Origin of the sequence: Bartonella sp. CR84HXZ, assembly GCF_042194535.1 — a bacterium.
GTDB lineage: Bacteria > Pseudomonadota > Alphaproteobacteria > Rhizobiales > Rhizobiaceae > Bartonella > Bartonella grahamii.
Window position 1 is genome coordinate 1 of the sequence record NZ_JBHIMY010000003.1, and the last position, 57,671, is coordinate 57,671.

Sequence of the window (57,671 nt, forward strand, 5' to 3'; positions counted from 1 at the left end):
TGCTCCCCGCACCAAGATTAATGGTAGCTTGGCGTGAGAAAAGCCGATTGATTTGATCAAGCCCTTGCTCTATCTGGTGCAGATTGGTCGGCTTCCCAATAAGGTTTGGAAAAGCCGTGGTGATTTCTCCTTGAAGTCTCCTCTCAACTTTATGCCCATCCAGAGTGATATCTTCCATCACACCTTCAACTACAACAATCTTGAGATGACCGTGCAGGCAGAGTAAAATAGGCTTAAAATTTGCCAACAGTTAGAGGAATTAGTGTCTAAAAAATTCTGCTAATGAGGTTTATTTTGCTTTTCCTTGACTTTTAAGCCACGCTAGCATGTCTGAATCCACACGCACAGTTAGCAACAGTTTTCGTTGGTTTATAGAATGGATTGAGAACGGCGTTTTTCCAGAACGCATCATTGAGTGACGAAATATCTCTATGATCAATTGTACTGTCCGGCATTACAGCCAGTTTATCAACTTCAACTCTCTGTTTATCTGTCAAAGGTGATAAGTTACCTACCTCAATTTCATAACGAACTTTCTTCTTTATAACGTTTCCTTTCTTTCAAGTTGGCTCGCCGTGCTGAAATAATACGGATTCCCTCTATGCCATCTTTATCGTCATAGACAGTATGCGCTACGAAGAAGAATAAAAAACCATCCATGAGCCCTAAAGCTTGCTAACCATACTCTCCGTTTTCAATACGATCTTGTTTAGCTATGGAGAATGGGTCCGAAAAAACACATGCAGCTTTCTAAGATTATTTTTTGTTTTAGCTTCATCCCATGCAAATCTTATTTTTATACCTTATATTAACACATTTATAAGGGTATTATGTACATCAAGAGTTTTAAATGAACACTGAATTATCAATGTTTTTGTACAATTAATATAATTTAATACTTTAAAAATTAGTGATTAATTAACTGAAAATATAAAAAATAATAAATAATCCTAAGGCGTTATGCATATAATATGCAAATCGAATAAAACTTACAAGCATGTTGAATAAAATGATATTAATTGACTATTTAGGGGTCTGCTCCTGAAAGCAAAAAATAAATTTTGGTGCCGAAATATTCAACTTTCGTATGGCTACCTTTGAGAGCTATACAGATAAAAATACCAATAAAAAGTAAATAAAACAGAATGGTATTCCGTGGTGCTTTTTAATCCACATACATTTGGCAAAAATTGTTCTTCAGTACAGAACTACCCCTTTTTAAGAATGAATGAGAGGAGCGATTTTTTTAATGGTCAACGCTACAAAGGATGCAATCAGCACTTTCAAGAAACCACCAGCCAAAAAACCTAATGAACTTATTAAAACCGTCAGCAAAGGAACCTGAGTCATATAAGCTACCCATGGTATTCCAAAAGAATAAACTATCCCAATGCCACCCACAGTATTTATCACAAATAATGTTATAAAATTTAACCGCTTCCAAAACAATTCTACCATTAAACCAATAAAAAATGCAGCAAATGGAAAACTAATCAGATAACCACTCGTAACTCCTGAAAAAACACTAATTCCACCACGACCACCAGGCAATAGAGGTAACCCAATCGCAATAAGAACAAGGAAAAGAAGTGATGCTAAAGCTCCCCTTTTCGCTCCAAGTATAGAGCCTGCTAACATCGGAGCCATAGACTGAGCTGTAATAGGGACACCCAGCGAAAAAGGAAGATAAATAGGAGGAAAAAGACTCAAAACAGCGTAAATAGCGGCAAATAAAGCAATATAAACTAAATCTTTTGTATTCACTGAATTATTCCTTCACTATGAAAAAACTTTTGTTATTGTTGTATAATTAATAAAAAGTATCAGATTTATAAAAGTACACTTTAAATGCCTTAGATATAGAGAAAAATACTATAATAATTTATTTTAATAATATCACTTATATAAATCACATTGAGATTCTACAATGTTTAATTACATCATAGCTTACTATGGTTAAATTCAGTAAACTTATTGTGATACATGAATATCATATAATAACAGCATAACAAAATAATACATTTATTTTAGCTTGTTCTTATTATGCTTTGAATGAATGAGAGGAACAGATCTTTTAATCGCGAGTGCAACAAAGGATGCAATCAACACTTTTAAACAATCGCCTATCAAAAAACCTGATGAAGCCATTAAAACCTTCAGTAAAGAGACTTTGGTCATATACGCTGTCCATGGTATTCCAAAAGAATAAACTATCCCAATGCCACCAACAGTATTTATCACAAATAATGTTATAAAATTTAATCGCTTCCAAAACAATTCTACCATTAAACCAATAAAAAATGCAGCAAATGGAAAACCTATTAAGTAACCACTTGCAATCCCTGAAAAGACACTGATCCCACCGCGACCACCAGGCAACAGAGGTAATCCAATCGCAACAAGAACAAGAAAAAGGAGTGACGCTAAAGCACCCCTTTTTGCCCCAAGGATAGACCCTGCTAGCATCGGCCCCATCGATTGAGCTGTAATAGGTACCCCTAGAAGAAAAGGAAGATAAATAGAAGGGAAAAGTCCCAAAATAGCATAAATAGCGGCAAATAAAGCAATATAAACTAAATCTTTTGTATTCATTTGATTCTTCTTTCACTATAAAAAGCTTTGATTCTTATGAGATGCTGTATCAATGGTATCAGCATCATAAGAACGCGCTTCCAATGCTTCAGCCACTTCTGAAGCCATTCTTATGGTTCGTATAATTAAAGGTATCGCAAGAGCAACAATGTTAGTATTAAGTCCCCGTGCTTGCTGTGCTTCATGTACCTCATTAAACTTTTCACTCAAAAGAGGAATAAACCTGATCGCCATAGAGATAACCATACTCACTTTTGATGGATTTATACCAAAACAGCAAAAAGGCTGAAGCCCGACTTCAATTGCATCCACCATATCTGAAACTTTTGTTGTGAATGAAATAAGTGATGATAAAGAAAAGAGGATAACAAGACGTAATATGACCTCAACCCCCGTAAGCCAACCGCTAAAAATAGTTTGAAATACAAATAAAAGAACTAAAAGCAATCCCATCGATTTAAATTGCTTTATCGCAGTTTTGAAAGGGACCTTGGCGGCTCTATAGAATAAGATGACCAACAACAAAAATAACCCAAGAAGCGCTATGGAAGAAACCATTATTATAAAAGTTCCACACGCCGCAAGAAATAATAACTTAACTCCAGGACTTAACCTATGAATAAACGTATCCCTTGGAATATATAAACCGATCATGACATTCTTCTTATATACTCCTTGATAGCAACAAAAGGTACATCATCAATTGCTATCTCCCCCTTATCAAAAACTAACACTCTATCAAACTTTTTCAAAAACTCCAAATCATGCGATACAACTATTGCCGTTTGTGGTAATTCTTCTATCACTTGCGTAACGCGATGCTTATTTCGCAAATCAAGTAATGTCGTCGGCTCATCAAAAATAATGTAGTCTGGTTTCATTGCAACTACACCGGAAATAGCAACGAGTTGTTTTTGCCCACCACTTAATAAATGGACAGCGTAATTTCTGAAATCTTGAAGTTCATAGCGCTGTAAAATTTCATCTACACGCTCCTTAATTTCATCTTTACTAAGCTTTAAATTTTTGAGACCAAATGATAAGTCCTCTTCAACTAATGGTAAAACAATCTGATTATCGGGATTCTGAAATACAAATCCAACTTTACGCTTTACTGCTTTTGCATCGCGCTTGGTATCAAGCCCATCAACGCTTACAAAACCGTGAGATGGTAATTGGAGTCCATTAATAAGACGAACAAATGTACTTTTTCCAGAACCATTCGCACCTATAACAGCAATTCGTTTTTCGGTAAGCTGTACAGTAATATTTTTTAAAACACACAAATCACCAAAAACTTGTGTTACCTCATCAAATTTTATAGTCCCCAAGATTTATTCCAATCAATCCCTTTTATTAGCTCTTCTTTCTCTATCGTTTCAGTTTATAACCTAAAAGTAATAATAAGCACCATAGAGGAATAATAATGACTGCCAAACTCATATCAGGCATCTGTACAGGAATATATGTTTCAAGAAAAGGCACGCTTATTCCTATCATATCAAAAAGTCGAGTCATCAATCCATTTTGCCCAAAACCACTGATAAACATAATGCAAAATAATAAAGCAAGAAAGCAGAGACAAAGATAGTTAGCGTAAGGATATAAACCAAACGCATAAGTAAAGTTGCCTTTTCTGTTCTTATGTGCATTGCGAAATTTTAAATGAACAATAACAATAATAGCCCAAGTAATCACTGCTGCTGCAGTTGCAAGTGCCATGATCCGCATGAAACTATTATCAGGAACAAGAGCATTAACAACGACAATCAACACCGTACAGAATGATGAAAAAAGGATAGCAATATAAGGAACACGAGCAGCACTCAGTTTACTAAAAATATGTGGTGCATTTTTTTGTACAGCTAAACTATAAAGCATACGTCCATTAGAATAAATGCCACTATTGTAAACAGAAATAGCAGCCATAATCACCACAAAATTCAAAATATGACCAGCAGCAGGAATTCCTATAGTCTCGAAAATTGTAACAAAAGGACTACCATTTTTTCCAATCATATTCCAAGGGCTGATTATCATAATAACGCTGATAGAACCAATATAAAAAATTATAATCCTCCACATAACTTGACGGATAGCCGCCGGAATTGTTTTTTGTGGATCAGATGCCTCTCCAGCAGCAATACCAATAAGCTCTGTTCCTCCAAAAGAAAACATTACTACAGAAGTCGCTAAAACAACCCCTACTGCTCCATAAGGGAAGAAACCGCCATGGTCCCAAAGATAATGAATATTCGCTTGATTTTCCCCTAGTCCAGTGACAATGAGAAAAATTCCCAAAATAATCATACCAATAACAGCAGCCACTTTGATCAAAGCGCAAGCAAATTCAAATTCTCCATAAAAACGAACATTAAACAAGTTAATGAATGTAACAAATAAAAGAACAACGAAAGATGCCTTCCAGTGATCAATCAAAATCCAATGATCAAGGTAAAACCCTATCACTGTAAGTTCAGCCATGCTCACAAGAATATAAAGAAACCAATAATTCCAACCTGTTATGAAACCAGCTAATCTCCCCCAATATTTATAAGCAAAAAAACTAAATGCTCCTGAAGACGGTTCTTCTACTGACATTTCACCAAGCATTCGCATAATGAAATACATAATAAGCCCGCCGACAAGATAAGATAAAATGACTGAGGGACCAGCTAATTGAATTGCCTCGGTTGACCCATAAAAAAGTCCCGTCCCAATAACACCACCCAAAGCAATCATTTGAATATGGCGATTTTGAAGGCTACGCTTCAATTCATTGTGCTTTTTTTCAAACATCATGCCTCATTACTTTTGTTGAGCCTAACCTCAACTTTTATCGAAAAATTAGGCACCTTTTTCAAAAAACACAAAACAAACGTAAACTTATTTTCTTATCATAATGCAACTCCTTATTTTTTTGTGCATTATACATATGCCCCGTTGAAGTTTTAAGAAAAAATATGCTCCACTATTTATTTAAATTAATGTCCTTCATTTTCGTTACACTAACCATTATAGCATTGGTCATTGATAACGCACACTCTGTAATCACATCACATTGGACAACAACCCCCTTTAATAAAATTTTAATAAACCTTCTGCAAACAGATGTCTATCACCTTAATCAATCTCTATGCAAGGTAATGCCTGATTTTCTGTCCTCAATTTGCATTACTCTCACTTATTTACCAGCATGGTTTATCTTTGGTGCTTTAGCAATAGTATTTTGTATCTTAAATCACGAAAAACAAAAACCTTTTCACAAAATATCATATACATATAACGAAGAATATATTTAATCTTGAAAAGACTTCTAGAGCTCTTTGTACTATACACAACCGATATCGCTTAGAGCACCTCACCCTATTAAAACAACTGAAAATAACTTGATCATCAGAATGGATTAAAACGCTCTATTATAAATATACGCGCTCACTTATGATTTCTATAGATAACGATAACATCGCTTCATTTGTATCAATTTAAAAAAAATAGCGAATAAATCTAACTCCCATCTATAGAAAACTCTGTACAGAAAAAAACTTAACATATTGAAGTTCATATGTTTTTATGGATGCTTTTTTATACTCTACAAAAACTTTTCTTAATTTTAGTACTAGAAATCACATATAAAAAACGTCTTCTAATATCAGCACTCCTTATAAAATTGGAACTTCTTGAAATTAATGAAGAAGCTTATAAAAATTATTCTACAAATCTAACAAAATGCGTTAAATAAAAACTAATCTGTAAATAATTGCAATTGTAATAAAGAACATTTCGCACCTTCCTCCCATTGTAATATCCACCCTATTACATCTAAAAAAATCCAAGAGAATATCAACAGAAGAATTTTTAAGCACCTTCTCCCTATTGAGAAAATGGTAAAATAACAGCTTCAGTAACACTCTGTTCTTTTAAATCTGAAAATCGTCTCGCTAAGACATCAACTTTTTTAGATATCTCATCCAAACTTTTCCATTGATTAGTTACCACTCGAGAAAGTTCCTCAATGAATTTTTCTTGGTAAGCTAGCTTTATTTCTAGTTCTATCAGCCGATCTTCATCCGACATGATTCTTACTCCATCTTAAATAAAAAAACGTGATTAATTTTATTAATCCTCCCCCTTTTTCTTCCCCTAAAAATGAGAAGTAACTTTTCAACTAATTCTACTCATCTTATTTGCACATTATAAAGGGTTTATAATGATCTTTATTTTCCTAATCACTTATTCAACAAATTTCTTTCTTAAGAATCAGAAATGTTTTTATCTTTACTAAGTTATCTTGACACCATTTTCCATCCTAAGGATCTACATTCCCAGCTTCTTAATTTGAGTGCTATCGTAAATTGGAAAGCATTTATAGTATTAAGATCAAAGAATACTGTCCTCTGACTTTTACATACTTCTCCTGCAAATTATTATCATATTTTATAAATTATTGAAAAAATGCATTCTTGCTTTTATACGTACTTTTAGCTATTACCCTCAAATTAGTTTTGTCTCATTGATTTACAAACCTATGCCGCATTAGCTCAGTTGGTAGAGCACATCATTCGTAATGATGGGGTCGCTGGTTCGAATCCGGCATGCGGCACCGCATTTTCTCTTTTTCATATTAGAACATATGGATTTTTATTTAATTATCTGTTTGAAGACCACCTTCTACAGTTTATATAATTTTACCTAATTTGTTCTTATTTCTTTGGAGTAAAGGCTAAGATCTCTTTCTTTCTCCACCTCACCGCTCTCCCTAGCTTATATGGCTCCGGAAACAACCCCTGAAGCACCCAATTGCGAATCGTTGTTGTGGATACACTAAAAAGCTGTACACATTCACGGGTTGTTACATATCTATCGCCATCATCAGATATCATCTCATTACCTTTCTCTTTTTTATGTTATGTAAATGGGCGGAGATGCTAGGAGGAGAGAACCTCCCATATCTTCAAGCGGCTTTTTGTTAAAATCTTTTGTATCTCTTGTACTATTGCCTCTAAAAAGATTTCAATAGCTTGATTGATTTGTTTAAGACGCTTCTGGAAACGTAGCCAATACAACACTAGACAAAGATGATACCATTGTCCCCGAATGCCCCATAAAACACTTCATATGAAAAAGACGAAAGCATTATTCATATGGAAAAATATATGAAACCGAAATCATCATTCAAGTTTATTACAATACAATATTCTTTACAACACTATCCAATATCATTGGTCCATATATTGAATATGCTCCACTACTATATTGTTTTAGTTGGAAACAGACTACTAGAGAGGGAGAAAATATCGATTATGTTTTTATATAACATTTTATTTAAAATCCTTCATAAAGATATTTTTTAAGAAAATTAAGCAATTAGAGGAAAAAATAAATAACAGTTAAATTCACTATAGATTTTTTGATTAAATATGTATAATACGTTATGTGTATATCGTGTTGATTCTAAGATAATTTGTAGATCTATAATATTCAACTGTAATGTTTTTTTGTTTTTATGAAAATAATTCTATGGTGTAAGTTATGGGTTATGCAATTACTTGAAAATCAATACCTATTATTTCATTACTTATTATATCTCTTATTTTTTTGTTAAAAAATGCTTTTTTTCATCAGGATTATTGAAGTTTTTTTAAGTAAAGTTCTTCTAAATCATTCTGGATCAACTGTAAGAATTTATGAGTAAAATCTATCTGATTATAAATGGATTTATTATAAAGTTATTATATTGAGATGGAGATCAATTGCTGCAAAATGAATGGTGTTTAGCATAATATTTGTTCAAAAAACGATATGGGTTTTAACATAACTCACTATGGAGATTTTGAATTTATTATGCCCTTTCACTGTTCTGTTCTTAAAAATGAGTAGATGTAAGTTTTCGATTCATATCCTGCTTTGTGTAGTTTTTTTATAGGTAAGAATAATGCGAAAAATATCAAAAGAAGGGCTTGCATTGATTAAGCAATTGGAAGGCTTACGTTTATCGGCTTATGAATATTCTGGTGGTGTATGGACAATTGGTTATGGACATACAAATGCTGCTGGTGCTCCAAGCGTCCACAAAGACATGCAAATTACGGAAAAAGAAGCTGAAAAAATCCTTTGTCAGGATTTGAGAGAGTGTGAACTCGTTGTTGAAAAAGCCGTTACCGTTCCTTTAAACAATGAACAATTCGCGGCATTAGTATCATTTTGCTATAACGTAGGAATAACAGCCTTTTGCAATTCTACACTTTTAAAAAAGCTCAATAAAGGTGCATATGAAGTGGTACCAACTGAATTGCAAAAATGGACAAGAGTAGGAGGAAAACGTATCCAAGGTCTTGTCAATCGCCGAGCAGCCGAAGCAGGATTATGGGCGAAAGGATCTCATGTTGCCCCAAATTATCATGTAGTAGAATCAGAAGGTGTAACAGGTATTTGCAAAGTAGAAGCTCTTGCACCAATCATAGGTTCTTTTTCAGGGCTTGGAGGGCTTTTTTCAGGAAATGGTCCTGTTCAATGGGTTTTAGCAGGCATTATGGTTTTAGCTGCTTGTACAGCTATGGTATACATTGCTAAACGCTTTCAAGAACACCGCCTATGATCTTATGGATAAAAAAATATCTAACAATGACGTCAGTGACCATAGCAACTTTTCTTATAGCTTTAGTGAAAGCCTTTTTTCTTGGGGAACAAGTTGAGAAGAAAAAACAAACAAAGGAAGCTTTCAAGATAGGACAACACGGCTTAAGGTAGAAAATGAAGATTAATAAGAAAAGTGATGCTGCTATGCGTACTAAGCTTTCTAACTGGCTGCGCGACGAATGAACGAACTTCTTGTATTGGATGGCTGCCAATTTATTTGAATCGACAAGATATCAATGTGATTAATCCAAATTTGGCGAGAGATATTTAAAACATAATGAACAAGGTGCAGGTCTATGTGGTTGGAGACATAAACGGAAAATAAAGTGCTAAAGATACAATTCCTCTGAAACATTAATCAATGAAAAGATTTGAAAGAGGTCGATATATTCAGATTAAAAGTAAAAGAACTTAAAGGATAAAAACACTCTGGTGGTCGATTGGATTTAATTAGAGTGACGGAGATGTCTGAGTTGAAGCGAAAGAATTCAACAAGGTTATATTTGTATAAAGTGATTGAGTCTATTGATGTATTCTAAGAGCATCTTTGTTATCCTACCAAAAGAAGATGAGAAAAGATTTTACGGATTGCACTGCTATCGTCGTTCAAAGAACTAATGATACACAACGTTCTGTCTTCAACAAAATAGGGTTTGGCATGCTTAAGAAAAACAATCTACGGGATTGTATAATGAATAATGGACTGCTTTTATGTGATTTGTGAATGACGTTGTTTCAGTTTTCTAATTGTAATAATGATGTTGAAGATAAGACAAATAGTTTCGCACGGTATCTGCTTTTTCATGCTAAAGTGGCGCAAAAACATTGTGAGTGATATTGGCTGTTAATTTTTCTGTAGTAAATTCCCTATGTGGGAAATAACATGAAACTCTAGTGGAGAAAACCAGCAACCGTTTTTACCTTCATTTTTCAACTCTGCTTTTTTGCTTTCAAAAGCCGTTTTTGCAATTTCTTGAAAAATATTGCTTTGCTGTTTTAAGATAACTTGTTCCTGAAATAAAATGGGACCATTACCTTCTTTTAAAATATCACTGTAATATCTTGCAAACTCATATGCTGCTTTTAGAGAAAGTTTGTAACGTGCCTTTCACGGCGTTTATTGTGATGTGTATAACGGAAAAATTAAGAGTGCGTATTATCTTTTCGAACATTCAACCACAATCTTACTTCATCACAATATTTACCTTAGGGAGATACTTTTACAAAAGATGCTGATAATCTATAAATCGCCCTCACCTAATTCACCTTCTCGTTCATCCTTCTATGCATTGCCCGTCCACCTTTTAAACCACCTTAAATTTTTGATATAGAATTTTTTCTTTAGTTTTTATTTTTTATTGAATCATAAAAATGATCTGTACCAATCTTGCCTCTATGCATCTTTATACATTTTGATTCTTGTTTCTAAAGCCCAGTCTACAAGCATGTCACTCTGTTTTTTATATTTAATATATATTTTTAGATTTATTCGTAACTTGCTAGAAAAGTTTCTATATTTTGATAGCAAATCTTCTATCAGTTCACTTTTTTCAAAAGATTCTGAAAGGATTCTCAAAAAGTCTACAAATTTAAAGACTCTTTAATGCGTATTGTTTCTTTTTTAGAAATCAAAATTGGTGATGCCTCATTCCTTACCAGAAATTGTATTATTTGAAGAGCAATCTGTATAAGATGATGTAATCTCTTTTATGAAGTTAACTAAAGTTTTTTGAATTTCTAGCACATTGTTTAATGACAAAAGAAACCTCCCTTTTATTTATGCAAGCAGCTTAGACATCGGCTGATAATTCTCCCGCTTATAAAAGCTTTTCTGGAATAACCTTCAGAACCACAATAAAGTGGTGAAAGATAAAACAAGTTTTTAGATGATCATAACGCACAATAAAATCGGACCAGTTTAAATGTTCAATGCTAACACCTGCTAAACAGAGGCAAATAAGTTTTAGCACGCCTTCAAATTGGAAAGACTTAAACCCACGCGCTACGACGGATTTCAACTCTCATCGTACGATTTACCTTCCCTCTAAAACTTAATCGCTGTAAATATAAAAACCTTGAAGCCTGTTCTAAATCCGTGAGAGTTGCTGGCTCTTGCTGTATTAAACGTTGAAACTCCTCACAGCTACTCATCTGAAATGCTAGCATTTTTCATAAAAGGACGATAGTAGCGTTGTAACATCCCCAAAAAGTTTACGACATCACCTGAGAGATTATTGCTGATTTCAGGGGATAGAATCAATTTCTGCTCAAAGAAAATCCCAGCCATACCAACAAAAGATTTAGTCTACATGCTATGAGAAATATCCTCAATAATTTTGATAATTTTTTTAGTCAAATTTCTTTTGTTACCAATATCAGCAGCAACTGTTGTGGAATTAACAGAATTATAATTTTTTATCTTAAAATGTATCCATTATTTTTTACATTCTTTCATCTATCTTAGCCTTCTTTTCACAGCTTCAAATGATAAAAAGTAGCTGCAATGTTAAGTTGTCTTGCATCGAACAAATTTCTCGCAAACTATCCCTATTGGCTAGATGACAACACATCCTCTATTTAAAGAAAGAAAACTTTTCTTTTTTATTCAGCGATAAAGTAAATATTATCCAATTACTTATGAGAGTAATTCGATCAAATGGAAACTGTAATTTTTTCCACTCTGAGTAATCCTGTACCCGTTTATATAGATTTGAAAAACACGCTGTTATGAATATTCATAAAAATGCTTTAAAAATTGATATCAGAAAAACTTCTGTTTAAAAAGGGAAAGGTGTTCTCTTACTTGCTACTGAAGAACCTGTTCAGATTTGTCTTGATATTGCTGTAGAGCTTCAAAAAACATAAAGTTATCCCAACGTTTACAAGTGTGCCAACAATTCAACTTTGAGATAATATATCTGTGCTAGAGTTATGCCAATCTCACCAATCTGTTATTGTCTGTGAAGAGCATAGTATCAATGGAGAAGCCTAGAGATGCAATTGTTAAATCGCTTATAGAACAAAACATTCTATGCCAATTTGTATCATTAGGAATACCTAACGACCCCATCTGCAATAAAAACAAACTGGATTTTTAATAAATTATGCAATCAATAGAGAAAGCATAAACAGTGTTAGCAATGACATACTATACAAAAAATATTCAACTGCTTCCTAATATGTTCGCCAGTTCAAAAACATCATAACTCATTGAGGATGCAAGAAAATAAGAAAGAAAAGCACATTAATTCACGCAGTCTTGCTCTCAGTAAACGAGCTTTTTTAAAGATTGTATGGGTATTTTTTTCATTGCTTAAAAATGTACTCCATAAAAACAATATCATACCCATATAATATATTATCCAATAAAATTAATATAAATAATATATAGATTATAGAAATATTATTTATTAGATCCATTTTTTATTATAATTATAGCTTTCAATAAATACATATTGACATTTTTAATAATTTTATTTATATACCATAATTAATATTATTCTATATTAAAATAAAACTAAATGAAGCTTATAAATTTACGTTTTATGCTAATGTGGGAAAGAAGTAATTAACATGTTATATTTTTATATATAGGAGGGAAAAATGCTCACAGCATTATTTATATCTATTTTTTCTATATCAACAGTTGTTTTACCTTTAATATCAGCGCTTGTTCCTTTTTATCCATAGAATGAGCTTTTAATAAAGTAAGTAAAAGATGTATGCAATGTTATTAGTATTTTTTTTGTGTTTATTATTATTAAGATTTTTGCGTTAATATTATTGTAATTACTGAGTATTTTCTGTGATTTTATAGAGGAGCTTTTTGATCTTTTCTATTTAACTTTAACTGTCAACATATTTGTAAAATATATAATTATGCTCCTCTATAAAAAGACTTTCTTTTTCTGAAAGCAGTATAACATATTGCTTTCATTGCTTAAAAACATCTATATTTACTAAACTCTTGCGTGTAATATCTTTGATTGTCTGAGTACCGGTCAGTGTCATAGCTACCCGCATTTCATTGGCAAAAAGATCAAGGAGATGCATAACACCTTTCTTACCTGCTGCTGCAAGCGCATAAACAAAAGCACGGCCAATCATAACAGCATCCGCACCTTGTGCTATCATGCGTACAACATCAAGACCAGAACGAACACCTGAGTCCGCTAAAATAGTCAAATGATCCTTTACAGCATCCGCAATTGCAGGCAACGCTCGTGTTGTTGATAATACACCATCAAGCTGACGTCCGCCGTGATTAGAAACAACAATACCATCCGCACCAAATTTTACTGCTTCTCGTGCATCTTCTGGATCAAGAATACCTTTCAAAATCATTTTTCCTTTCCAAAAATCGCGAATCCATTGTAAATCATGCCAACCAATTGATGGATCAAAATTTGCACCAAGCCAACCAACGTAATCATCCAATGCAATTTTCTTTTTGAGATAAGTGGAGACATTTCCAAGATCATGGGGGCGCCCCATAACACCAACATTCCAAGCCCAATATGGATGAGTAAACGCTTGTAAAAAACGACGTAATCCAGCATAAGGACCAGACATCCCCGAATGCGAATCACGATAACGTGCACCAGGAACTGGCATATCAACTGTAAAAACCAACGTGCGTACACCAGCTAACCAAGCCCGTTCTAGTGCATCACGCATGAAACCGCGATCTTTGAGAACATAAAGTTGAAACCAAAATGCACCTCCAACCGCTTCTTGCACTTCCGCAATGGGACAAACTGAAACAGAGGATAGAGTAAAAGGAATCCCTTTTGCCGCTGCGGCACGCGCCGCTTCTACCTCTCCACGACGTGTATACATGCCCGTTAGCCCAACAGGTGCAAGTACAATCGGTAAATCAAGTGTCTGTTCAAAAAGCTTGATTGAAAGATCAACTTCACCAACTTGCCTTAGAATCCTTTGACGCAGTGCAAGAGCTTGAAGATCTGTACAGTTACGTCGCATCGTTTCTTCAGCATAAGCCCCACCATCAATATAGTGAAAAAGAAAGGGAGGAAGACGACGCTTTGCCGCCTTACGATAATCAAGTGTTGAAGAAATAATCATTGATGGCACCATTGTTCCTAAATAAAAAGAGAAGACATACTAAAACGCATAAAAGCGAACCCGTGTACCTTCCTACTCGATATTCTCCAAAACGCTCTATTGAATAGATAGAAGCAACAGAGATTGCAACTTTCTAAAAAAACTAATTGATAAAAACAATGTCTTTATTTCTCCTATCCAAATTTAAAATCTCACAGTATGGGGTATCATTAATAACGTATCCTCTCATATATTGTTCATGTACAATTGAAGTGTTATACTTTCTTTAAACGAATACCTCTTCGAAAGCGATTGCTCCGCAGCTTAATTAGTTATAATTTAAAGTCGTTTCTCCCTCCAAAGGTCCTTAAATTATCGGTTATAAGAAGATAGAGCCTGTAGTCATTAAGTATAAACCATAATCTCCCCCAAAAGATAAAAAAATCCTTTATTAATACTGGAAATAAAGCTGTCGCATACATCCAGAAATCTTCTTATATCAATACTCAAAACTGAGACCTGTTACTTATTCATGAAAGTTTATAAAAATATACAGTGCCTAATTCACATAAAGCATAAAAAATTTTTTTAATGTTCATACTAGTAGAAGCTTTCCATATTGAATTGAATAATTTTCTAGCAATATTTTATATCTTGAAGCTATAAATGAGTTACTAAAAGTAGAACAATGTTTATTAAAAAAATTGTTACTAAACTGTAGTGAAAAACTTCTTTATTGGCTCTTAAGGATAATTTTTATACGAAATAAAATATACTGGTCATTCAAGCTCTAGAAAAATGGAGCAATAGAAGCATCCAATCTCGCATGTTTACTTTGAAAAACAAATACGTTACTGTTATATTGAATTTTAGTAACTTATTGATTTATTATAATCAATAAATACGAATAACATATTGAATATAGTAAAATTCTTTCATTTTAGATTTTTTCATGATGAAATAATCAAAACTATTCTTTTGCACATCATAAACGAAGTTCGTATAGATAAAACCTCTTGAAAAAAAGAAGTAAAAATGCCTCTCAAATGCAAGGGATGCAATAACTTTGGACACTAAAAATAGAATGAATGGCGCCAATTTTGCGAAGAACAAAATTTTCTTTTATCCAAAATACACTTTCTGCATACATGTTATCAAAATTCGTAGTTTCCAACTCATTTAAAATGCTTGGACAACTTTAAACCCTGTGCTTGATAATGTGATCCAACATCATGTCCATAAAGGGTTGATGGTCGATTAAGCATATGCTCATAGACCAAACGGCCAATCATTTGACCATGCTCTAAGATAAAAGGAACTTCATGGCTCCGCACTTCTAAAACCGCTCTTGCTCCTTTTCCACCCGCTTCCATATGCCCAAATCCTGGATCAAAAAAGCCTGCATAATGCACCCTAAACTCACCAACTAAAGGATCAAAAGGAGTCATTTCGGCGGCATAAAGCGGAGGCACATGAACAGACTCTCGTGAAACTAAAATATAAAATTCATCAGGATCAAGAACCAACTCCCTTTGACCACGATCAAAAAGAGGTTCCCAAAAATCTAAAACGTGGGCAACAGCACGTTTATCAATATCAATAACACTTGTATGATGTTTACCACGATAACCCATAAGCCCTTTTTCGTCTCCCTTTAAATTAATGGAAAGACCAATACCACCAGCGCTAATATTAGGAAGATCCTCCGATATCAGTGTTTCTTGCTTTTGCAAAGTGTGTAACTCAACTTCATTCAAATAACTTTGCCCTTTTCTAAACCGAAGCTGTGATAAATGTGAGCCTTTATGCACCAAAATTGGAAATGTGCGTGGACTAATTTCCAAATAAAGTGGACCATGATAACCAGCACAAATTTTATCAAACTCCTGAGCATTATCCGTAATGACACGCGTAAAAATATCTAATCGGCCTGTAGAACTTTTGGGATTGGCAACAGCAGATAAAAATTCTGGTAAAGCTAAACTTTCCAAAAGAGGAACAATATAAACACACCCTGTTTCCAAAACGGCTCCATCTTGTAAATCAAACTCATGCAACTTTAACCGTTCAAGCTTATCCAAAACTTTTGTATCAGGGCCTGGCATAAAAGAAGCACGTATACGATAAGCTTTCTCCCCTAAACGAAGATCAAGGCTTGCTGGTTGTATTTGAAATCTATCAAATGGATACTGAGCCTTGAGAAAGTTATTCTCAATCAAAGCTTGTATATCACTATCTGCTAAAATACCGCTTATACGCGCCATATATATTGCCTTTCCTTTTTACATTGTTTCTTTTTTGACCTAGATGATAAATTGGTGCAAGCTATTTTAAGGTGATAAAAACTATTTTTTGTGTTTTTTCCAACCGATTTGTTAACATAAAATAAAATAGGAGGTATTGTAAAAAATAATACCTTCCATACTCTCTTATTCTTGAATGTCGCGCAAATGATGTTATCATAATTTTCTATAGAAGCCTTAAGATTCCTGTTAGAATTTATTATGATTATACGCCATCTTAGCGAAAATATTATTAATCAAATCGCCGCTGGTGAAGTTATTGAACGACCAGCAAATGTTGTCAAAGAACTTGTTGAAAACGCTATTGATGCTAGTGCAACACGCATCGAAATTATTACAGCAAATGGTGGAAAAAATTTTATAAAGGTGAGTGATAATGGTTACGGAATTCCTGCAGATCAGTTAACTTTAGCAGTTTCTCGCCATTGTACCTCAAAGATTACCGATGACGTACACAATATCTGCTTCCTTGGGTTTAGAGGAGAAGCCCTCCCCTCTATTGGTTCTGTTGCTAAACTTAAACTCATTTCACGAACAAAAGATGCTGAGAGCGCTGCTGAAATTTCCGTTACTGCAGGAAAAATTGTAGGACCCAAACCAGCTGCTGCAAACCTTGGAACAATTGTTGAAGTTCGTGATCTTTTCTTTGTCACGCCGGCACGATTAAAATTTATGAAAACCGATCGAGCTGAAACAAATGCTATTAGCGATATGATTAAGCGAATTGCTATCGCATTTCCACATATCCGCTTTTCTCTTTCAGGACTAGACAGAACATCTATGGAACTGTCCGCTACAGAAAATAATATTCAAGGACAATTACAACGTATTACGCAAATTATGGGAAAAGAATTCGCCCCTAATAGCATCGCACTGAATGCTGAACGCGAAGCAGTGCGCTTAACGGGTTTTGCCTGTTTGCCATCTTTCAACCGAAATAATAGTCTTCATCAATTTGCTTATGTTAATGGGCGTCCCGTGCGTGATAAATTTCTATGGGGCGCTATCCGGGGCGCTTATGCTGATGTCATGACACGAGATCGTTATCCTGTCGCTATTCTTTTTATTGATCTCCCACCTGCTGAGGTAGATGTTAATGTACATCCAGCCAAAGCTGATGTACGATTCCGTGATCCAGGATTAATTCGTGGTTTGATCGTTGGAGCTATTCGTGAAGCATTACAGCAATCTGGTATTCGTCCTACTTCAACCCGTTCTGAAGCAACGCTAGCTGCATTTCAAATACAAAAACCATTGGCACAACAACCGTTAGGCAATTTTAAGAACACGCACCAGTCCTCTTCTTATAGCCCACAACCTCATCATTTTGCCGCTGCTTCAATGGTTCACAAACCATTGGATATTACTAGTTCTTTTGGTTTAAAAGAAGATGCTACTCCTATTATGGAGGGCTTAAATATACCAAGTGGGGATACATACATTCCAAACACTACATCTTCATCAGAAGAGTTATCTTATCCATTAGGAGCGGCCAGAGCACAAATCCATAAAAACTATATTATCGCCCAAACACAAGATAGTTTGATCATTGTCGATCAGCATGCAGCTCACGAACGATTGGTTTATGAAGCACTCAAAAATGCACTTTATTCCAAACCGCTTCCTTCACAGTTATTACTTATTCCTGAAATTGTAGAACTCTCTGAAGAGGATGCAACATGCCTTTTAACGCATAAAGATGCTTTGCAAAAATTTGGATTAGGAATAGAACCATTTGGACCAGGAGCAATTGTTGTGCGTGAAACACCTTCCATGTTAGGAGAAATCAACCTCCAAGCCCTTATTAAAGATCTTGCAGATGAAGCCGCTGAGTATGATACAACAAACAATTTAAAAGCAATGCTTGATTATGTTGCAGCAACGATGGCTTGTCACGGTTCAATACGGTCAGGGCGCCTTTTACGCCCCGAAGAAATGAACACACTGTTACGACAAATGGAGGCAATACCCAATACAAGTACATGTAATCATGGACGCCCTACTTATATTGAACTCAAATTGGCAGATATAGAACGGCTATTTGGCAGAAAATAAACTCTTAACTATTTTGACAAGAAAAATATTTTTAAATTAACTCTCGACTTTATAATATATCTTATGGCACTTTTCTTGAATCTCTTGTATCAGTAAAAGGAATTATAATGTTTTCCGATAGTGAACGCGAAGCAAAAATTCATTATTCTAATAATGGATATGACATTATAGAATATGGTTCCTATACCATTTGTGCTGTTAGCGGACAAAAAATCCCTATAGATGATTTAAAATATTGGAATCATCACCGTCAAGAAGCATATGCTAGTTGTGAAATCTCTTATCAGCGCGAACTTGAGTGCAACCCATATCTCAAGCAATTGTTAAAAACAAAAGAAAAATAAACCCTCGAAAGCTATAAATTTAGCCTTTACCTTTTAGACAAAAAAATTCAAGGGAACGTTTTCTAAAGCGGCTCATGACCTCCTCAAGGACCATACGACAGAAATCTTTTTGAACAAAATCAACATTCACATCAAAGACAATAAGATTTTTCAAATCTTTTTGCGTGTGAATTGTCTGTATACGGATATAATCTTTAGCTGTTGTTGCTAGCCATAAATTGTGCATTTTAGCCTTTTGTATAAGGCTTTTTAAATTTTTATCTGTGAAAAAATAGTGGTCTGGATACATGTAAGTTTGCACCACATGACCAGATAATTCTTTAATAGATTTAAAAAATTTATCTGGATTGCCAATACCGGCAAATGCCAAAAATGATTTTCCTGAAACCTCATCAGAGGCAATGGCTTTAAGATGAGCACGATATAAAGGCTTTCCAGTACGAGAAACAAGAAAAGAAACATTATCAGGCGCATCGGAATGACCAATCAATAAAACACTATCCATAAAAGAAAACTGCGTTTTTAATGGTACGCGCAAAGGTCCTGCTGGAAAGACAGCTCCATTACCAAAACCGCGCATCGCATCAACAACGAGTAACGTATAATCCATATAAAGACGGCGACTTTGAAATCCGTCATCCATTAAAATAAGATTACATCCCTCTTGCTTAAGCCGTTGTGCCGCTGCATAACGATTAGGTGATACAGCTACAAAAGCATGCTGTGCAAGTAAAAGTGCCTCATCTCCAACATTGTGTGGAGTATCATATTTCTCATTTACAAGATGTACCCCTTTAACTGATCCACCATAACCACGTGATACAATACCAGGTACGAAACCAAGTTCTTTAGCCACTTTGCTAAAAGCAATAACAACCGGCGTTTTACCCGCACCGCCACATGTAAAATTTCCAATACACAAAACTGGCAAATCAATCACGGAAGGCTGTCTTGTCATAAAACGACTTGAAAAATAACCATACCCCCATGAAACTGGAGCTAATACAAAACGCAAAAAGCTTTTATTTTTCCACCAAAAATGGGGGGCGCTAATATGCATATCTACCCTGACGCTGACGTAAACCCGTTTGTATTACAAGGGGTTGTAAAAATGGATCTAAAGTCTTTAATGTGCGCTCAAGTGCACCTGCCATATCTGTCGCCACTTCATGAGCCTTATCAACCATTTCTTGTCGCAATGTTTCATTTGTTAAAAGCTTATACACCTGAATAGCAAGCTGTTTTGTATCTTGAACTATATATGCTGCATCATGCGTTAAAAATTGTTCGAACATCTCTTGAAAATTTGAAACATGGGGCCCTGTCAAAATAGCAGAACCAAGCAAAGCCAATTCCAATGGATTGTGTCCACCATTTCCACATAACGACTTACCAACGAAAGAAACTTTCGATAAGCGAAGAAAAAGCCCCATTTCTCCAATTGTATCTCCCCATAAAATATCGGTATTCATGTTTGGAACAGCATCTCTACTCCTCCGAATAAAACGCAACCCCTTATTATCGCATTTTCTGATAAGATCTTCTGAACGTTCAGGATGACGAGGCACAATAATTGTTAATAAATCTGGCAAATAATTTTTAACAATCTTATGGACCTCAAAAGCAATCTCCTCTTCCCCTTCATGCGTTGAAACAGCTGCCCAAACTGGGCGATTGCCGATTGCATTACGATAACGTGCAAGCAATGCTTGATTTTCAACCAGAACAACATCAGCCTTGAGATTCCCAGAAAACGTAACAGATTTTACGCCAAGTGTATGGTAATAAGCTACATCTCTTTCGTTTTGACCAATCGCCAAATCAATATCCTTAAAAATATGTTTGGCAAGAACGCGTCGTTTTTGCCAAGCTTTAAAAGAACGTTCAGACATATGGGCATTAACCAAAATCTGCGGAATACGCATTTTTGCAAGTTCTTTAATACGAAGAGGCCAAATTTCTGATTCACAAATCAAGGCGAGATCAGGCTTCCAATGACTAATAAAACGGCGCACTGCAAAATCTAAATCCAAAGGAGCATATTGATGAATCAACCTATTACCAAAATGTTTTTTCACAAGAGTAGAAGATGTCACAGTCCCTGTCGTCATTAACACATTGATTTTCAATGATAAAATATAATTTATAAGTGGGACAAGTGCAAGTGTTTCTCCAACACTTGCTGCATGCAACCAAACTAACGAACCTTGGGGGCGTACATGAGAACTTTTACCTAAACGCTCTTTTTTGCGACACCACTCTTCTTTTCCACGAATAGCACGGAAGAACAAATAAAAAGGAATAACAGGACATAAGCAAAAACCAATCATCCGATAGCTTAAAAGAGCCGTATGTGCCTTTAATTCTACCATTTAAAATCACCTCTTCCAGCTATTTTAAGATATCTATATGCTTATTTTGTTAAAAAATTCACACTATTAGTTACATCCATATTTTTTTAATATCATCCATATCTTGAATAAAAAACGCTTCACCCATGAGAAAATTCAATACATAAAGGACAAAAAACGTAATTTTATCGCCATATTTTTTTTAAAATTTTCCTATAAAGATAACCTATACACGTTATTTAAATCTCTTTTAATGAAACTTTGTCACTTATATGGATTTTATCACTTCATTCTGCACCCTATAAAAAATCTTACTCAAAAAATAACAAAGCTACATTTCAGTCGATTATAATTTTGAAAATATAAATGATAAATATCATACAACCTATAACATAGATTGTATCAATTTTTTTCAGCTCACTGAATAAATACTTCTTATGATTTTAGTAAAACTTTGAATTTTGCACGTTGGTATTTTAGAGAAAAAACTTATTTTTACATATATTATGTATTATCAATTTTTCAAAAAATAATCCATATAAATATTATAACCTATATAAATCCAACAAATAAAATATGTTAAAAAAAAGCCTAATCGCTATGATTTCATTTCAATAAAATGAATATGTAAAACTAATCTTTAAAAAAACTTTTGAACGGTATAAAGTTCTCATTTTAAATTGTAATATAATCTCTTAAAGGTAATCCAGAAAAATCTAATCTTGTTTAATAGAAAATTTCTTAAAAGTCTTAAAGCAATTTAAATAAGAGTTTTCAAAATTTTAAATCCTCTCTTTTCAGGAGATCGCATGGTGTATTATTCCTTTTAAGATTGTGTATAATCAACACAAAATGATTAATTTATAGATTGTAGTTTTAAACGAGTACTCAAAAAAACTTATGAGGTAAGTTAACTTCATCAATCTATTCAGTTTTTCTAAGTTTCTAATTTTGGTAAGTTTCTAACGACTTTCATGGTTTCTAAGCGTATAGTGATAACTTGTTGGAAAAATTCCAATGGATAAGTAGGGAGTGCTAATAATCTCAACGGAGTAGTAATTGGTATCATTAATAATGCTACTCTTTTTATTAATCTGAACGCATTAATGTTTCATACTCCATTCAAAAGCAGAGTGACTATTCACAATATAATCATAAACTTCGAGTGATAGCTCGTCATGATAATATTGCTGTTGTAAATAGGTTAATAGAACTGTCTTGCATTTTTATTAAGCGTAAAGATGGTGGTGCAACAATGGATTTTATAACTTGCACGGACACCATTATGGAATGTGCTTGGGTGCCTTGAAAGATGTTTCATTAAGAAAACATATGAATTTAAACAACAAGCATATTCTTTTTTTACGGCATTCTATTTTACCCGAAGAACGTACCTATGGAAAGGACGATTAAACAAAAGCGTGAAGCAATCTACAGGCTATAATGACCAAATATTCAAGCTTTACTCTGCATCGCCTAACTCAGCATCAAGAAACTGATGCAAATCTACAATGCAATAACGTTGTAATGCATTATCTACACTGCTTTGTGCTTTTGCCTGCCATGCTTCTTGAGCGGATTGATAATCCGAGAAAATACCAACCACATCTAAATCATCAGGATTCTTAAATTGATTACTGTTAAGATTTTTTAATTCCCCACCAAATACAAGATATAAATATTGTTTTTTTTCGTTGGTTTCAGTCATATGTGCCTCCATATCATTTAGATTATTTTAGCGCGCTTTTACGTGATTAAACTAACTTTGTTTGACGAACAACATCTATCATATCTTGACAGCAATTATTTTTACCAGCAATTAAAAGTCCATATTGGTAAGGTTCAATTCCATAAGATAGTAAAGGGGCATCAAGCGATAAAAAACACCCTCCACACTCCTGCAAAATAAGATCAGCAGCGGCAATATCCCATTCATGACAATTCGGACGAACTAATACGATATCAATTTCATCTTGAGCAACAAGAACAATACGATAAGCAAGAGAAGGAAGATAATGGTAAAGACTGACTCGATTGAGAAAATCATCTGGTAATTTTTTTGCGAGCGATTTATCAAGCGAAATTTTATATTTTCGATGCCCCCCCGAGGCTAAACGAGGAAGTTTTATCCCATTTAATGTTGCCCCTCCACCCGTTACAGCTGCATAAATATCTCCTTGAGCCGGACATTGTAGAACGCCCACAATAGGACGCCCATTCTCAATAATGGCAACCGAAATACACCAATAAGGACTGCCAGAAAGAAAACCTCGTGTTCCATCAATAGGATCAACCACAAAGAAGCGTTCATAATCTTGTTGTTCTCGATTATCTTTTGTTTCTTCTGAAATCCATCCATAATTTGGACGCGCTCCAAGAAGCTTCTCTTTCAAAAAATGATCAACAGCAAAATCTGCCTCACTGACCGGTGAATTACCCTCTTTAATCCAAACATCCAACGTGCATCCAAAATACCGCATTGCTAAATCTCCTGCCTCTCGACAAACATCCCGCAAAAGATTTAAATCATAAGAATGATGCGTGTTATTTTCCTGCAAGTGTCATCCCTTCAATTAACAATGTTGGAGCCGCCGTACCATAACGCCGATCAATATCATTGGCAGGTGTTAAATGTGCTAACATATGAAGCAAATCAGAACCTAGCGTTACTTCACTCACCGGATAAGCAATTTCACCATTTTCAATCCAAAAACCGGAAGCCCCACGACTATACTGACCAGTAATAAAATCAATACCGTGACCGAATAATTCGGTCACATAAAATCCATTTCGCAAATCTTTTATCATATCGCAAGGCGATACTAAACCCGGTTCAATTGCAAAATTTGTACTTGTCGGCTGCACTAATGATGCCGAACGCACACCGTGTCCATTTGTTTTAAGTCCCAATTCACGTGCTGTAGATGATGAAAGAAGCCAATTTTTTAAAATACCATTTTCAATAATATTGAGTGTTTGCCCCTCTACCCCTTCTCCATCAAAAGGATGAGAAGCATTTCCACGTAATCGCAAAGGTTGATCGGTTACATTAACATTAGGCTTCATCACTTCCTTGCCTAGGAAATTCTGTAAAAGACTTGTTTTACGAGCTACAGAGGCTCCATTGACCATAGATGCGATATGCCCTGCAATTCCGCGAGCCGTACGCGGATTAAAAATAACATCAACGCCCCCAGTCGCCGCACGAACTGCACCCAAACGTCGGACAGCACCAAACCCTGCATTCTTTCCAACAGTTTCTGCTGCCTCTAAATCAGAAAAATGTAAGGCTGTTGTATAATCATAATCCCGCTCCATTTGTGTGCCTTCACCTGCAAGAGCACTACAAGAACGTGAAAAGCAACTGGAGCGATAGGCTCCACAAAAACCATCGCTGGTCACAAGAATAAACCCACTCCGACCATAAGCTGTTGCAGCGCCACCAGAATTACTTACACCTTTAACATCAAGAGCTGCTGCCTCTGTTTTTAAAGCATCTTCTGTTAAAAAATGACTGCTTGGCACAAAATCATCAAAAAGATCAAGATCTTTAGGAGACTTAACCAAACTCTCTTTATCTGCCAAACCTTCAAATAAACTATCGGGAGAAGCTTTAGCCATCGCAACAGCACGTTCCGCAAGTTCTTGCGGATAAGACGCTAAATTAGCAGAAACACTTGCTACTTTTTTTCCAACAAAAACCCTTAGAGTAAAATCATTGCTCTCTGCTGCTTCTGTTGATTCGACTTTCCCAAAACGAACTGATACACTGGTAGAATGAGCATGAACAATAACGGCATCAGCAGCATCTGCCCCAGAACGCCTTGCTGCTTCAACCAGTGAAACAGCTTTCTCAATCTGGTTTTTGTCAGTCATTATAGACTCCCTGAAATATTTTATTATTTACATTGATAAGCACTCTGACAATTTTATATAAATCAGAATATAACTCTTGTATGTTTATTCATAAAATTACGCACATTTCATGCATTTTTTCTTTTAATGCATCGAATAATTTCCTTTTTAGCTTCTTTATGAAAAGACGCAATATGTCGTAAAATTTCTTTAGTTTCAAGATTTCTCATTGCCCCTTATCATTTTAGATAACCCAATCTGTACTGATAATCAAATCAACCGAAAACTTGGCAATCAACAAACGACCTAGCAATAACACTTGAATTTAAGTCAAAATCCTCAAAAATTCGAAAAGCATAAAACGACTTAAGTCACAAACCTTATGTCCTCTGGATAGTCAAACAACTTCCTTTATTCCTATAGCATTCTTTAATTTCCAAGCAAGAATCAAGAAAATGCCTTATATTTGTGTATACTTCTTTGCTTCTATAAACTCTCTCATAATAAGATGGCAATCTTGTAAACAAAAAACATAAACGGAATAAAAAATTTTTCCTTTCATTATGGTTTCAACAAAATGAGCAGTCATAAACTTCTTTACCCTCATGGACGTGGTATCACAAAGAACTCATTTTTTATATTTATCAGAAATAAGTTATAATCATAACATTCTCTCTCGTTTCTAATGCGTCTAATCGAGAGCATCTCATTTTTTCATGCGTCATCCTTAATCGGTTATTTTGTTATTAAACAGGCATAATTTGACAGACTTCTTTTTCCTGAAACAAAAATTCTAAGATACTGGATAGATTTTGATTTAAGAACTATACTCTTTCCTCTTTCCCCTCCATTAAAAAATAAAGAAGTGTAATATTGTCATAAAACGATAATCAATAAAACTTTTATATGAAACTCAACGTTGTATCTATCTTTCAATTCAATCTGCAATAAGCGTATTCTTCCAATTAATTTTGACAAGTTTATCGCTCATAATTGTTTTAACAGATACAAAAGTATTTGCAGAAACTAGGATATCTGTATGCATTTTAAAAAATCGCTTTTTTAAACATTTAAACCAAATATATACAATGATACGAAATTAATTTTACGGAAATTAAGAGTGAGCTTATTTATCCTTTAGAGCCTTTTAAAGCTGTACTCTTTAGAAAGTCATCATCTTTTAATCAAAAAAAACACTTTGATTTATAATTATAATTGATCGTTTTGTAATTTGCATAAAAGAATCAAATATCATTAAATTTTCTCCATTTTAAACTTATTTATGTTGAGGAAATCACAACTATTCGCTCTCACATCATGAATAGAGGTAATGTTGATAAAAACTATTTAAGAAGAAGTCAAAATGCCTTTTATCAAGGCTCTCAAATCAAAAACTATCGCAATACTAGAAACTGGCAAATATCATGACAATATTGACCTACAGATTCACAAGAGCAGAAGCTTCTACAACTTTCTTTATTTTCAGTAAAAATGCGCACCTCATAAGCTTTTATATATTGAATAAAATTCAATGACTCTTATAAGATCTTTGGTGCAAAATTAATTTTCTCAGATGATTTGACTCGATTTCAACGACTAATGAAAAAACAAATCATACCTCATCGATTTGCTATATACTCATAACTGATTTCATTCTAACAAGGCTAAGATTTCTGCGCCTTTGTAAAGGTATTAACTTCTTTATAAATGCACCCCCTTACGAGATGATTTTGTTTTCAATAAGAGCACGTCTGCTCATTTCAATCATTGCATCACGAAGGTGTAACTTAATTTTTGACCCAATAACCATTCCAAAGAAAGGAGAAAGTAAACCAGACATGGTTACAGTATGGCGAATTTTGTTATTTGAAGAATCAGATTTTTTTGAACAAATATATTCATGATCAAAACTCATGTGAGTAAGAGGCAGTTTAGCATAATCAGAAAAGAAAACATTTTTTATAACTTTATCAAGTGTAAAAGTTACTGTAGGTCCCTTTTTAGGTTTCATGCGTCCTGTAGCCCCTTCTTTGAAAGGACCAGAAAGTTCTACCCACTCAAGTTCACTATCCCAGCAAGGCCATGATGACACATCTTCCCATATAGCCCAAATTTGCTCAGCACTCGCTTCTGTGTTAATTTCTTCGCTATATATCCATTTAAACATGATAATCTTCCCTGTTTTAGAAATCATTTAGCTTTATTGCTAAAGAATAATATAAAAATTATTCTTAAAAATGTAATAACGATAACACACTTAATACTTTCAGATTTACTTAATATATAATGATTAACTCAACAAGCGATATTAATAAATAAACACACAAATGTTCAGTATAAATGAACACTATTGTCTACCTTAAATAGAAAATATCTGTTTTAAGTTCATACAATAATAAAGATAAAAGTTACACACTATTTAGGATATAAATGCAGACTGCATAGTTGAAAGCTTTCAGCTGCTAATGAGATGTTGATGATTAATGTGCAGCCGAAAGAAATTAGACAAAAAGGTATTATAACTGTTGTCGTGAAATATATATCCTATTGGAGAAAAAACATTCATCGGTAGTAAAGCTAATAATACACTAAAGCTTTGACAATGTGTTACACTTTTAATGTAGATGAAATTAACAAATCAGCATATAACTTACAAAAATTAGCAGCAATACATACTGCTAATTTAGGTCCAATAGCATTACACCTCAAAGCAATTTTTGGCTAGACAGAAGAACAGATGGCCCCTCTATATTAAAGGGCGTATATTGTAAAAGACTCGCTCTTGGGGCTATGAAAAACTTCAAAAAATGAGAGATTCAGACAAAAAACATAATGAAATCAAAATTCATCAATTCCTTTAACATTAGAATCTTTTATTTATTTTCTGTTTAACCTTTTAAAAACCATATAAAATGAAGAAAACTGTAAAGAAGCATTTTTTCATCCTACCGGATAAAAACAAGAACTTTCTCAAAATGTAAGCGATCGTAATTTATAGAGACGTATTGCTGTCTCACCATAAAAACGCTCATCGTCTAGATAAAAGACATCAGGTAAATGAATCATTGTATCTTTCTTTTCTTCAAGTATGAAGAGTGTATCAGCTTTTGCCCACCCTCCTCGCAAAGCTTCTACGAAAGCACGTTCACCTAAACAACGGCTATAGGGAGGATCAGCGCAGATAACATCAAATGGAAGCATTGTGCCAATATTGCCAAGTTTTGTCGCATCACGACGCAAAATCCGTCCTATCGACTGTAATTCAAAGGCTTCTATATTTTTTTGAAGCAACCCACGCCCCTCAACCGAGTTTTCAACAAAAACAGCCGCCTTTGCTCCACGTGAAAGTGCTTCGATGCCTAAAGCACCAGTACCAGCAAAAAGATCAAGAATACGTTTATTGGTCCAAAATTGTTCTTCACGGCTAGAAAGAATATTAAAAAGGCTTTCACGTGTACGATCACTCGTTGGGCGAATCGACTGATTAACAGGCGAAAACAAAACACGCCCAGCAAATTTACCGCCTATGATCCGCACGTGAACCTCCAAATCGCTTCGAAGTTTTTGCACCATCCCTATGTGGTTTAGATTTTTTCATAGCACCACCAAACGATTTTACCTTTTTCTTTCTCTCAAAAGAATGCTCCTCATGTCCACTTTTTATCATTTTCTCTTTATCCTTGAAAAAGCGATCTTTCTTACCAGAGGGATGCGTCTCGTCATAAGATGTTTTGCCACGTTTTTGAACAAAACTTCCCCTCTTCTCTTTGTGTAACGGACTTTCTTTTAGTTTTTCCTTGCCTCGATGAAAGGATTTTCTACCATCCAAATCGCTCTTATGGTCATGCGATTTCTCCTCACTATAGGAAGGCTTTCTACGTGTACTCTGCGGACGTGCACCAGGAGCCATCCAAACATTAGCACGGCGAGAACGCGGTAGAAAACGCTCTGCTTTTCCTTCCTCACTTTTCTCCTTCTTTACATTCTCATGAGACTTTGTACTTAATCGTGCACGACTATGTTCAACAGAATCATCTCTTGGTCGGCGCCGTATCGCCCTTTCACTTGAGAAAACCCAACCATCATTTGCAACAGAAAGATCTTTTTGGCTTTGCTTTTCTGCAACAACTGCAGAATTTGAAAATGGCTTAAGAATAGGAGCATCAAAATCTGCATTGGCTTGCATAATCAAACGCTCCCCCAACTGATCTCGTAACATCCGCCCTTTTAACTCTTGCACGGCTCCTTCTTCTAAATCAGAGAGATGAAATGGACCATAAGATACACGTATTAATCGATTAACTGATAATCCCAACGCCCCTAAAACATTCTTTATTTCACGATTTTTTCCTTCACGCAAAGCGACAGAAAGCCATATATTAGATCCTTGTTCACGTTCAATTGATGCTTCAATCGAACCATAAAAAATGCCATTAATCGCAATACCATTTTTAAGGTTATCCAGCGCGCTCTTCTTTACTCTTCCATGAGCACGGACGCGATATTTGCGGACCCATCCTGTTACAGGAAGCTCTAATACACGCGCTAAGCCACCATCATTGGTTAAAAGCAAAAGCCCTTCCGTGTTAATGTCAAGCCTTCCAACAGAAAGAACACGCGGCATTCCTTTTGGTAAATTACTAAATACTGTAGGTCTGCCTTCAGGATCACGGTTCGTGGTGACAAGGCCTGCTGGCTTATGGTAAAGCCATAAACGCGTTCGTTCTATAGGAGGTAAAGGTTTGCCATCAACTTTAATAACATCAGAGCGGCTAACATTAAAAGCAGGCGTTGTCACGACCGTACCATTTACAGAAATGCGACCTGCAACAATCATCATTTCTGCATCTCGACGCGAAGCAATACCAGCACGCGCTAACCTTTTAGCAATTCGTTCACTCTCATTATTTTCATTCATTTGCGTTTCAAACCAATCTTTGCCAGTATGTTTAGAAAATTATTCACATGCACCATACCGCTTATCCTGAAAAAGGAAGTAGCATAATCATTTATCATTTTCTATCCTTTAACGACAATAATGTATCTGTTGACTTGCACGTTTGTTTTAAACACTTTAAAAAATAGAGGTATTCCTTTCATTATAAAAGCGTAATAAATTATTCATTCCATCGCATTTCTTATCGAGATAACCTTTAGATTTTCTATACCTTCAGTAGAAAGAATATGATGACTTTGACGCCCATGGAAATAGCCCTTTTAGAAGCGCAATGGGCTGCAAAAAAAGATGAAGTTCCCGTAGGCGCTGTCATTACACGTGGAAAAGCTATCATTGCGCGCGCTGGTAACTTTATAAAATCTGCATATGACCCTACAGGACACGCAGAAATGCGCGCAATCCGTATGGCTTGCGAAACATTGCAAAGCGAAAGGCTTCCTGATTGCGACCTTTATGTAACACTTGAGCCTTGTGCTATGTGTGCTGCTGCCATTTCATTTGCACGCATACGACGTCTCTATTACGCAACAAATGATCCCAAAGGGGGAGCTATAGAAAATGGTCCACGTTTTTATCAGCAACCAACCTGCCATCACAAACCTGAGATTTATTCTGGTTTTAAAGAAAAAGAAGCTGCTCAATTACTTAAAGATTTTTTTGTACAAAAGCGATACTAAAAACAATTCTTCTTCCATAACTTTCACTCTTTAAAAACTATCCTATTTCTCAAAAAAAGACTATTAATTCCTCTGATACAGATATAGCAAAAGCCATTTCGAAGCATTTTTTCTCTCTTTTAATGCTGCATATTGCTTCTATTAGATGATACATTCACTCATAAGAATAATTCATTATTTTGTATATAAAATATAAAGTTCAAAATATCGTAGATATACTCCCATTTCAAATTATATTGAATCAATAAAAATCACTTTCTTGCACATCATAAGCGGGATTATCGTCTGGATAAAGAACGTTTTAGAAAAGACTAAAAATGTCTCTTATGAAGGCTCTCAAATGCAAGAATTGTCGCAACATTGGAGTTTGGAAAATAAAATGATAGTATCAGTTTTCTCCTTCCTAAGCATAAAGATATTGGAGCACAATAGATTTTACGTTATACTATCCACATGAGCGATGTTGTAAAATGAGCTTGAGAAATGTTTCGTGTTAGGAAACGCATAAGGACTCTCTCGATGCTGTTGTCATATTGCTATTTCATGAGAATAACACCCCTCCTACAACAGCATTATAACTGCGCGAGAATGAGAGCTTGGTATCATAAGTAATTAGAAAAATTCTTTACTTTAAATATTTTGTCTTTTCCCTATCGACCAATAGGTGCGGTTTTTGCCGGTTGGCGATAACTTAAAGGTGGTTCAGTGAGATAGCGACGGTATTTTGAACTTCCAACTTGTGCTCTCTGACGACGTAAATATTCCTGTCGTTGCTTCGCATTCAACTGTGAAGGGTTTTCTGAACCAGCGCCATTAACTGACGATCCTTTGTGAGGAAAAGACTTATTTCCTTGATGCTTCTTCGATGCTGCTATTTCATTGACAGATCTATCTTGTTGTGGAATCGGTAAAAATCCGCGCGAACTAGGGCTTGGTATTACAAGTTTTGGATGAGGTTTCATAACAATCTGGCTACTGTTATTTGTTGGTGTTAATGAAGTAATATTAGCAACATCTTCAAAAAACTGTATCGAAACTGGTTTATCGGTACCATAGGTAGGAGCTGATAAATTGCATCCCGTTAAAACAAAGCACATCCCTAAAATTCCTATTGGAAATATTTTTATTTCACGTTTTCTCACTGCCTATTCCATTTCCTAAGTATATGGCTAATTAACATTCCCGTTATTTATGAGAGAACGTTCCATACACAAATTTCCCCCCTGCAGATAAAACAACGGAATTTTTCTCGTACCACAAAAAACTATATTCATCAATATGAGAAATTTACTTGCATTTCTTTCCTTTGATCTAAAATTTTAAATCTTGCCAAGAATCTGCAATTCCCGCAAAGCAGCTGCATCACGAGCAGATACATCCGGATAGGCAGGATCACTCCCAACATCTTGTGTATAACGCCATGATCGAGCACATTTTTTTCCTAATGCCTTCTCTGGATATACACCAACACCTTCAACATCATTCAAAGTAAAAGCATCGGAAGGTATTGTATCCTGCGTAATTGTGAGTTCACTGGTAATACAGATCTCCGCCATATCCACATTTTCTAATGCTTCTCGTAAAGCCGGATTGGAAATAAAAACAACAGGAGCGGCTTCTAACGAGGATCCAATACGCTTATCAACGCGTTCAAGCTCTAAAGCACCTGTAACAACTTTACGGACCTGCCGAATTTTTTTCCAACGCTCAGACAAAGATTGATTTTGCCATTCTTCTGGTACAGAGCGAAATTGTTCTAAATGCACCGATTGGCTTTCTGGGTAACGCTCTAACCAAGCTTCCTCCATAGTAAAAGGCAACATTGGAGCAAGCCATGTTACCATACGCTCAAAAATCTCACGGACAACCTGCAAGGAAGACTTGCGTTTTTTTGATGAAGGCGCATCACAATAAAGAGAATCCTTGCGGATATCAAAATAAAATGCCGATAACTCAATGATTGAAAAATCCAATAATGCACGCATAATCTTTTTAAAATCAAATTCATCGTAAGCGCGATTAATCAACTGATCAAGTTCAAAAAGCCTATGCAATATAAATTTTTCAAGATCCGGCAGTGCGCCATAAGATATTTCTTCTCCATCATCATACGCTAAAGTTCCAAGCATCCAACGAATTGCATTGCGTAGTTTACGATATGAATCCACATTTGTTTGAAGGATTTTTTTGCCTAAACGCTGATCTTCCCAATAATCAGTTGTCATAACCCAGAGACGAAAAATATCAGCTCCAGATGTTTTAATGATCTCTTGTGGAACAACCGTATTGCCTAAAGATTTAGACATTTTCTTACCATTCTCATCCAAAGTAAAACCATGTGTGATCACTGCCTTATAGGGAGAGCAAGCACGCGTACCACAGCTTTCCAAAAGAGAAGATTGGAACCATCCGCGATGTTGATCTGAACCTTCAAAATAAACATCAGCAGGCCATTTCAAATCAGCCCGATCTTCTAACACAAAGCTATGGCTTGCTCCAGAATCAAACCAAACATCCAAAATATCATAAACCTGTACCCAAGGCTCATGTGCACGCTCACCTAAAAAACGTTCACGTGCTCCTTCAGCAAACCATGCATCTGCCCCTTCTGCTTCAAAAGCCCGTAAAATACGCTCGTTCACACCTTCATCTTTTAGAATAACACCATCCTCATTCGCAAAAATACAAATAGGAACACCCCAAGAACGCTGACGAGAAAGAACCCAATCAGGACGATCTTCTATCATAGAAGCTAGGCGGTTTTGCCCAGAAGACGGCACAAAACGCGTTTTTGAAACAGCTTCCAAAGCCCGACTACGTAAAGTTGAACCATCCCCAAAATCTTTATCCATTGAAATAAACCATTGCGGTGTATTGCGAAAAATAACGGGTTTTTTTGAACGCCAACTATGGGGATAGGAATGCTTTAAACGCCCCCGTGCAAACAATCGATCTGCTTTAATTAAAGCGTTAATGACCTCTTTATTAGCATCACCCATTTTTCCATTATCATCTATAATACGTGCAGGTCCTCCTTCACGATCTGGTCCCAAACCTGGAACATCTTTCGTATAGAACCCTGCATCATCAACAGGAAACGGTATAGATGAATCAATCCCCGTTTGCTCCAGTAAGGACTTATAATCATTCCAAATTTCAAAGTCCTCACGCCCATGGCTTGGCGCTGTATGAACAAAACCTGTACCAGCACTCTCTGTTACGTGCGAACCATCAAACAATGGAATTTTAAAGTTATACCCCCCAGCCAAACCTTTGAGTGGATGAGAAAGAACAAGAGCTTTCAATTCTTCAGCAGAAATAACACGCAAACGCTTCAAAACAAGTTTGGCTTTTTCTGCACAACTCATAGCTAACGCATCAGCAAAGAGAAGTTTTTCCCCAGCTTGAGGACCAAAATCATTTTCAGTACTTTCAACTTCGTAAATACCATAAGAAATCTGCGAAGAATAACTCACTGCACGGTTAGCAGGAATTGTCCACGGTGTTGTTGTCCAAATGACGACATAAGCACCATATAAATCATCAGAATTTGCTTTAAAAACAGGAAACTTAACCCAAAGCACCTCTGATTCATGATCATGATATTCAATCTCAGCCTCTGCCAAAGCCGTACGCTCCACAACAGACCACATCACCGGCTTGGAACCACGATAAATCTGATCTGACATAGCAAATTTTATCAATTCACTGGCAATGCGTGCTTCTGCATGAAAAGCCATTGTAGTATAAGGCGTGTTAAAATCTCCCACGACACCAAGGCGTTTAAATTCTTCACTTTGAACGGTTACCCAATGCTGTGCAAATTCACGGCATTCTTGACGAAACTCGTGAAGAGGTACCTCATCCTTATTTTTTCCTTGTGCTCGATATTTTTCTTCAATTTTCCATTCAATTGGAAGCCCATGGCAATCCCAACCAGGTACATAATTTGCATTAAAACCGCGCATTTGGAATGAACGAACAACCACATCCTTTAGAACTTTGTTTAAAGCATGCCCGATATGAATATGACCATTTGCATAAGGTGGACCATCATGAAGAATATAAAATGGACGATCTTTTGCTTGTTGGCGCAATTGCGCATAAAGCCCCATATTTTCCCAACGCGCCATCAATTCAAGCTCTTTTTGCGGAAGCCCTGCACGCATAGGAAAATTTGTCTGTGGGAGATAAAGAGTTTTTGAATAATCTATTGTTTCATTTTTCACAGTCATTGTGAAATATCCCTGTCCACTTTTACGGTTTCATTTTTGCATAACTTCCCTGAACCCTGCAACTCTGGTTTTTATCTATAGGGAAAGCCGAGCTTATCATTCGTATTAAGCAGCGATCAGGAAAATATATCATCACACTCTATGGGCTTTATCATGAAATTCACAAGAAAAGAAACCAAAAATTGATCTTTTAAAAAATAAAGGCTCCACTAATAGTGGAGCCTTTTAGAAATTTACTCTTTTAAAAATTAGAATTTATAAGCTACACCAACACGGAAATCATTGGTTTTGTAGTTAACTTCAAGTTTTTCCTTTGCAAATTTCTTTTTACCAAAATCAGAGTAACGATATTCTGCACGTACAATCACATTATCCAGCACCGAGAAATCAACGCCACCACCAAGTGTGTAACCAATCATGGTTTTTGTTTCATCAGCTAAGTTCTTAGAAGAAACGACTCTTCCATCCTCATCCTTAACGGATATTGATACAGTGTCTTGGAACTGCCCATAAGCAATACCCCCAGCAAGATAAGGCATAAAGCGATCAGCAGCAAAACCAATACGCACCCGTGTAGCACCACCCCAATTTTGTTTGAAAGTATGATTTAAAGTTTCAACTTCATCCTCTTGATCAAGACCAAGTTCAGAAGCCACCCTTTTCATTTGTTCTATACCATATACACTGGAATTGTTCTTATCCACCGCTTGTGTACTTTGTGCACCGTGTCCAGCCATATTCTGTCCACCATGAGAACGAGAAGCATGTGGATTAGCACCATGCGAATTAGCATTTCCTCTACCATGGGCACCATGATGACCTCCGTTTTGGGCTCCGCTTGTTCCATTGGAAGCTTTTGCTGATTCAGAGGTTGATCCTGATCTCGCGAGTACAAGTGTCCCTCTGCTCGGTACTGTTTTTTCTTTTAATGATAATTGTTCCGATGTAGGTTTTGTCGCTACAGATTGACTTACTTCTAATTTTGTTGATGAGGCAGAAGATACTGGTGCTTTTTCAGCCGTTTTTGCAGATCCTTCTTCTGCAGATTTTGCAGGCACACTTGCTCCACTTGACCCTACTCCTGCTGTTTGATTTCCTGCTGTTGATTTTGCCAATGAGGACGATGATGACTTCCCTGCTGCTCCTACCCCTGTGCCGATAGCTGTTGGTTTAGGTGTAACTGGATTTGATCCATTTCCCCCTACTACTACCGATGGTAGTCTTGTATCTGATCTTGCCAATGATCCCGATGATGCTTGCACTGATCTTCTCTCTGTCTGTGGGGAGGTTTTTGTAGATGTAACAGCTTGTGTTTTGCCCTCTGCTGGCGTTGGCGTTCCTCTTACTTCTGATCTCGTCACTTGTTTGGAGGTTTCTGTGTCTGCAGCAGGTTTTGTTGGTACAGTTCCTGCATCTGCTACTTTTGGTGCAGATTGTTCTGAAGCAGCTGTTTGTGTTGTTTTTCCTGTTGGTGTTCCTGTTGTTTTTCCTGTTGGTGTTCCTGTTGTTTTTCCTGTTGTGGTTACAACTTCTGCAGATCTGCGGGATCTTACGACTGCATTTTCTACTGTAGTGTTATCAGCTGCACCTATGGTAATTGTCTTTATGTGTTTTTTACCAGATATCATTAAATCCGTATCGACGCCAAAAATAAAGTTATCACCGAGATCAATATTAGAACCTGCATAAAAACCACCTACAAAACCTGAAAGTTTAGGAGAGAACTCTTTATCTAGTGGCAAATTCTTTTCTTGATCAACAAGAGCTATATCAGCTTTGCTCGAAAAACCACCAGCTTGTACACCTAAATAAAGACCTGTCCATGAAAAAGTAGGCGCAACAATGGTAGAAGAACTCGATGGTGCTGGTTGATGAGGAATCATAACATCAGCAGCTAGCGCTGTAGACGCTGAAATTAAAGAAAAAATAGATGCTGTTATTAAACGTTTTGTATTCATAAAATCTCTCCAAATATCCAAAATGGAATGTATATAGAGCATCTTTTTTGAAAGATCTGTAGCAAAAATGACACACTCACAAAAAAATAAAGATTTTTTGAAAATAAGGCTTCTTTAACTTTCAATTTTGCATTCAATGAGAATTTATAAACTAAATCACACTAGAATTATGTATCTTAAAGTTGGATTCATTTTCATTAAATTTTCGCATAACTGTTAATGGCAATATTCTTTATAAATTTCTTTTTACCGAAATTTGAATAACAGTATTATGCATGCAATAAACTATCATCTGTTATTGCAAAATCAATGCCTGTGCAAACAGTGAAATCAAATGTTGCCTTTTTAAAAACCAAGCGCCATCAAAGTTTCATCTATTTATCAGCATGATCTATTTTTGGTGCTTTAGCAATAATATTTTGTATCTAAAATTAAGAAAAACAAAGGACTTATTCAAACACTCGCAAAAAAACTTTTAGGTTCTTTGCATAAACGTCTTCATCATGACGCATCAGTTTGATTTATAAGGATAATTTATTGTTTTCATGTTGAATAAAAAAACTAATACTTTAGGATTCTATCATTTAAAACCTGTTTCATGTTGTATTAATCAAAACCATGTCTCTCGATAGCGGAAACAGTCTGTGGATAAAAAAATTAAAAGAATTTTAAATGCCTCTTATGAACGCTTTTAACAGCCAAGGTCTGTCCACAACATTGGTGGCTAGCAAAGTTGTATGATGATGCTAGCTTGCTCTTTTTATTAAGCGTGTAACGATAGTGGTGCTCTATAGATTTTATATTATTTCATTGGGAGGTTTTACCGTCTTATATCACTCACGGATACTGACATGAAGTGGGCTTGATGTAGTTTGAAAAATATTTCTTTAAAACAAATGTGTGAAGACACAACAACAAGTGTATTCCGTTTGGGGCGTTCTGTTTTGCATAAGGAGTGTGATCCCATAAAAAGAATGCAATAAACAAAAACGTAAGACAATGCCCTAAATACTTTTGAAAATCGTAAAGCTAAATTAAAAGAAGATGGTAAAGTTGGAAACTGGTTTCTATCTTTACATCTTCATATTCTTCCCCAATGAGACTGTATTTCCCAAAGCTTACTCCAACAGATATACGCAATATGCTCGCTCTAATCTGGCATATGCAGAATAAAGTTAGTCACTGGTTATGATCTTTTCCTATTTCTGAGATTAATTGAATACTTTTCTCTTAGGCGTAAAATGATAGCCGTGATATAAGATTTTATGTAATCAGTAGCTATAAAATCCATATATACCACCAATTCGCCCTCTATAATATAAAACTTTTTTCTTTAAAGTCTTATAGCACAAAATGATACAAATAAAAATAGAAGGGATTAAGAGATATAGAATAGAGAGCTAATAAAATAAAGGCCCCGTTAAACGAGGCCTTAGTATTTTTTATGCTTCTAATTTCATTTTTACGAAATTAGAATTTGTAAGCAACACCTACACGGAAGTCATTGGTTTTGTAATTGAATTCACGTGTATCGTTTGCAAACTTCTTTTTACCAAAATCGGAGTAACGGTATTCTGCACGTAAAAGAACGTTGTCTGTCATTGCAAAGTCAACTCCACCACCAATAGTGAAACCAAGCATTGTCTTCGTGTCATCAGCCCAAGTACCACCAGTCAAATCTATGCTTTGCTTAGCTGGCACATTTTCATCCCCGTCAGCTTTCTGCTCAACTTTAGCTCTCTCTCCTTTTCCTGCAACGGATTGAATGCCCTGTACCTGCGCATAGGCAATACCACCAGCAACATAAGGCATAATCCGGTCAACAGCAGCAAAACCGATACGGACGCGTGTCGCACCAGACCATTTTTCTTTGTAACTGTGCGTTTCTGTTACCTTGTCACCGTTTTCAAACTGTTGCTGATCTTTTAATTCAACCTTAGCTTTTTCAAGGGCATCATTAAAATTTGCTGCATCTTTTTCAGTAAGCGTCAATTCACGGGCTTTTTTTGATTCTTCACGGTCTGCCCAAACTGCATCGGTTTCAACACCGAGAATGAGACCATTTCCGAGGTCTACGTTAGATCCGGCATAAATACCACCCATGAAACCAGAAGGACTAGGTGTGTTATCTTTTTTGAAAAGCTCTTTATCTGCTCCTGGAATAGTTACTTTAGTTTTACTCGAAAAGTTGCCAACTTGACCACCAAGATAAAAACCCGTCCAAGAAAATGAAGGTGCTGCTGCGATAACTGCTGGTGCGACTTCATGAGGGATCATCACATCAGCAGCTTGTGCTGCAGAAGCTGAAATTAAAGCGGCAACAGAAGTTGCTATTAAATATTTTGTATTCATAATTTTGCTCCTAAATTAACTATAAAATGACCTTACAAGATTATAGATAGAAAAGCTGTAGTAAAAATGTCACAGTCATACAAATAAAAGCCCAGAAAACAGCAGTTTTGTCAAAGTCAAGATCTCTTGAAAATTTAATTTTTTATTAATACTTTTTATTCATAATCGCACTTTTGATGAAATTAGAACTTGTAAGCTACACCTACATGAAAGTCATTGGTTTTGTAGCCTAGTTTAGGGTAACCCTTTTTAAATTCCTTCTTACCAAAGTCTGAGTAACAGTATTCTGCACGAAGCAGAATATGATTTGTCATAGCGAAATCTATACCACCACCAAGGGTGAAACCCACCATCGTTTTTGTTTTATCAAATATCGTAGCAGAAACTTCTTTACTTGATTTACCATTTGCCGATTTTTTTGTTTCTGAAACTTTATCGACACCTTGTATTTACGCATAGGCAATACCATTGGCAACATAAGGCATAATGCGGTCAGCGACGGAAAAACCAACACAAACCCATGTTGCACCAGACTATTTTTCTTTGAAACCAATACGATACACTGCTGTGTCACCTTTTTGAAACTTTTTATTTTCATCCAATACAACAACACCAATGCAACACCAGCATCTTCAAATTCATCATTAAAATCATTAAATTCATCAATCGCAAGAATCTTTGAGACCGTCTTCGTTTCTCCTCGGTCTATCCAGACTGCATCGGTTTCAACACCTAGAATTGAGGACATTTCCAAGTTCTATGTTGGAACCTAAATAAATACCACCTATGAAACCTCAAGGCTTAGGTAGTCCATCTTTATCTGAAGTTTTTTCTTTTGTCTCTAAATCAAATACATCAATTTTGACTTGAAAAGTTGCCAACTTGACCACCGAAATAAAAATCTGTCCAAGAAAATGAAGGGGGCTGTGATAACAACTGCTGGGGCTGTTTCACGAGGAACGATAATATCAGCAGCTTGTGCTGCAGAAGCTGCTGATAGCGATAATAGAAATTGTGACTAAAGATTTTATATTCGTAAACTTTTCTCCTCATTTATTTATGAGCAGGGTGCTATATGATTAGAGAAAGAAACGCTGTAGTAAAATGATACAATCATAAGAAACGAAAGATGACGCAAGATAAAGTCATTTCATAACTTCACTTTTCGCAAGAAATTGTAAGTTACAAGTACGTATAAGTCATTGATTTAGCGCGTAATTATTGCTTGTTGTTTATGAAAATCTTTTTAAAGAAATCTGAATAATATCTTTTCCTCCCCCAATAAATATGGGAATATAACAACAGAAAATAATAGAGGCCCTGTCTTTGACAGAGCCTCTTGGAAGCTTATTTCGTTGTTGACGAAATTAGAATTTGTAAGCTACACCAACACGGAAGTCATTAGTTCTGAAATTATATTCTTTTTCTTTTGCAAAAAATTTCTTTTTACCATAGTCCGAGTAACGGTATTCTGCACGCAACAGGACATTATCAGTCACAGCAAAATCAAGACCGCCACCAATAGTGAAACCAACCATTGTTGCTGTTTCATCAGATGAACCTGAAACAAAAGTTTTATCACCTACCTTCACTTCTCCATGAGCAGCCTCTAGCTGTGTATAGGCAACACCTCCAGCAACATAAGGCATAATGCGGTCAGCAGCAGCAAAACCAATACGTACTCGCGTAGCACCAGCCCATTTCTGTTTAAAACCAACACCTTCTGATACATCTACAACTTCTTGTGCACCTGCATTTCTAATACTTAAACTCTTTACAGTTTCAGTTCCACTAGCTGGAGGAGTTACAGTTTCAGAAGCTACTCGCACATCCTTTTTGCCAGACCAGATCATATCTGTTTCAACACCTAGTATAATGCCATTTCCAAGATCAAAGTTAGATCCTGCATAAAAACCGCCAATCAAACCTGAAAGCTTAGGTGATAAGTCTTTTAAAACTGAAGTATCTTTATCTTTTAAGTCAATTTTACTTGAAAAACCACCAATCTGACCACCGATATAAAAGCCTGTCCAAGAAAATGAAGGGGCTGCGATGACTGCTGGGGCTGTTTCATGAGGGATGATAACATCAGCAGCTTGTGCTGCAGAAGCTGCTGCCATAGCGATAATAGAAATTGTGACTAAAGATTTTATATTCGTAAACTTTGCTCCTCATTTATTTAGAGGATAATGCTACAAGATTACAGAAAGAAAAGCTGTAGTAAAAATGATACAGTCACAGAAAATGGAGGATGCACTCAAAACAAAATCGCTGCATGACTTTACAACGCTATTAACTTCACTCCGTACGAGAATTCGTAAGTTAATTTATCGATTTTGAATGTAATTCTTGTCTGTCATTTATGAAAATATTTTTATATCTCCAATAAATATGGAGTGAGTAATAATATAACAACAGAAAATAATAGAGGCCCTGTCTTTGACAGAGCCTCTTGGAAGTTTATTTCGTTTTTTACGAAATTAGAATTTGTATGCAACACCAACACGGAAATCATTGGTTTTATAAGCTATTTTATCCCCATCCTTTACAAATGCTTTTTTACCGTAGTCTGAGTAACGGTATTCTGCACGCAACAGAACATTGTCTGTCATTGCAAAGTCAATACCACCACCTACAGTGAAACCAACCATTGTTTTTGATAGATCACGCAATTTAGCAGAAGCGATTTCGGCACCTTCAGCTGTCGCTGCCTTAAGAGAATCGACTACCTGCAGCTGCGTATAAGCAATACCACCAGCGAAATAAGGCAAAATGCGGTCAACTGCTGCAAAACCAATACGAACGCGTGTTGCACCAGACCATTTTTCTTTTAAAGAGGTGCTATCTATACGTTTGCCATCCTTCGTGACATTATCAATATTTTTTCCTGGAGCAAATGTAGCTTCAGCAGCTGTAAGCTTATCTTTGAAAGCATCAAGGCCAGTTTCTCCAATAACTGCTGAATGCGCTTTTGAATCTTCGCGATCTGCCCAGACTGCATCGGTTTCAACACCTAAAATGAGGCCATTACCAAGATCCACGTTGGAACCTACATAAATACCACCCATGAAACCAGAAGGCTTAGGTGTCCAGTCTTTATCTGTAATTTTCTTTTTTGTTTCTGAATCAACTGCATCAACTTTACCTGAAAAGTTACCAACTTGACCACCGATATAAAAGCCTGTCCAAGAATAGGCAGGGGCTGCTGAGATGACTGCTGGGGCTGTTTCACGAGGGATGATAACATCAGCAGCTTGTGCTGCAGAAGCTGCTGCCATAGCGATAACAGAAGTTGTTACTAAAGATTTTATATTCATAAACTTTGCTCCTAATTTATTTATGAGCACAGTGCTACAAGATTACAGAAAGAAAAGCTGTAGTAAAAATGATACAGTCACAGAAAATGGAGGGCACATCCCAGATAAAATCGCTTCATAGCTTTGTTTTGCACGAAAAACCTAAAAAATATATATAAATAACTTATTGATTTTTAAATGTAATTATTGTTTATTGTTTATGATTTTTTTTAAGAAAATCTGAATAATATTTTTCCACATCCACAATAAATTATGTATTGTGTGATAATATAGCAACAGAGAATAACAGAGGCGCTGTCAAAGACAGCGCCTCTGTTATTTAACTTACCATCTGTTAAAATTTGTAAGCAACACCAACACGGAAATCATTGGTTTTGTAAGATGTCTCATATTTATCATTTGAGAATTTCTTTTTACCAAAATCAGAGTAACGATATTCCGCACGAACAATAACGTTATTGGTCATTGCTAAATCAACACCAGCACCAAGGGTGTAACCAACAAGGGTCTTTGTTTCATCAGACAAGGTACCAGAAGCTATTACTTTATCTGAATCTTTGCCTGTTATTGAAATCGATGCACTATCTTGAAGCTGTGTATAAGCGATACCACCAGCAACATAAGGCATAATGCGTTCAGCTGCAAAACCAATACGTACACGTGTCGCACCAGCCCACTTTTCTTTAAAAGTGAAACTGTGGGTCCGTTTAGCACCAGCTTCAAGCGCATCTTTACCAATACTAATTCCAGATTCTGTTAATATCTTCTTAATATAATTTATGTGATTTGGAAGAATAACATATGTGTTTCCTGTCTTCGTGTCATCTTTATTAGACCACATGATATCTGTATCAACACCTAGAATAAGGCCATTGCCGAGATCAACGTTGGAACCTGCGTAAAGACCACCCATGAAACCAGATAGTTTAGGCAAAAGGTCATCAGGCGCTGGAATCTTTTTTCCGTTACTGAGAATATCCATTTTCGTTTTACCCGAAAAACCACCAAGTTGCCCACCAAGGTAGAAACCTGTCCAAGAAAAAGTTGGAGCAACAATAACGGGAGCAACAGGTGTTGGACTTGGGGGAACAATAACATCTGCTGCTTGCGCCGCTGAAACTGAAACAAAAGCGAAAGCAGAAGCTGTTATTAACCATTTCATATTCATATTTTCTCTCCATAGCTGAATATTTATTTGAACACATCATTTCATATAGAGCCCAAACTTCAGATATCTGTAGCAAAAATGATACACTCATAAAAAAAACAAAAAGCCAATGAAAACATCCTGAATTGCTTGATCTCTTAATAAATAAGAATTGAACTATGCCAATGCACAAATGATTTTCTCTTGTCACATTTGCTCTTCTTTATAAATTTTTCAAAAATATCTGCGTTCTCGCCGTGGAAAGCATGTGCTCTTGTCTAATGAAAAATTATCCTTTTATATTAAATTCAAATGCTCTCATCTTAAACCATTGTATATTCAAGCAACAAAAATCATCCCTCTATACATTACAAACGAGCAAGTATGTGAAACCGTTAAAAAACTAAAAATGTCACTTATGAATGTTTTCAATATCAAGAACAGTCAAATGCAATCGTTCTATTTAAATTTATACAAATAATGTTTTTACCTTCATCCTTAGCATGACAAAATGTGAAGTCTATGTATTTGTTTTTTTTCATAAAAAGGATGCTTATATCATACATAAACTTATATGGCACATAAACAAGACTTCCAATAATCCACGGATTGAAACAAAATCATATGCAACTTGCCTGCTCTTTGTTTTTACTTTAGGCATTTATTGTTTTTAAATATTTACCATTTTTTGCTTATCTCAACCTCATAGAAAGTCTTTTTCAGAGTTTCATCTTATTTGTAGGCTATCTATTTCATACTCTTTTATAAACGAAACTGTAAAAAATGCCTCAAGACAGGCAACTGGTATGATAAATGCTGACATCTATATTAAAACTCTCCCTAAAGCAAAAAAGATGAGAGATCTTTCTTAAAGTGTTCACACCAAACTTTGCTTTGAAAGTCATTAATTGAGCAAACAATTTGGCAGAAAAAATATCTGATATTGCATCATAGACAAATAAAAAATATTTTATAAATTCTGTAGTCGAACAATAGATTGATTATAAACATAATTCATCATTTCGCATATTGAATAAGAAACCCGAATATCGTAAGATTCTCTCATTCCAAACTGGTAACATGTTGCAATCACTCAAAACCATTTGATTGCATGTTACAAGCAGGAAAAGCCGTGTGGATAAAAACTGTACAAGATAAGGACTAAAAATGCCTCTTATGAATCGTCTCACATACCAGAGGCTGTCACAGCATTGAGAGCTAGCAAAGTGTGTGATGAATGCCGTCTTGCCCCCTTCATAAGTATAAAGATGGTAGTACTCAATGGGTTTACCATTATACCCTTCATAGATAGCGTCGCGAAATGGGCTTGGGAGCATTGAAAAATGTTTCTTTAAAACAAGCGCACGTAAGTATGCAACGCAATGGCGTTTTATTCTTTGAAACACACTAAGATCAAAAGTTTAACATTAAAATAAATACTTGGTTTTCTCCTCGATTTGGACAAAGCGCTCTATCAGACCCTGTCTGCAAATAGTCCAGATTTTTGTCGAGTGGATTTCATTTAGCTTCCCATTCATGTATCATTAACCAAAGGTTCTATAGACAAGTCCTTCACTAATCCCACCCCATACTCTAAAAACACTTATCAAGACGTTTTACATGCCTTATATAATCACACTTAAAATGATGATATTTACGGCATAACAAAATAACCCAAAATCTCTAGGCTATATTCATCTAAACCCATGAATTTTATAATGACTGATTGCTATTATACTGTGTTATTCGTTCTCTGAAATCTTCCTATTCGTATCTTTTCCGAACAATCCTCTTCATTCTCATCGTGTACAATTATAACACGCTTTAAACAAATAGCTCCCCCCTGTTTTCAAGTGATAATATCTCTTTTCTTCACTTTTTGAGCATACGTTACACCTCTCAATGTTGTTTTCTCACTTTTTAAAAGCTCATTGGACTTCGTGTAAATAGGTTTGGTCGTCCTCTTTTCTCTAGTCCTTTTTTAGGATTATATCCTCTTTTTTTACCAGAATGTGACACAGGTACTAACTTAGCTGCTGTTATGCATTCACTGTTATTTGTGCAAGAAAGTTCTATTTGAAAAACTTCAGATAAGACCTTGCTAAGCTGTTCACCAGAAAAAAGACCTATTGGAGGAACAGCCGAAGATGCTCTCTGTATAAGGTTTTGAGACGCTAAAAAACTCGCACCCTGAGCGATAGAGATTGAAGCAAAAGTAGCAAAAGCTGTAATAAAATATTTTATGTTCATAAATTAACCTCATCAAATATCCATAATGGATTTTACTTAGTGCCTTCATTGCAAATTTCTAGAGAAAAATAATATGTTTATAGATAAAAAGTGAAAATCCTTACAAATAAAGCTTTGGAGCCCTTTTGATTTTAAAATAAAAGCAAATTGCCCTGCTCTACCAACATAGAAATCACTTATTGAGTAATAAATTAAAGGCACGAAGTATCGTCTGAAAATAATAAACTATACGAGCCTCACATAAACATATTGATTTATATATATAATTTATATTTTCTCACACAAAATGAGCCCCTCGAATATCAGAATATTCTCTCATTCCAAACTTGTTCATTATACATGAAGCAAATTTATTCGCTTCCACATCATAAATGAAGTTTGTATATGGATAAAACTCTTGAAAAAAGTGGATTCTCACGAATCTGTTTAAATGCAAAAGCTATTGCAACATTTTGACTTAGTAAAAAGCGCTCTTGCTCACTTGTTTCTAGCACACTTTTCTAGGAGTTGCTTTTTGCATTGTTCAGTACAATCGTGGTTATCTGTATAGATTAATCATATAATATATTGATTTATAATGATATTTTAGCGTTATTCATATTGAATAAAAACCCTGAATACCTTAAGATTCTCTCATTCCAAATCTTTTTCATGTTGAATCCATCAAAACCATTTGATTGCATGTTACAAGTGAGGAGAGCTGTGTGGATAAAAAAGACTAAAAATGCCTCTATGAACCGTCTCAAGTGCTAAGGACTACACAACATTGGGAGTTGGCAAATTGTGTGATGGTACGGCTTGTTACTCCATAAGCGTAAAGATGGAAGTGCTCAACGAATTTTATATCATATTTTGGGGCTTTATTGTTATACCACTCATAAGCGCCACCGTGAAATGGGCTTGGGGGCTGGTTTCTTAAAAAAAAGCACATGAATTAGCAACACAAATATATTCCGTTTAAGGCGTTCTGTTTTACATGAAGAACGTAAATCCATTAAAAACGTGAGAAACAAAAGCGTGAGGCAATGCGTAATCTCTATTATTTAACAGACATTGCTTTAGATACTTTTGAAAGTCGTAAAGCAGAATTAAAAATGATGGTAAAAATGAGATTTGGTTTTTATATTTACGCCTTCATATTCTCCCCCAATTAGGCTGTATACCGGTTTCAGAGATTTAAGTCTTCCAACCTACCATATGTTTCCAGACTCTCCTCAAAATTTCTTTTTTCAAATAAAAGCTGTTACAAAAATAAAAAATATGAATTCACAAAAGTACTTTGATTACCTAAACTTCAAATGAAATAGCACTTAAGAATTTATTATAACTCTTATCAGAAAAGATGAGAGGATAAAATGCCCATAATGTACAAGCATTTTGTCCTCTCGTATCAATAATTAACTCCTTTTAAAAACCAATTTTAAAGTTAGCTATGCGCAAAAATATCCACTTCCGCCCATCCTAAAAGGTCAAGCTTAGCTCTCATAGGCAAAAATTGAAAACACGCCTTGGCAACACTTTCTCGCTCTTCACGTCTTAAACGTTCTTCAAATATAACTTTTAAACGATGCAAATATAACACATCCGACGCAGCATATTCAATTTGTGCCTGTGATAACGTTTCTGCCGCCCAATCCGAAGATTGTTGCTGTTTAGAAATATTCACATTTAGCAATTCATTACAAATTTCTTTCAAGCCATGACGATCCGTATAAGTACGCGTGAGTTTAGAAGCGATCTTTGTACAAAAAATAGCTTCTGGCATGACACCAAATGTATGCGCTAAAATCGCAAGATCAAAACGCCCAAAATGGAATATTTTGATAACTGCGTTATCTCCAAGAAGCTTGACCAAATTAGGTGCACTCTTTTGTCCTTTAGCAATTTGTATAACGTCAGCAGTACCATCTCCAGAAGAAAGCTGAACAACACATAAACGATCACGATGTGGTTGTAACCCTAAAGTTTCGGTATCAATCGCAATGGCATCAGTTTTATAATTGTCTAAGTTTGGTAAATCACCTTGATGAACACGAATCTCAGCCATTTACCCTCCTACTTGCTAAAGCTGCAAGAATACGCGCCCAAGACCGCTGCCCCTTATGAAACGATTTTAAATTATACTTTTCATTAGGAGAATGAATACGGTCATCAGCCAGTCCAAAACCAACCAAAAGAGTCTCCATACCAAGAATTGACCGAAAATCTGCTACAATTGGGATCGAGCCCCCCATGGCTGTCAAGACAGCAGGCACTTCCCACTCTTGTGATAAGGCATCCTTCGCCTCCTTGATAAAAGATGAATCATCAGAAATCTGAAGTGCCGGAGAAGAACCGTGATTCTTAAATTCAACCTTACAATCAGCAGGAATTGAGCTACGTACATAATCACGCAACGCTTGGCGTATTTTCTCTGGATCTTGCTTATGCACCAAACGACACGATACTTTTGCACTCGCTTGAGAAGCAATAACCGTTTTCATCCCTTCCCCTTCATAGCCGCCACTAATACCATTAATTTCCATGGTAGGACGTGCCCATACAAGCTCTAAAATGCTCCGCCCTTTTTCACCAACAGGAATAGAAAGCCCTATAGGACCAAGAAAATTTTCAGCAGTACAATTAAGTTCATTCCATAACTGCAAAATCTGTGGAGGTGTTTCTTCTACGCCATCATAAAAACCAGGAAGTGTTACCCTATTATTTTCATCGTGAAGTCCTGCTAAGATTTTCGTTAAAATACGAATGGGATTAGCTGCTACTCCTCCAAAATAACCAGAATGCAAATCACGATTCGCTGCTGTAATAATAATCTCTTCTGCCATAATTCCCCGAAGAGAAAGAGCAATAGATGGTGTATCCGCATCCCACATTGACGTGTCACAAACCAATGCATAATCTGCCTTAAGTTCATCTTTATTTTCTTTTAAAAAAGGAATAAGGGAAGGAGAAGCACATTCTTCCTCACCTTCACATAAAATAGTAACTTTAACAGGAAGCTGCCCTGTTTCTTTCTTAAATGCACGACATGCTTCAATAAAAGTCATCAACTGACCTTTGTCATCTGAAGCTCCACGAGCACAAATAACTTTCTCTCCATCTCTCTCTTTTAAAGAAGGTGTAAATGGATCATCCTCCCATAAACTCAAAGGATCAACAGGTTGAACATCATAATGTCCGTAAAACAACACATGCAAACAATCATCCGAAGGTCCTGGATGATGCCCAACAACCATTGGATGACCCGGTGTATCACGACGTGAAGCCTCAAAACCGATGCTTTTTAAATCCTCTACTAACCAATCAGCTGCTTTACGACATGCATCCTTGTAAGCCGAGTCTGTAGAAATCGATTGAAAACGTAAAAGAGAAAAAAGGCGTTCAAGGCTCTTTTCTATATTTCCATCAAGATGTGTTAGTACTTTATTCAGCATAAAAAAACCTCTCAAGCCTTGTGTAATTATATTATAGATACGACGACTTTAAGCCTCTTGTAAGATTTTGCAAGACACCTTATTCATTTTTGGCATTGTGAGCAGTAAAAACTTGAACGTCCAGCCTGTAAAATACGCACAATAGGCGTTCCACATTCCAAACATTGCTTACCTTCTCGTCCATAAACTGAAAAAGCATGTTGAAAATAACCAAGTGAACCATCTATATGCATATAATCACGTAAAGAAGAGCCACCAGACAAAATGGCTTCAGAAATCACATTGCGTATATTTTGTGCTAAAGAATCTGCAAATTCACATGCACGTGCCGTTTTTGATGCCAATGTAAATGCACCACGTTGTGGCGACAAACGACTCCGCCAAAGTGCTTCACAAACATAAATATTCCCAAGACCTGCAACAATAGACTGATCAAGTAAAACGCTCTTGAGAGACATTTTTTTATTAACAAAAGCCTTTTGTAAATAACGACCAGAAAACGAATTACTCATAGGTTCAAGCCCTAGCTTATTTAAAAGTGGATGTTCATAAAGCTTGTCCGTATTGACTAAAAGCATAAATCCAAAACGACGCACATCATTATAAATAAGATGATAAACTTCACCATCCCTTGTTTGAATATCCATGACAAAATGATCATGCTTAACTAATTTACTTGTCGTTGAAAAAACTGTTCTTAAAAGATCATTCTCTATACGCCATGAACCAGACATTCCTAAATGGCTTAAAATCGTTTCATCCTGAGAAAGATGAAATAATAAATATTTCGCACGCCGACCAAGTTCTATAATTGTTCTGCCAATAAGGCGCTCAGAAAAAGCCTCAGGAAAAGGAAAGCGCAAATCTCTACGATTAAGTCTGACAGATACTATCTTTGCATCAGTTACAACAGGCTCAAGTCCACGACGAACTGTCTCTACTTCAGGAAGTTCAGGCATCTCTCTTCTTTAATAATTATACACTTTCCAATTGTATCACCAATAAATTGACTTCTTTTCCCCCCTCAAAGAACGAAGGTTTCCTCTACATCTGCTCTATAAGAAACAAATTTTTGATGAGTGGATTTCTCTTGGCGTCCTAATCATATGAGTCACTTAACTAAAGGCTTTATAGCCAAGCCCTGCCTTGAATATTCACCAAACACTCTAAAATACTTAACGTATCAATGAGGCTTACATCCCACTCCACATCGAATGCGGCATAACAGGATTAAGCCCATTCACCCTTACGAAATACAGGAACTCTTACACCATCTTGGGTAATGCCATCTATATCAATTTCGCCAGAACCAATCATCCAGTCAATATGAATGACACTTTTATTACCACCACGTGCTGCAATCTCTTCTGACGTCAATGATGCCCCATCTAAAAAGCATTTGGAATAACATTGCCCTAAAGCAATATGACATGCAGCATTTTCATCAAATAAGGTATTATAAAAAAGGAGGTCACTCTTAGAAATTGGTGAAGAATGGGGCACAAGAGCAACTTCGCCCAATCGGCTTGCACCCTCATCACTTTGCAAAACCTGTTGCAAAACTTCCTGACCCGTTGATGCACGAGACTCAACAATACGCCCTGCTTCAAAACGTACTTCAATATTATCAACCAGTGTTCCTTGATAGGAAAGTGGTTTCGTCGAACGAACAAAACCTTCAACCTTATGAGCATGAGGAGTCGTGAAAACTTCTTCTGTCGGAATATTCGGATTGCAAATAACACCATTTTGAGCAACGGATGCACCACCATGCCATTCATGATCATCTGCCAAACCAACAGTTAAATCAGTCCCTGGCCCTGTAAAGTGTAAGGCAGAGAAACGCTGCTCATTAAGCCAAGATGATCGTTTCTTTAAATTCTCGTTATGGACACCCCACGCATGTACTGGATCTTCTTCTGTAACACGTGAAGCAGAAAAAATTGCATCGGCTAATTTTTTAATCGCCTCATTCAGTGGTAAAGAAGGAAACATTGCCTCAGCCCATCCTGCTGTTGGATAAGCAACAATTGACCAATTTATAGAAAAATTCGATATTTTTTTGAGAGCAGGCTGGTAAGCTAGTGAAGTCGCCTTATTCAAACGCGCAACCTTATCAAAATCTTGATTGGAAAGGAGCAAAGGATTATCACCAACAATTGCTAAACGCGCTGCCCCATTTTCAAAAGCCTTTGCCATTCCCTCATAAAGCCAAGAAGGGGCACAATCAAAACTAGCTGTATGGGCATTTTCAAAACGTGTAATCGATAACATATCATCACTAAAAATTGGTGTAATGACACCAGCACCAACCTTATAAGCATGATATGCAATACGCCGAACAAAAGGTAATGCTGAAACTGGAGCAGTCAAAACAAGATCTTGCCCCTCTTGTAAATTCAACCCCACTTTTACTGTAATTTCTGCAAGACGATTAAGCATTTCAGGCGAAATTGTCTCATGAATATCAAAGTACATTACCAATACCCTTCTTTAAATAAAATGCGTTCTTTACGTCGTCATATTATAAATTGTTTTTTAGATCCTTTGAGTTTACTTTCTCTACGTATATTGATGCGTGTCATTATCGCTAAAGGATCACTTAATTCATAAACCGCAATGGGCGTATAACCCTTCTTTTGTCGTGAAAACTTACCAGTTTCTGTGTCGTTTTTCTAACATTGCAACAATTGCATTTAACTGATCTGATGAAGGCAAAGTCATAATCGTTTTATTTTCCTCTTTCCTAGCTAGATGTTGAGGTGCATAGGCAGGAATAGGAACTTTATCAAGCTGTACCATAGCAAAATGCGCAGGATGTGCCGTTTTGGACTGTGCTACTTCTATCGAAGGAGATGCACTTTTCTCTACCTTTACTCCCCTACTTTCTGTGCCTTCATCTATAAAGCTTGGCGCATGACCAGAACGTTCTTGAGCAAAAGCATAAGCAACATCATAAGGGCGATTATTTGTAGGAACTTGAAGTTCCCCATCACGTGATCGTTTTTCATAAAAAGCATTTCCCCCTGCAACCTGAACATAATGCATGTTTTTATACGGAAAAGACAAACCAGCGGTATGAAAAAACTTAGCGTGTTTAACTTTCTTATCTCGTTCACCCCGTAAAACAGCATCAGCCGCCTCTCTTACACGAGCAACAGATGCTTTCTCCGTCATAGGACGCGTTAAAACACCAGGAGCAAACTGCTTATATTGACCAACAACACCACAAATCGTCTTAGGATAGGCGGTTGAATTAACACGATTCATAACAACCGTCCCAACGGCAATCATTCCTTCACGGCTTGTGCGATTTGATTCAAAATACATCGCTCGCATAAGACATTGACGCTCTGTCAATGGATACGTAACTGTTTTTGTCTTATTATTATTTACTTTTCCAGTATCTAAACGATTTGAAGCACACCCCACAACAACTAACGGCGCTACACAACAGGTAACAAAAACATTCCAACGATTTTTTTTCATCTTATGCAACACATTCCTATAATCTCTGAGCTATTCAAATTTTGAAATGAGCTTTAAATGTATCTCTTAATAAAGTACATAGCCGATTGTTACCACTCAGTAAAATTTTAATACAAGAGGTAATAAAAAAATATCTATGCAAAATAAAAAATAAAAAACTCTTAATTTACAGATCAATATTGTTATTCTTCATGGTCCAATATAGGCCATAATAACCCACACGTTTCAATTACAATAAAGCAACACTATCCACTTCTTCTACATCCAAAAAAATTTGGATACCAAAACTCTTTGCATCGATATTGAAAAAAATAATACAGATATCCCCTTTAATATAAAAACATAAAATTTTAACAAAATGATCTAGAAGAAAACTCCCCTCCGGCCATAATACGAGTGATGATATCATCCAATATACAAATATGTCAAACCAAGAGTTAGCAATCTGCCATGCTTCTCTGAAAAAACTCTTTGTTGCTTCTTTGTACTTTTCCATAATATGGCTATCTTATTCTTTCTATAGCCGCACTGTAAGAAAATACTCATAGTATCTACAAACTTATCTTATACATATAAGAAAAATTTTAATCTATTTTCTTCTCACCTACCCCAACTTTATAAGTAAGGTCATCGCGAGGACGATCAGAAGACATATGGTAACCCGTTATGATATAATGCAGCATTTCAGCAATATTAGTAACATGATCACCAATTCGTTCAATATTCTTTAAACAAAACAGCAAGTGTGTACAAACCGTAATATTGCGCATATCTTCCATCATATATGTCAAAAATTCACGAAAAAGAGAAGTATACAAAGCATCAATCTTCTCATCACGCTCACGCACAGCGTCAACACGCTCTAATAGGCGACTCGTATAAGCATTTAAGACTTCTTTTAATTGATTGAGTGCTAAAGCTGTAATTGTTTCAAGCCCATGATAAACAGAAGCAGATTGACGTATTTCTGAAAGTGCAACTGTCCTTTTAGCAATGTTTTTAGCCATATCCCCAATCCGCTCAAGATCAGAAGAAATACGAATGGCTCCAATAATTTCACGCAAATCAACAGCCATCGGTTGGCGTTTGCAAATAATAGCAACCGCTTTTTCATCAATGTCACGTTCTGCTTCATCTAAAAACACATCATCGGCAATCACTGTCGTTGCAAGTTGAAGATCACTACACACAACCGATGCGACAGAACGTTCAATCATCCTTTCTGCATGGCTCCCCATTTCTGTAATCCTTGCTTTTAAATATTTTAGTTCTGCATCATAAGAACGGACAGTATGGTTCATAGACATATCTTACACTCCTCAATTCACCTATCCAAAACGCCCCGTAATATAATCTTGCGTCCGTTGCTCTTTTGGTGAGGTAAAGATCATTTCAGTTGCACCAACTTCTACCAAGTGCCCTAAATGAAACATAGCCGTATATTGAGAAACACGTGCAGCCTGTTGCATGGAATGCGTTACGATAACAATTGTATAATTTTGCCGTAATGCATCGATAAGCTCTTCAATCCGTGCCGTCGCAATGGGATCAAGAGCTGAACAGGGCTCATCCATCAAAATAACTTCAGGACTAACCGCAATAGCACGTGCAATACACAAACGCTGTTGTTGTCCCCCTGATAAACTTGTTCCAAGATCATGAAGACGGTCTTTTACTTCTTCAAATAAACCTGCCTGCCTCAAACTCTTTTCAACTATATCATGCAATTCAGAGCGCGTTTTAACTAAACCATGAATGCGTGGACCATACGCAACATTTTCAAATATAGATTTTGGAAAAGGACTAGGCTTTTGAAAAACCATTCCAACACGAGCGCGCAATTCTACAACATCAATCCTCTGGTCATAAATATTTTCCCCATCTAAAGTAATAAGACCGGTTGTTTTAGCGCCTTCAATCGTATCATTCATACGGTTAAAACAACGCAAAAAAGTCGACTTTCCGCATCCTGATGGACCAATCAAAGCTGTTACTTGATGTTCAGGAATATCAAGTGTAATACCGTGGAGTGCTTCTTTGTCTCCATAAGAAACCTTCACATCCTGACCTCGCATTTTAATCTTCATTGCAAAAATTCACCTTACAAAAATCTTATCAAAACTGTTATTTTATTAAAATTACTGGCGGCGTTCAAATCGTCGACGTAAACAAACCGCAGAAATATTCATGATTGCAAGAAAAATCATTAATACAATAATAGCACCTGACGTCTTTTCAACAAAAGCGCGCTCTGCTTCACCCGCCCACATAAAAATTTGAACAGGCAAAGCCGTTGCTGGATCCATGGGGGTTGTAGGAATATTAACAACAAAAGCAACCATTCCAATCAGAAGCAAAGGCGCTGTTTCACCCAAAGCCTGTGCGACTCCAATAATTGTGCCTGTCAAAATACCAGGCGCAGCTAAAGGAACAACATGATGAAAAATCATTTGTGTTTTTGATGCTCCCAGTCCTAAAGCTGCTGCACGAATAGAGAGAGGAACTGCACGCAGAGCAGAACGTGTTGCAATAATAATCGTGGGAAGAGTCATGAGCGCTAAAACAAGACCACCAACAAAAGAGGCTGAACGTGGTAATCCTAAAAAATTAACAAAAAACGAGAGTCCTAAAAGACCAAACACAATTGAAGGAACAGCTGCAAGATTATTGATATTAACCTCTATAAAATCTGTAAATTTATTTTTGCGTGCATATTCTTCCAAATAAAGAGCCGTTGCTATGCCTATCGGAAGTGAAACTAATAAAACGATGCCTATCATATAAAGAGAACCAATAATCGCAACACCTAATCCCGCAGTCTCAGGACGACTTGAAGCGCCAAATGTAAAAAAACCAATATTAAATGTTTTATAAAGCGTACCATCATGCGCTAAACGCTTTATCCATTCTACTTGTCGATTAGAAACTTTACGGTTTTTTTCTGCTACACGCAGATCAATCTGTCCCTTATAAGCAGAATCAATATCCGCAGATGCCAAAACCTTAACTTTTTGCATTGTGCCAATCAGTTTTGGATTCTTTGTTACCATTTCACGCAGCTGAACGCGGACACCATTTGAAAACATACGGTTAACTTCTCGAAGAGAGGCGCGGTCATTTTGATCTATATTAAGTTTCTTTGCTAAAGCATTGCGTACAAGAAGTGGATAATTCGCCGTCATGAGCACTCGCGGTTTTGTTTTATGTTGACCACTTGGATCAATGACCTTTTCATCCAAATAAATCAATAATGTCATTTCACTTTGAAAAAAAGCTGTATAACCCTGACTAATGATAGACCATAAAAGCGTAAATAAAAAAAACAAACCAATAAAAATAGCAATCAAACCATAGGCACGAAAACGACGTTCAGCCCAATACCGACGCTTGAGGCTAATATTGCGACGAGGGAAAAAATCTTCATTCATTCATATTGTTCCCGATATTTACGCACAATATAAAGAGCCAGAATATTCATCAAAAGTGTCATAACAAAGAGCGTCATCCCTAAGGCAAAAGCCACCAGAGTTTGTGGAGAATTAAACTCAAAATCACCGGTCAATTGATTAACAATCTTAACAGTCATCGTAGTCATTGCTTCGAAAGGATTGAGTGTTAAGTTTGCTGCAACACCTGCCGCCAAAACCACAATCATTGTTTCTCCAATTGCACGCGATGCCGTTAACAAAATGGCCCCCATAATCCCTGGAAGCGCTGCTGGTATAACAACTTTTTTAATTGTTTCAGATTGCGTTGCGCCTAAACCATAAGAACCTTCACGTAAAATGCGTGGAACAGCCGTAATAACATCATCCGATAAAGAGGAAACAAAAGGTATCAACATAATTCCCATCACAACTCCAGCGGTCAAAACACTTTGTGCCATAATAAACCCAACCCCATCTGAGAGAGAAACAGAGAGATCACGTAAAAATGGTCCTACAACCTTCAAAGCAAAAAAACCATAAACAATGGTTGGAATGCCAGCAAGAACTTCTAATAATGGTTTTACAATTGCTCGCAATCGCGCAGAAGCATACTCAGCCATATAAAGAGCTGAAAATAGCCCTATAGGTACAGCAAAAAGCATGGCGACAAATGCAATATAAAGCGTACCAGCAAGAAGCGGTATTAAACCAAATTGTCCTACTTCATCGCTTGAGCCGCTCGCGGAAAAACGCGGATCCCAAACTGTTCCTAAAAAGAAATTTGAAAATGATACAGACTGAAAAAAGCTTACTGTCTGAAAAAGCATAGAAAGCGCAATGGCTATTGTTGTCAAGACTGCAACAATAGATGCACAAATTAATCCAATAATAATAAAAGATTCAACCTTATTGCGCGCACGCTGATGAGGCGCAATTTGCACCATTCCACAGATAAAACCCAAAGACGCAATAATAAAAAGGAAACCATAGCCTATAAACTTAAGCTTTTCAGAAAAGAATACCCACGACTGTGCTATTTTGAACACATCATCCGATGCTTCACTAGGTAAAATCAATCCCTTCGCGAATAACTGTGCCTGCACTTCCTTATAGGAAGCGGTAGAAAGATTCCCCTCAAAGCGATGAATCATTTTGACGAGACTTCGAAGTGTCTCCCAAAGTAGATCATGATTTACAGACTTTGTTACATGCGCACTATACGCC

At 36.1% G+C, this 57,671-nt stretch carries 40 protein-coding genes, 1 tRNA gene and 4 pseudogenes (1 of these 45 running past the window's edge); 6 read left to right on the forward strand and 39 right to left on the reverse strand.

Annotated features, from left to right (window positions below):
- The 7 genes from ACFIKD_RS02075 to ACFIKD_RS02105 all read right to left on the reverse strand — a co-directional run.
- On the reverse strand, window positions 1-247 hold a 247-nt coding region (locus ACFIKD_RS02075), incomplete at its 3' end, for a POTRA domain-containing protein (protein WP_375647109.1).
- 971 nt (window positions 248-1,218) lie between these two features.
- Window positions 1,219-1,764 carry a biotin transporter BioY gene (locus ACFIKD_RS02080; RefSeq protein WP_012754691.1) on the reverse strand — a complete coding sequence of 182 codons (546 nt, stop codon included), beginning with the start codon at window positions 1,762-1,764 and terminating at the stop codon, window positions 1,219-1,221.
- Window positions 1,765-2,022: 258 nt separating this feature from the next.
- Window positions 2,023-2,592: a biotin transporter BioY gene (locus tag ACFIKD_RS02085; protein WP_375645041.1), complete on the reverse strand. Its 570-nt coding sequence runs from the start codon at window positions 2,590-2,592 to the stop codon at window positions 2,023-2,025.
- Window positions 2,593-2,607: 15 nt separating this feature from the next.
- Window positions 2,608-3,246 (reverse strand): energy-coupling factor transporter transmembrane component T family protein, encoded by a 639-nt coding sequence (locus ACFIKD_RS02090; protein ID WP_375645042.1) that lies wholly within the window; start codon window positions 3,244-3,246, stop codon window positions 2,608-2,610.
- The gene (locus ACFIKD_RS02095; RefSeq protein ID WP_375645043.1) at window positions 3,243-3,923 is read right to left on the reverse strand and encodes an energy-coupling factor ABC transporter ATP-binding protein; all 681 of its coding nucleotides are present in this window, start codon (window positions 3,921-3,923) and stop codon (window positions 3,243-3,245) included. The genes ACFIKD_RS02090 and ACFIKD_RS02095 overlap by 4 nt, the downstream gene beginning before the upstream one ends.
- Before the next feature lie 40 nt (window positions 3,924-3,963).
- Complete coding sequence (locus ACFIKD_RS02100) at window positions 3,964-5,391, reverse strand: amino acid permease (RefSeq protein ID WP_273787839.1); 1,428 nt, start codon at window positions 5,389-5,391, stop codon at window positions 3,964-3,966.
- A gap of 1,074 nt (window positions 5,392-6,465) precedes the next feature.
- Window positions 6,466-6,669: a SlyX family protein gene (locus tag ACFIKD_RS02105; RefSeq protein WP_012754685.1), complete on the reverse strand. Its 204-nt coding sequence runs from the start codon at window positions 6,667-6,669 to the stop codon at window positions 6,466-6,468.
- Between the two features lie 453 nt (window positions 6,670-7,122).
- Here ACFIKD_RS02105 and ACFIKD_RS02110 point away from each other — a divergent pair.
- Window positions 7,123-7,195, forward strand: a tRNA-Thr gene (locus ACFIKD_RS02110).
- A 100-nt stretch (window positions 7,196-7,295) separates the two neighbouring features.
- Here ACFIKD_RS02110 and ACFIKD_RS02115 read toward each other — a convergent pair.
- Complete coding sequence (locus tag ACFIKD_RS02115; RefSeq protein WP_375647110.1) at window positions 7,296-7,475, reverse strand: helix-turn-helix transcriptional regulator; 180 nt, start codon at window positions 7,473-7,475, stop codon at window positions 7,296-7,298.
- Between the two features lie 1,052 nt (window positions 7,476-8,527).
- Here ACFIKD_RS02115 and ACFIKD_RS02120 point away from each other — a divergent pair.
- Window positions 8,528-9,190: a lysozyme gene (locus ACFIKD_RS02120; RefSeq protein WP_012754682.1), complete on the forward strand. Its 663-nt coding sequence runs from the start codon at window positions 8,528-8,530 to the stop codon at window positions 9,188-9,190.
- A gap of 850 nt (window positions 9,191-10,040) precedes the next feature.
- Here the strand turns inward: ACFIKD_RS02120 and ACFIKD_RS02125 are convergent.
- The 3 genes and pseudogenes from ACFIKD_RS02125 to ACFIKD_RS02135 all read right to left on the reverse strand — a co-directional run.
- Window positions 10,041-10,488, reverse strand: a pseudogene (locus ACFIKD_RS02125) (integrase); the annotation flags it as partial.
- Between the two features lie 2,676 nt (window positions 10,489-13,164).
- Window positions 13,165-14,316, reverse strand: a complete 1,152-nt coding sequence (lldD, locus tag ACFIKD_RS02130) for an FMN-dependent L-lactate dehydrogenase LldD (protein WP_375647112.1) — start codon at window positions 14,314-14,316, stop codon at window positions 13,165-13,167.
- A gap of 1,154 nt (window positions 14,317-15,470) precedes the next feature.
- Entirely contained in the window at window positions 15,471-16,559 is a 1,089-nt protein-coding gene (locus ACFIKD_RS02135) for a 2'-deoxycytidine 5'-triphosphate deaminase (protein ID WP_375647113.1), read from the reverse strand.
- A gap of 240 nt (window positions 16,560-16,799) precedes the next feature.
- On the opposite strand from ACFIKD_RS02135, the gene mutL reads away from it, so the two are divergent.
- Together mutL and ACFIKD_RS02145 are read left to right on the forward strand one after the other, a co-directional pair.
- Window positions 16,800-18,653: a DNA mismatch repair endonuclease MutL gene (gene mutL / locus ACFIKD_RS02140; protein WP_375647114.1), complete on the forward strand. Its 1,854-nt coding sequence runs from the start codon at window positions 16,800-16,802 to the stop codon at window positions 18,651-18,653.
- Window positions 18,654-18,760: 107 nt separating this feature from the next.
- Window positions 18,761-18,997, forward strand: a complete 237-nt coding sequence (locus ACFIKD_RS02145) for a DUF2093 domain-containing protein (RefSeq protein ID WP_012754677.1) — start codon at window positions 18,761-18,763, stop codon at window positions 18,995-18,997.
- A gap of 19 nt (window positions 18,998-19,016) precedes the next feature.
- On the opposite strand, the gene lpxK is transcribed toward ACFIKD_RS02145, so the two are convergent.
- From lpxK to ACFIKD_RS02190, 9 genes and pseudogenes are all read right to left on the reverse strand, one after another.
- Entirely contained in the window at window positions 19,017-20,057 is a 1,041-nt protein-coding gene (lpxK, locus tag ACFIKD_RS02150) for a tetraacyldisaccharide 4'-kinase (protein WP_375635946.1), read from the reverse strand.
- A complete protein-coding gene (gene waaA / locus ACFIKD_RS02155; RefSeq protein ID WP_375635947.1) occupies window positions 20,047-21,369 on the reverse strand; it encodes a lipid IV(A) 3-deoxy-D-manno-octulosonic acid transferase in 1,323 nt (440 codons plus the stop codon). Before waaA ends, lpxK begins: the two co-directional genes overlap by 11 nt.
- A 903-nt stretch (window positions 21,370-22,272) precedes the next feature.
- Window positions 22,273-22,549: pseudogene (locus tag ACFIKD_RS02160) on the reverse strand (type ISP restriction/modification enzyme); the annotation flags it as partial.
- A 261-nt stretch (window positions 22,550-22,810) separates the two neighbouring features.
- Window positions 22,811-23,056, reverse strand: coding sequence for a DUF4170 domain-containing protein (locus ACFIKD_RS02165; protein WP_375635948.1), 246 nt, complete (start codon window positions 23,054-23,056; stop codon window positions 22,811-22,813).
- A 46-nt stretch (window positions 23,057-23,102) separates the two neighbouring features.
- Window positions 23,103-23,906: a 3'(2'),5'-bisphosphate nucleotidase CysQ gene (locus ACFIKD_RS02170; protein WP_375647116.1), complete on the reverse strand. Its 804-nt coding sequence runs from the start codon at window positions 23,904-23,906 to the stop codon at window positions 23,103-23,105.
- Complete coding sequence (locus tag ACFIKD_RS02175) at window positions 23,893-25,224, reverse strand: TldD/PmbA family protein (protein WP_375647117.1); 1,332 nt, start codon at window positions 25,222-25,224, stop codon at window positions 23,893-23,895. The genes ACFIKD_RS02170 and ACFIKD_RS02175 overlap by 14 nt, the downstream gene beginning before the upstream one ends.
- A 1,696-nt stretch (window positions 25,225-26,920) precedes the next feature.
- Complete coding sequence (locus tag ACFIKD_RS02180; protein WP_375628586.1) at window positions 26,921-27,370, reverse strand: hypothetical protein; 450 nt, start codon at window positions 27,368-27,370, stop codon at window positions 26,921-26,923.
- Window positions 27,371-28,173: 803 nt separating this feature from the next.
- Window positions 28,174-28,740, reverse strand: coding sequence for a 16S rRNA (guanine(966)-N(2))-methyltransferase RsmD (gene rsmD, locus ACFIKD_RS02185; protein WP_273787828.1), 567 nt, complete (start codon window positions 28,738-28,740; stop codon window positions 28,174-28,176).
- Window positions 28,721-30,121, reverse strand: a complete 1,401-nt coding sequence (locus ACFIKD_RS02190) for a pseudouridine synthase (RefSeq protein ID WP_375647118.1) — start codon at window positions 30,119-30,121, stop codon at window positions 28,721-28,723. Before ACFIKD_RS02190 ends, rsmD begins: the two co-directional genes overlap by 20 nt.
- 269 nt (window positions 30,122-30,390) lie before the next feature.
- Here ACFIKD_RS02190 and ACFIKD_RS02195 point away from each other — a divergent pair, with 269 nt between their 5' ends.
- Window positions 30,391-30,837: a nucleoside deaminase gene (locus ACFIKD_RS02195; protein WP_012754668.1), complete on the forward strand. Its 447-nt coding sequence runs from the start codon at window positions 30,391-30,393 to the stop codon at window positions 30,835-30,837.
- 650 nt (window positions 30,838-31,487) lie between these two features.
- Here the strand turns inward: ACFIKD_RS02195 and ACFIKD_RS02200 are convergent.
- The 9 genes and pseudogenes from ACFIKD_RS02200 to ACFIKD_RS02245 form a co-directional block, all read right to left on the reverse strand.
- The gene (locus ACFIKD_RS02200) at window positions 31,488-31,979 is read right to left on the reverse strand and encodes a hypothetical protein (RefSeq protein ID WP_012754667.1); all 492 of its coding nucleotides are present in this window, start codon (window positions 31,977-31,979) and stop codon (window positions 31,488-31,490) included.
- Between the two features lie 177 nt (window positions 31,980-32,156).
- Window positions 32,157-35,072, reverse strand: a complete 2,916-nt coding sequence (gene ileS / locus ACFIKD_RS02205) for an isoleucine--tRNA ligase (RefSeq protein ID WP_375635954.1) — start codon at window positions 35,070-35,072, stop codon at window positions 32,157-32,159.
- A 248-nt stretch (window positions 35,073-35,320) separates the two neighbouring features.
- Window positions 35,321-37,030: an outer membrane protein gene (locus ACFIKD_RS02210; protein ID WP_375647120.1), complete on the reverse strand. Its 1,710-nt coding sequence runs from the start codon at window positions 37,028-37,030 to the stop codon at window positions 35,321-35,323.
- Between the two features lie 1,470 nt (window positions 37,031-38,500).
- The gene (locus ACFIKD_RS02215; protein ID WP_375647121.1) at window positions 38,501-39,382 is read right to left on the reverse strand and encodes an outer membrane protein; all 882 of its coding nucleotides are present in this window, start codon (window positions 39,380-39,382) and stop codon (window positions 38,501-38,503) included.
- 182 nt (window positions 39,383-39,564) lie between these two features.
- A pseudogene (locus ACFIKD_RS09815) lies at window positions 39,565-40,413 on the reverse strand (outer membrane protein).
- Between the two features lie 336 nt (window positions 40,414-40,749).
- Window positions 40,750-41,502 carry an outer membrane protein gene (locus tag ACFIKD_RS02230; RefSeq protein WP_375647124.1) on the reverse strand — a complete coding sequence of 251 codons (753 nt, stop codon included), beginning with the start codon at window positions 41,500-41,502 and terminating at the stop codon, window positions 40,750-40,752.
- A 360-nt stretch (window positions 41,503-41,862) separates the two neighbouring features.
- On the reverse strand, window positions 41,863-42,699 hold the full coding sequence (locus ACFIKD_RS02235; RefSeq protein WP_375647125.1) for a porin: 837 nt from the start codon (window positions 42,697-42,699) through the stop codon (window positions 41,863-41,865).
- Between the two features lie 334 nt (window positions 42,700-43,033).
- Window positions 43,034-43,867, reverse strand: a complete 834-nt coding sequence (locus tag ACFIKD_RS02240) for an outer membrane protein (protein ID WP_375644621.1) — start codon at window positions 43,865-43,867, stop codon at window positions 43,034-43,036.
- A 1,899-nt stretch (window positions 43,868-45,766) separates the two neighbouring features.
- A complete protein-coding gene (locus ACFIKD_RS02245) occupies window positions 45,767-46,096 on the reverse strand; it encodes a hypothetical protein (RefSeq protein ID WP_375647126.1) in 330 nt (109 codons plus the stop codon).
- Between the two features lie 766 nt (window positions 46,097-46,862).
- Here ACFIKD_RS02245 and ACFIKD_RS02250 point away from each other — a divergent pair.
- A pseudogene (locus ACFIKD_RS02250) lies at window positions 46,863-47,273 on the forward strand (integrase); the annotation flags it as partial.
- A gap of 249 nt (window positions 47,274-47,522) precedes the next feature.
- Here the strand turns inward: ACFIKD_RS02250 and ACFIKD_RS02255 are convergent.
- The 10 genes from ACFIKD_RS02255 to pstC all read right to left on the reverse strand — a co-directional run.
- The gene (locus ACFIKD_RS02255; RefSeq protein ID WP_375644623.1) at window positions 47,523-48,143 is read right to left on the reverse strand and encodes a ribonuclease D; all 621 of its coding nucleotides are present in this window, start codon (window positions 48,141-48,143) and stop codon (window positions 47,523-47,525) included.
- On the reverse strand, window positions 48,136-49,530 hold the full coding sequence (locus ACFIKD_RS02260) for a M20/M25/M40 family metallo-hydrolase (protein ID WP_375635964.1): 1,395 nt from the start codon (window positions 49,528-49,530) through the stop codon (window positions 48,136-48,138). The genes ACFIKD_RS02255 and ACFIKD_RS02260 overlap by 8 nt, the downstream gene beginning before the upstream one ends.
- Window positions 49,531-49,613: 83 nt before the next feature.
- A complete protein-coding gene (mutM, locus tag ACFIKD_RS02265) occupies window positions 49,614-50,489 on the reverse strand; it encodes a bifunctional DNA-formamidopyrimidine glycosylase/DNA-(apurinic or apyrimidinic site) lyase (RefSeq protein ID WP_375644624.1) in 876 nt (291 codons plus the stop codon).
- 271 nt (window positions 50,490-50,760) lie between these two features.
- On the reverse strand, window positions 50,761-52,008 hold the full coding sequence (locus ACFIKD_RS02270) for an aminopeptidase (RefSeq protein ID WP_375635966.1): 1,248 nt from the start codon (window positions 52,006-52,008) through the stop codon (window positions 50,761-50,763).
- 174 nt (window positions 52,009-52,182) lie between these two features.
- Window positions 52,183-53,019, reverse strand: a complete 837-nt coding sequence (locus tag ACFIKD_RS02275; RefSeq protein ID WP_375635967.1) for a cell wall hydrolase — start codon at window positions 53,017-53,019, stop codon at window positions 52,183-52,185.
- Between the two features lie 229 nt (window positions 53,020-53,248).
- A complete protein-coding gene (locus tag ACFIKD_RS02280) occupies window positions 53,249-53,515 on the reverse strand; it encodes a hypothetical protein (protein ID WP_375635968.1) in 267 nt (88 codons plus the stop codon).
- An 88-nt stretch (window positions 53,516-53,603) separates the two neighbouring features.
- Window positions 53,604-54,326 carry a phosphate signaling complex protein PhoU gene (gene phoU, locus ACFIKD_RS02285; RefSeq protein WP_375635969.1) on the reverse strand — a complete coding sequence of 241 codons (723 nt, stop codon included), beginning with the start codon at window positions 54,324-54,326 and terminating at the stop codon, window positions 53,604-53,606.
- 21 nt (window positions 54,327-54,347) lie between these two features.
- Entirely contained in the window at window positions 54,348-55,106 is a 759-nt protein-coding gene (gene pstB / locus ACFIKD_RS02290) for a phosphate ABC transporter ATP-binding protein PstB (RefSeq protein WP_273787813.1), read from the reverse strand.
- A gap of 51 nt (window positions 55,107-55,157) precedes the next feature.
- Complete coding sequence (pstA, locus tag ACFIKD_RS02295; RefSeq protein ID WP_375647128.1) at window positions 55,158-56,447, reverse strand: phosphate ABC transporter permease PstA; 1,290 nt, start codon at window positions 56,445-56,447, stop codon at window positions 55,158-55,160.
- A protein-coding gene (pstC, locus tag ACFIKD_RS02300; protein WP_375635971.1) for a phosphate ABC transporter permease subunit PstC crosses the window boundary here: on the reverse strand, window positions 56,444-57,671 show its 3' portion. It continues 233 nt past the right edge of the window; 1,228 of the gene's 1,461 nt are visible here — the last part of the coding sequence; its start codon lies off the right edge, out of view; it ends in the stop codon at window positions 56,444-56,446. The genes pstA and pstC overlap by 4 nt, the downstream gene beginning before the upstream one ends.

What these genes read in the sequence shown, in the direction of transcription:
- ACFIKD_RS02085 (WP_375645041.1), bottom strand. Translation starts at nt 2,592, where the DNA reads ATGAATACAAAAGATTTAGTTTATATTGCTTTATTTGCCGCTATTTAT.
- ACFIKD_RS02090 (WP_375645042.1), bottom strand. Translation starts at nt 3,246, where the DNA reads ATGATCGGTTTATATATTCCAAGGGATACGTTTATTCATAGGTTAAGT.
- ACFIKD_RS02100 (WP_273787839.1), bottom strand. Translation starts at nt 5,391, where the DNA reads ATGTTTGAAAAAAAGCACAATGAATTGAAGCGTAGCCTTCAAAATCGC.
- ACFIKD_RS02105 (WP_012754685.1), bottom strand. Translation starts at nt 6,669, where the DNA reads ATGTCGGATGAAGATCGGCTGATAGAACTAGAAATAAAGCTAGCTTAC.
- ACFIKD_RS02115 (WP_375647110.1), bottom strand. Translation starts at nt 7,475, where the DNA reads ATGATATCTGATGATGGCGATAGATATGTAACAACCCGTGAATGTGTA.
- ACFIKD_RS02120 (WP_012754682.1), top strand. Translation starts at nt 8,528, where the DNA reads ATGCGAAAAATATCAAAAGAAGGGCTTGCATTGATTAAGCAATTGGAA.
- lldD (WP_375647112.1), bottom strand. Translation starts at nt 14,316, where the DNA reads ATGATTATTTCTTCAACACTTGATTATCGTAAGGCGGCAAAGCGTCGT.
- ACFIKD_RS02135 (WP_375647113.1), bottom strand. Translation starts at nt 16,559, where the DNA reads ATGGCGCGTATAAGCGGTATTTTAGCAGATAGTGATATACAAGCTTTG.
- mutL (WP_375647114.1), top strand. Translation starts at nt 16,800, where the DNA reads ATGATTATACGCCATCTTAGCGAAAATATTATTAATCAAATCGCCGCT.
- ACFIKD_RS02145 (WP_012754677.1), top strand. Translation starts at nt 18,761, where the DNA reads ATGTTTTCCGATAGTGAACGCGAAGCAAAAATTCATTATTCTAATAAT.
- lpxK (WP_375635946.1), bottom strand. Translation starts at nt 20,057, where the DNA reads ATGCATATTAGCGCCCCCCATTTTTGGTGGAAAAATAAAAGCTTTTTG.
- waaA (WP_375635947.1), bottom strand. Translation starts at nt 21,369, where the DNA reads ATGGTAGAATTAAAGGCACATACGGCTCTTTTAAGCTATCGGATGATT.
- ACFIKD_RS02165 (WP_375635948.1), bottom strand. Translation starts at nt 23,056, where the DNA reads ATGACTGAAACCAACGAAAAAAAACAATATTTATATCTTGTATTTGGT.
- ACFIKD_RS02175 (WP_375647117.1), bottom strand. Translation starts at nt 25,224, where the DNA reads ATGACTGACAAAAACCAGATTGAGAAAGCTGTTTCACTGGTTGAAGCA.
- ACFIKD_RS02180 (WP_375628586.1), bottom strand. Translation starts at nt 27,370, where the DNA reads ATGTTTAAATGGATATATAGCGAAGAAATTAACACAGAAGCGAGTGCT.
- ACFIKD_RS02190 (WP_375647118.1), bottom strand. Translation starts at nt 30,121, where the DNA reads ATGAATGAAAATAATGAGAGTGAACGAATTGCTAAAAGGTTAGCGCGT.
- ACFIKD_RS02195 (WP_012754668.1), top strand. Translation starts at nt 30,391, where the DNA reads ATGACTTTGACGCCCATGGAAATAGCCCTTTTAGAAGCGCAATGGGCT.
- ileS (WP_375635954.1), bottom strand. Translation starts at nt 35,072, where the DNA reads ATGACTGTGAAAAATGAAACAATAGATTATTCAAAAACTCTTTATCTC.
- ACFIKD_RS02210 (WP_375647120.1), bottom strand. Translation starts at nt 37,030, where the DNA reads ATGAATACAAAACGTTTAATAACAGCATCTATTTTTTCTTTAATTTCA.
- ACFIKD_RS02215 (WP_375647121.1), bottom strand. Translation starts at nt 39,382, where the DNA reads ATGAATACAAAATATTTAATAGCAACTTCTGTTGCCGCTTTAATTTCA.
- ACFIKD_RS02230 (WP_375647124.1), bottom strand. Translation starts at nt 41,502, where the DNA reads ATGGCAGCAGCTTCTGCAGCACAAGCTGCTGATGTTATCATCCCTCAT.
- ACFIKD_RS02235 (WP_375647125.1), bottom strand. Translation starts at nt 42,699, where the DNA reads ATGAATATAAAATCTTTAGTAACAACTTCTGTTATCGCTATGGCAGCA.
- ACFIKD_RS02240 (WP_375644621.1), bottom strand. Translation starts at nt 43,867, where the DNA reads ATGAATATGAAATGGTTAATAACAGCTTCTGCTTTCGCTTTTGTTTCA.
- ACFIKD_RS02245 (WP_375647126.1), bottom strand. Translation starts at nt 46,096, where the DNA reads ATGAACATAAAATATTTTATTACAGCTTTTGCTACTTTTGCTTCAATC.
- ACFIKD_RS02255 (WP_375644623.1), bottom strand. Translation starts at nt 48,143, where the DNA reads ATGGCTGAGATTCGTGTTCATCAAGGTGATTTACCAAACTTAGACAAT.
- ACFIKD_RS02260 (WP_375635964.1), bottom strand. Translation starts at nt 49,530, where the DNA reads ATGCTGAATAAAGTACTAACACATCTTGATGGAAATATAGAAAAGAGC.
- mutM (WP_375644624.1), bottom strand. Translation starts at nt 50,489, where the DNA reads ATGCCTGAACTTCCTGAAGTAGAGACAGTTCGTCGTGGACTTGAGCCT.
- ACFIKD_RS02270 (WP_375635966.1), bottom strand. Translation starts at nt 52,008, where the DNA reads ATGTACTTTGATATTCATGAGACAATTTCGCCTGAAATGCTTAATCGT.
- ACFIKD_RS02275 (WP_375635967.1), bottom strand. Translation starts at nt 53,019, where the DNA reads ATGAAAAAAAATCGTTGGAATGTTTTTGTTACCTGTTGTGTAGCGCCG.
- ACFIKD_RS02280 (WP_375635968.1), bottom strand. Translation starts at nt 53,515, where the DNA reads ATGGAAAAGTACAAAGAAGCAACAAAGAGTTTTTTCAGAGAAGCATGG.
- phoU (WP_375635969.1), bottom strand. Translation starts at nt 54,326, where the DNA reads ATGTCTATGAACCATACTGTCCGTTCTTATGATGCAGAACTAAAATAT.
- pstB (WP_273787813.1), bottom strand. Translation starts at nt 55,106, where the DNA reads ATGAAGATTAAAATGCGAGGTCAGGATGTGAAGGTTTCTTATGGAGAC.
- pstA (WP_375647128.1), bottom strand. Translation starts at nt 56,447, where the DNA reads ATGAATGAAGATTTTTTCCCTCGTCGCAATATTAGCCTCAAGCGTCGG.